This is a genomic window from Mesorhizobium bavaricum, from assembly GCF_056781655.1.
Genome location: NZ_CM165566.1, coordinates 5,261,492 through 5,315,645, shown reverse-complemented (window position 1 = coordinate 5,315,645; position 54,154 = coordinate 5,261,492). Strand labels below are relative to the sequence as shown.

General features: G+C 63.1%; 58 protein-coding genes and 1 riboswitch (2 of these 59 cut by a window edge). Of the genes, 34 read left to right on the top strand and 24 right to left on the bottom strand.

Translation table 11 applies throughout. The features are described from left to right. On the top strand, positions 1–59 hold the 3' portion of the coding sequence (locus tag AC1RZR_RS26060; protein WP_481826426.1) for an alpha/beta fold hydrolase. 781 nt of this gene lie to the left of the window's left edge; the window shows 59 of its 840 coding nt (coding positions 782–840); the start codon falls outside the window, past its left edge; the stop codon is at positions 57–59. A gap of 169 nt (positions 60–228) precedes the next feature. On the opposite strand, the gene AC1RZR_RS26055 is transcribed toward AC1RZR_RS26060, so the two are convergent. After that, the gene (locus AC1RZR_RS26055) at positions 229–894 is read right to left on the bottom strand and encodes an NIPSNAP family protein (RefSeq protein WP_481826425.1); all 666 of its coding nucleotides are present in this window, start codon (positions 892–894) and stop codon (positions 229–231) included. A gap of 239 nt (positions 895–1,133) precedes the next feature. Here AC1RZR_RS26055 and AC1RZR_RS26050 point away from each other — a divergent pair, with 239 nt between their 5' ends. Continuing rightward, the gene (locus AC1RZR_RS26050; RefSeq protein ID WP_481826424.1) at positions 1,134–1,730 is read left to right on the top strand and encodes a TetR/AcrR family transcriptional regulator; all 597 of its coding nucleotides are present in this window, start codon (positions 1,134–1,136) and stop codon (positions 1,728–1,730) included. 100 nt (positions 1,731–1,830) lie between these two features. Then, positions 1,831–2,964: a metallophosphoesterase gene (locus AC1RZR_RS26045; protein WP_481826423.1), complete on the top strand. Its 1,134-nt coding sequence runs from the start codon at positions 1,831–1,833 to the stop codon at positions 2,962–2,964. Positions 2,965–3,016: 52 nt separating this feature from the next. Here the strand turns inward: AC1RZR_RS26045 and AC1RZR_RS26040 are convergent, their stop codons facing one another. Beyond that, positions 3,017–3,205 (bottom strand): CsbD family protein, encoded by a 189-nt coding sequence (locus tag AC1RZR_RS26040; RefSeq protein ID WP_477276460.1) that lies wholly within the window; start codon positions 3,203–3,205, stop codon positions 3,017–3,019. A 188-nt stretch (positions 3,206–3,393) separates the two neighbouring features. Between AC1RZR_RS26040 and AC1RZR_RS26035 the strand changes: the two genes are divergently transcribed. The 7 genes from AC1RZR_RS26035 (at position 3,394) to AC1RZR_RS26005 (ending at position 7,051) form a co-directional block, all read left to right on the top strand. After that, a complete protein-coding gene (locus AC1RZR_RS26035) occupies positions 3,394–4,047 on the top strand; it encodes a glutathione S-transferase family protein (protein ID WP_481826422.1) in 654 nt (217 codons plus the stop codon). A gap of 514 nt (positions 4,048–4,561) precedes the next feature. Continuing rightward, positions 4,562–4,771, top strand: coding sequence for a cold-shock protein (locus AC1RZR_RS26030; RefSeq protein WP_010915421.1), 210 nt, complete (start codon positions 4,562–4,564; stop codon positions 4,769–4,771). A 345-nt stretch (positions 4,772–5,116) separates the two neighbouring features. Continuing rightward, on the top strand, positions 5,117–5,344 hold the full coding sequence (locus AC1RZR_RS26025) for a hypothetical protein (RefSeq protein ID WP_477276466.1): 228 nt from the start codon (positions 5,117–5,119) through the stop codon (positions 5,342–5,344). Continuing rightward, a complete protein-coding gene (locus AC1RZR_RS26020; protein ID WP_477276468.1) occupies positions 5,344–5,751 on the top strand; it encodes a hypothetical protein in 408 nt (135 codons plus the stop codon). The genes AC1RZR_RS26025 and AC1RZR_RS26020 overlap by 1 nt, the downstream gene beginning before the upstream one ends. A gap of 1 nt (position 5,752) precedes the next feature. After that, a complete protein-coding gene (locus tag AC1RZR_RS26015; protein WP_481826421.1) occupies positions 5,753–5,914 on the top strand; it encodes a hypothetical protein in 162 nt (53 codons plus the stop codon). A gap of 4 nt (positions 5,915–5,918) precedes the next feature. Then, positions 5,919–6,302, top strand: coding sequence for a YkgJ family cysteine cluster protein (locus AC1RZR_RS26010; RefSeq protein WP_481826420.1), 384 nt, complete (start codon positions 5,919–5,921; stop codon positions 6,300–6,302). A gap of 137 nt (positions 6,303–6,439) precedes the next feature. After that, the gene (locus tag AC1RZR_RS26005; RefSeq protein WP_379106542.1) at positions 6,440–7,051 is read left to right on the top strand and encodes a LysE family translocator; all 612 of its coding nucleotides are present in this window, start codon (positions 6,440–6,442) and stop codon (positions 7,049–7,051) included. Positions 7,052–7,070: 19 nt separating this feature from the next. Here the strand turns inward: AC1RZR_RS26005 and AC1RZR_RS26000 are convergent, their stop codons facing one another. Genes AC1RZR_RS26000 through AC1RZR_RS25990 form a run of 3 tightly spaced genes read right to left on the bottom strand, consistent with a single transcriptional unit; the run spans position 7,071 to position 8,968 of the window. Then, positions 7,071–7,457 (bottom strand): nuclear transport factor 2 family protein, encoded by a 387-nt coding sequence (locus AC1RZR_RS26000; RefSeq protein WP_481826419.1) that lies wholly within the window; start codon positions 7,455–7,457, stop codon positions 7,071–7,073. Between the two features lie 17 nt (positions 7,458–7,474). Then, a complete protein-coding gene (locus AC1RZR_RS25995; RefSeq protein ID WP_481826418.1) occupies positions 7,475–7,924 on the bottom strand; it encodes an OsmC family protein in 450 nt (149 codons plus the stop codon). A 33-nt stretch (positions 7,925–7,957) separates the two neighbouring features. Continuing rightward, positions 7,958–8,968 carry a zinc-dependent alcohol dehydrogenase family protein gene (locus AC1RZR_RS25990; protein WP_481826417.1) on the bottom strand — a complete coding sequence of 337 codons (1,011 nt, stop codon included), beginning with the start codon at positions 8,966–8,968 and terminating at the stop codon, positions 7,958–7,960. 100 nt (positions 8,969–9,068) lie between these two features. Between AC1RZR_RS25990 and AC1RZR_RS25985 the strand changes: the two genes are divergently transcribed. Beyond that, the gene (locus tag AC1RZR_RS25985) at positions 9,069–9,713 is read left to right on the top strand and encodes a TetR/AcrR family transcriptional regulator (RefSeq protein WP_481826416.1); all 645 of its coding nucleotides are present in this window, start codon (positions 9,069–9,071) and stop codon (positions 9,711–9,713) included. Between the two features lie 56 nt (positions 9,714–9,769). Here AC1RZR_RS25985 and groL read toward each other — a convergent pair whose 3' ends face one another. The 4 genes from groL to AC1RZR_RS25965 all read right to left on the bottom strand — a co-directional run bounded on the left by groL (position 9,770) and on the right by AC1RZR_RS25965 (position 13,669). Beyond that, positions 9,770–11,425, bottom strand: coding sequence for a chaperonin GroEL (gene groL / locus AC1RZR_RS25980; protein WP_091577362.1), 1,656 nt, complete (start codon positions 11,423–11,425; stop codon positions 9,770–9,772). A 62-nt stretch (positions 11,426–11,487) separates the two neighbouring features. Further along, positions 11,488–11,784, bottom strand: a complete 297-nt coding sequence (gene groES / locus AC1RZR_RS25975) for a co-chaperone GroES (RefSeq protein WP_006203049.1) — start codon at positions 11,782–11,784, stop codon at positions 11,488–11,490. Positions 11,785–12,200: 416 nt separating this feature from the next. After that, on the bottom strand, positions 12,201–12,797 hold the full coding sequence (locus AC1RZR_RS25970) for a hypothetical protein (protein WP_481826415.1): 597 nt from the start codon (positions 12,795–12,797) through the stop codon (positions 12,201–12,203). Between the two features lie 245 nt (positions 12,798–13,042). Continuing rightward, positions 13,043–13,669, bottom strand: a complete 627-nt coding sequence (locus AC1RZR_RS25965; RefSeq protein WP_481826414.1) for a TetR/AcrR family transcriptional regulator — start codon at positions 13,667–13,669, stop codon at positions 13,043–13,045. Between the two features lie 126 nt (positions 13,670–13,795). Here AC1RZR_RS25965 and AC1RZR_RS25960 point away from each other — a divergent pair, with 126 nt between their 5' ends. Genes AC1RZR_RS25960 through AC1RZR_RS25950 form a run of 3 tightly spaced genes read left to right on the top strand, consistent with a single transcriptional unit; the run spans position 13,796 to position 17,415 of the window. Then, complete coding sequence (locus AC1RZR_RS25960) at positions 13,796–14,980, top strand: MFS transporter (protein WP_481826413.1); 1,185 nt, start codon at positions 13,796–13,798, stop codon at positions 14,978–14,980. 12 nt (positions 14,981–14,992) lie between these two features. After that, positions 14,993–16,273 (top strand): D-arabinono-1,4-lactone oxidase, encoded by a 1,281-nt coding sequence (locus AC1RZR_RS25955; protein WP_481826412.1) that lies wholly within the window; start codon positions 14,993–14,995, stop codon positions 16,271–16,273. Next, positions 16,270–17,415 carry an alanine racemase gene (locus AC1RZR_RS25950; RefSeq protein ID WP_481826411.1) on the top strand — a complete coding sequence of 382 codons (1,146 nt, stop codon included), beginning with the start codon at positions 16,270–16,272 and terminating at the stop codon, positions 17,413–17,415. The genes AC1RZR_RS25955 and AC1RZR_RS25950 overlap by 4 nt, the downstream gene beginning before the upstream one ends. Before the next feature lie 4 nt (positions 17,416–17,419). On the opposite strand, the gene AC1RZR_RS25945 is transcribed toward AC1RZR_RS25950, so the two are convergent. After that, the gene (locus AC1RZR_RS25945; RefSeq protein ID WP_481826410.1) at positions 17,420–18,253 is read right to left on the bottom strand and encodes a GyrI-like domain-containing protein; all 834 of its coding nucleotides are present in this window, start codon (positions 18,251–18,253) and stop codon (positions 17,420–17,422) included. 154 nt (positions 18,254–18,407) lie between these two features. Here AC1RZR_RS25945 and AC1RZR_RS25940 point away from each other — a divergent pair, with 154 nt between their 5' ends. Then, entirely contained in the window at positions 18,408–19,901 is a 1,494-nt protein-coding gene (locus AC1RZR_RS25940) for a winged helix-turn-helix domain-containing tetratricopeptide repeat protein (protein WP_481826409.1), read from the top strand. 17 nt (positions 19,902–19,918) lie between these two features. Here the strand turns inward: AC1RZR_RS25940 and AC1RZR_RS25935 are convergent, their stop codons facing one another. Then, the gene (locus AC1RZR_RS25935; RefSeq protein WP_477276503.1) at positions 19,919–20,251 is read right to left on the bottom strand and encodes a hypothetical protein; all 333 of its coding nucleotides are present in this window, start codon (positions 20,249–20,251) and stop codon (positions 19,919–19,921) included. A gap of 126 nt (positions 20,252–20,377) precedes the next feature. After that, complete coding sequence (locus tag AC1RZR_RS25930; protein ID WP_481826408.1) at positions 20,378–21,952, bottom strand: FAD-dependent monooxygenase; 1,575 nt, start codon at positions 21,950–21,952, stop codon at positions 20,378–20,380. 189 nt (positions 21,953–22,141) lie between these two features. Here AC1RZR_RS25930 and AC1RZR_RS25925 point away from each other — a divergent pair, with 189 nt between their 5' ends. From AC1RZR_RS25925 to AC1RZR_RS25905, 5 genes are all read left to right on the top strand, one after another. After that, on the top strand, positions 22,142–22,435 hold the full coding sequence (locus AC1RZR_RS25925) for a hypothetical protein (RefSeq protein ID WP_481826407.1): 294 nt from the start codon (positions 22,142–22,144) through the stop codon (positions 22,433–22,435). Next, a complete protein-coding gene (locus AC1RZR_RS25920; RefSeq protein WP_481826406.1) occupies positions 22,419–23,417 on the top strand; it encodes a LacI family DNA-binding transcriptional regulator in 999 nt (332 codons plus the stop codon). The genes AC1RZR_RS25925 and AC1RZR_RS25920 overlap by 17 nt, the downstream gene beginning before the upstream one ends. After that, positions 23,414–24,931: a sugar ABC transporter ATP-binding protein gene (locus tag AC1RZR_RS25915; protein WP_481826405.1), complete on the top strand. Its 1,518-nt coding sequence runs from the start codon at positions 23,414–23,416 to the stop codon at positions 24,929–24,931. Before AC1RZR_RS25920 ends, AC1RZR_RS25915 begins: the two co-directional genes overlap by 4 nt. Beyond that, complete coding sequence (locus AC1RZR_RS25910; RefSeq protein WP_477276511.1) at positions 24,931–25,980, top strand: ABC transporter permease; 1,050 nt, start codon at positions 24,931–24,933, stop codon at positions 25,978–25,980. Before AC1RZR_RS25915 ends, AC1RZR_RS25910 begins: the two co-directional genes overlap by 1 nt. A 67-nt stretch (positions 25,981–26,047) precedes the next feature. Next, on the top strand, positions 26,048–27,031 hold the full coding sequence (locus AC1RZR_RS25905; protein WP_481826404.1) for a substrate-binding domain-containing protein: 984 nt from the start codon (positions 26,048–26,050) through the stop codon (positions 27,029–27,031). Positions 27,032–27,149: 118 nt separating this feature from the next. Here AC1RZR_RS25905 and AC1RZR_RS25900 read toward each other — a convergent pair whose 3' ends face one another. Further along, positions 27,150–28,127, bottom strand: a complete 978-nt coding sequence (locus AC1RZR_RS25900) for a nucleoside hydrolase (RefSeq protein WP_481826403.1) — start codon at positions 28,125–28,127, stop codon at positions 27,150–27,152. A 283-nt stretch (positions 28,128–28,410) separates the two neighbouring features. Continuing rightward, positions 28,411–28,618, top strand: a riboswitch (cobalamin riboswitch). Positions 28,619–28,627: 9 nt separating this feature from the next. Here AC1RZR_RS25900 and AC1RZR_RS25895 point away from each other — a divergent pair. The 4 genes from AC1RZR_RS25895 to AC1RZR_RS25880 all read left to right on the top strand — a co-directional run bounded on the left by AC1RZR_RS25895 (position 28,628) and on the right by AC1RZR_RS25880 (position 32,013). Beyond that, on the top strand, positions 28,628–29,113 hold the full coding sequence (locus tag AC1RZR_RS25895) for a DUF1636 family protein (protein WP_481829123.1): 486 nt from the start codon (positions 28,628–28,630) through the stop codon (positions 29,111–29,113). Continuing rightward, positions 29,110–29,898: an ABC transporter ATP-binding protein gene (locus AC1RZR_RS25890; protein WP_477276519.1), complete on the top strand. Its 789-nt coding sequence runs from the start codon at positions 29,110–29,112 to the stop codon at positions 29,896–29,898. Before AC1RZR_RS25895 ends, AC1RZR_RS25890 begins: the two co-directional genes overlap by 4 nt. Before the next feature lie 46 nt (positions 29,899–29,944). Continuing rightward, entirely contained in the window at positions 29,945–30,892 is a 948-nt protein-coding gene (locus AC1RZR_RS25885; protein ID WP_481826402.1) for an ABC transporter substrate-binding protein, read from the top strand. A gap of 74 nt (positions 30,893–30,966) precedes the next feature. Further along, positions 30,967–32,013: a FecCD family ABC transporter permease gene (locus tag AC1RZR_RS25880; protein WP_481826401.1), complete on the top strand. Its 1,047-nt coding sequence runs from the start codon at positions 30,967–30,969 to the stop codon at positions 32,011–32,013. Positions 32,014–32,052: 39 nt separating this feature from the next. Here AC1RZR_RS25880 and AC1RZR_RS25875 read toward each other — a convergent pair whose 3' ends face one another. The 6 genes from AC1RZR_RS25875 to AC1RZR_RS25850 are packed head-to-tail and all read right to left on the bottom strand — an operon-like array spanning position 32,053 to position 37,850. Beyond that, positions 32,053–32,988: a phosphatidate cytidylyltransferase gene (locus AC1RZR_RS25875; protein ID WP_379106592.1), complete on the bottom strand. Its 936-nt coding sequence runs from the start codon at positions 32,986–32,988 to the stop codon at positions 32,053–32,055. Beyond that, positions 32,988–33,650 (bottom strand): lysophospholipid acyltransferase family protein, encoded by a 663-nt coding sequence (locus AC1RZR_RS25870; RefSeq protein WP_477276525.1) that lies wholly within the window; start codon positions 33,648–33,650, stop codon positions 32,988–32,990. The genes AC1RZR_RS25875 and AC1RZR_RS25870 overlap by 1 nt, the downstream gene beginning before the upstream one ends. Then, positions 33,647–34,090: a hypothetical protein gene (locus tag AC1RZR_RS25865; protein WP_477276527.1), complete on the bottom strand. Its 444-nt coding sequence runs from the start codon at positions 34,088–34,090 to the stop codon at positions 33,647–33,649. Before AC1RZR_RS25865 ends, AC1RZR_RS25870 begins: the two co-directional genes overlap by 4 nt. Beyond that, positions 34,087–35,412 (bottom strand): phosphatase PAP2/dual specificity phosphatase family protein, encoded by a 1,326-nt coding sequence (locus AC1RZR_RS25860; RefSeq protein ID WP_481826400.1) that lies wholly within the window; start codon positions 35,410–35,412, stop codon positions 34,087–34,089. Before AC1RZR_RS25860 ends, AC1RZR_RS25865 begins: the two co-directional genes overlap by 4 nt. Before the next feature lie 5 nt (positions 35,413–35,417). Beyond that, positions 35,418–37,202, bottom strand: coding sequence for a bifunctional alpha/beta hydrolase/class I SAM-dependent methyltransferase (locus AC1RZR_RS25855; protein ID WP_481829122.1), 1,785 nt, complete (start codon positions 37,200–37,202; stop codon positions 35,418–35,420). A gap of 39 nt (positions 37,203–37,241) precedes the next feature. Then, on the bottom strand, positions 37,242–37,850 hold the full coding sequence (locus AC1RZR_RS25850) for a CDP-alcohol phosphatidyltransferase family protein (protein WP_481826399.1): 609 nt from the start codon (positions 37,848–37,850) through the stop codon (positions 37,242–37,244). A 263-nt stretch (positions 37,851–38,113) separates the two neighbouring features. Between AC1RZR_RS25850 and AC1RZR_RS25845 the strand changes: the two genes are divergently transcribed. The 4 genes from AC1RZR_RS25845 (at position 38,114) to AC1RZR_RS25830 (ending at position 42,762) form a co-directional block, all read left to right on the top strand. Then, positions 38,114–38,593, top strand: coding sequence for a MarR family winged helix-turn-helix transcriptional regulator (locus tag AC1RZR_RS25845; protein ID WP_027038640.1), 480 nt, complete (start codon positions 38,114–38,116; stop codon positions 38,591–38,593). Continuing rightward, positions 38,590–39,771 carry an HlyD family secretion protein gene (locus AC1RZR_RS25840; RefSeq protein WP_481826398.1) on the top strand — a complete coding sequence of 394 codons (1,182 nt, stop codon included), beginning with the start codon at positions 38,590–38,592 and terminating at the stop codon, positions 39,769–39,771. Before AC1RZR_RS25845 ends, AC1RZR_RS25840 begins: the two co-directional genes overlap by 4 nt. A gap of 307 nt (positions 39,772–40,078) precedes the next feature. Further along, a complete protein-coding gene (locus tag AC1RZR_RS25835) occupies positions 40,079–41,611 on the top strand; it encodes a DHA2 family efflux MFS transporter permease subunit (protein ID WP_481826397.1) in 1,533 nt (510 codons plus the stop codon). Between the two features lie 113 nt (positions 41,612–41,724). Continuing rightward, entirely contained in the window at positions 41,725–42,762 is a 1,038-nt protein-coding gene (locus AC1RZR_RS25830) for an isopenicillin N synthase family dioxygenase (RefSeq protein ID WP_481826396.1), read from the top strand. Positions 42,763–42,804: 42 nt separating this feature from the next. Here the strand turns inward: AC1RZR_RS25830 and AC1RZR_RS25825 are convergent, their stop codons facing one another. Beyond that, positions 42,805–43,320 (bottom strand): CAP domain-containing protein, encoded by a 516-nt coding sequence (locus tag AC1RZR_RS25825; RefSeq protein ID WP_477276539.1) that lies wholly within the window; start codon positions 43,318–43,320, stop codon positions 42,805–42,807. Positions 43,321–43,621: 301 nt separating this feature from the next. After that, positions 43,622–44,845 carry a TadE/TadG family type IV pilus assembly protein gene (locus AC1RZR_RS25820; protein WP_481829121.1) on the bottom strand — a complete coding sequence of 408 codons (1,224 nt, stop codon included), beginning with the start codon at positions 44,843–44,845 and terminating at the stop codon, positions 43,622–43,624. 284 nt (positions 44,846–45,129) lie between these two features. Between AC1RZR_RS25820 and AC1RZR_RS25815 the strand changes: the two genes are divergently transcribed. After that, complete coding sequence (locus tag AC1RZR_RS25815) at positions 45,130–45,954, top strand: DUF2189 domain-containing protein (RefSeq protein ID WP_481826395.1); 825 nt, start codon at positions 45,130–45,132, stop codon at positions 45,952–45,954. A 122-nt stretch (positions 45,955–46,076) separates the two neighbouring features. After that, on the top strand, positions 46,077–46,940 hold the full coding sequence (locus tag AC1RZR_RS25810) for a dienelactone hydrolase family protein (protein ID WP_481826394.1): 864 nt from the start codon (positions 46,077–46,079) through the stop codon (positions 46,938–46,940). A 31-nt stretch (positions 46,941–46,971) separates the two neighbouring features. Here AC1RZR_RS25810 and AC1RZR_RS25805 read toward each other — a convergent pair whose 3' ends face one another. Further along, positions 46,972–47,604, bottom strand: a complete 633-nt coding sequence (locus AC1RZR_RS25805) for a LysE family translocator (protein ID WP_481826393.1) — start codon at positions 47,602–47,604, stop codon at positions 46,972–46,974. Between the two features lie 132 nt (positions 47,605–47,736). Continuing rightward, positions 47,737–49,722, bottom strand: a complete 1,986-nt coding sequence (locus AC1RZR_RS25800; RefSeq protein WP_481826392.1) for a TadE/TadG family type IV pilus assembly protein — start codon at positions 49,720–49,722, stop codon at positions 47,737–47,739. Positions 49,723–49,975: 253 nt separating this feature from the next. Here AC1RZR_RS25800 and AC1RZR_RS25795 point away from each other — a divergent pair, with 253 nt between their 5' ends. After that, positions 49,976–50,836 carry a TIGR01459 family HAD-type hydrolase gene (locus AC1RZR_RS25795; RefSeq protein ID WP_481826391.1) on the top strand — a complete coding sequence of 287 codons (861 nt, stop codon included), beginning with the start codon at positions 49,976–49,978 and terminating at the stop codon, positions 50,834–50,836. Positions 50,837–50,842: 6 nt separating this feature from the next. After that, entirely contained in the window at positions 50,843–51,823 is a 981-nt protein-coding gene (locus tag AC1RZR_RS25790) for a bifunctional riboflavin kinase/FAD synthetase (RefSeq protein ID WP_481826390.1), read from the top strand. Between the two features lie 92 nt (positions 51,824–51,915). Here the strand turns inward: AC1RZR_RS25790 and AC1RZR_RS25785 are convergent, their stop codons facing one another. Further along, the gene (locus AC1RZR_RS25785) at positions 51,916–52,470 is read right to left on the bottom strand and encodes an HdeD family acid-resistance protein (RefSeq protein WP_477276553.1); all 555 of its coding nucleotides are present in this window, start codon (positions 52,468–52,470) and stop codon (positions 51,916–51,918) included. A 189-nt stretch (positions 52,471–52,659) separates the two neighbouring features. On the opposite strand from AC1RZR_RS25785, the gene AC1RZR_RS25780 reads away from it, so the two are divergent. Then, positions 52,660–53,466: a MipA/OmpV family protein gene (locus AC1RZR_RS25780; protein WP_481826389.1), complete on the top strand. Its 807-nt coding sequence runs from the start codon at positions 52,660–52,662 to the stop codon at positions 53,464–53,466. A gap of 235 nt (positions 53,467–53,701) precedes the next feature. Further along, positions 53,702–54,154 carry the 5' portion of an isoleucine--tRNA ligase gene (ileS, locus tag AC1RZR_RS25775; RefSeq protein WP_481826388.1) on the top strand. The gene runs 2,505 nt beyond the window's last position, so 453 of the gene's 2,958 nt are visible here — the first part of the coding sequence; its start codon is at positions 53,702–53,704; the stop codon falls past the right edge of the window.

The window sequence follows — 54,154 nt, the reverse complement described above, 5'->3', positions numbered from 1 at the left end:
ATTGGGAGGATCCGGCCTTTGTTGCCGACGCCATAGGCAAGACATTCGGGTTCGGCTAGTGCCAGAACAAAGCGCTTGGCGGTGGCATATCCCGCCGCCGCTAATCAAGAGGACTGAAGCCGCGAACGCGAGGTCGGCGAGAGGCGCAATGTCTCCGTCAGTCTGGTGAGATCCTTCCGGGCTGCGTGCCAAAACACTTGCCATGCGGGTGAGCCGACGAGCGTGGCCTCATGCCGTGCGTGTGATTCCGCGCTGTCGAAGCCGACGACACTGAATGAAGACGTTTTCGCCGGCTCGTACCGGCAGGCGCGTAAAGCTGTTTTCGGCATGCTCCGTAACGAACGCGGCGAGCAGGCGTGCGCCGGGTGCCGTCATCAGCTGCGCCATTTCGGTCTCGAAGCGATTGGCGAAAATGGTCTCGGCGCCGGGCCGCAAATGATGAATCTGGATGACAACAATGCCCGCCAGCAGCCTGTTCCGGCTCGACTTTTGGTCAGCGGTCAAACCTGCCCGTGGTGTGCCCGAGAGATCGAAGCCGGTGCCGGGCCATGCCGGCTTGAGCAGCAAGACATCGTCGGAATCGATCATTGTTGCGTTGGCCGCATTGCTGTGCGCCGCCCAGACCGGCCCGCCATAAAAGGCGGCCAGTGCATTCTTGCGCGCGTCCATGCCGTCGAAGCCGCGCATCCAGACGAACATGTCGGGACGATCGAGATCCCGGAACTGGCCGATGATGGTCATCCCGGCGTCCTCCTGACCCTCGATCAGTCTGCCGTCGAAGATGTCGACGAGTGTGTCGCGCTTGCCGGGCTTCAGCTTGTACTGCCGCAATTCGACGACAGGCGAGGCGAGGACCGCGGGTTCCGGTGGGGTATTAGAGGGCAGCAGGTTCATCCGTCAGCCTCCTAAACAGGGTGATCATCCTGTTTATAAACAGACCGGTTGTCCTGTTTTGTCAATATGGTATCTTCCTCTGCCTTCTCCCCTTGTGGGAGAAGGTGGATTGGCGCGCAGCGCCAAGACGGATGAGGGGTGCTGGACGGAGCGCCCTCTATGCCAAGCTCGGGCACCCTCATCCGCCTTCACTTCGTTCAGTCACCTTCTCCCACAAGGGGAGAAGGGGGAGATTCGCGATGGCACGGCTTGCCCGCAAACGCATCAACGACCCCGAAGGCATGCGCAACAAAGTGCTCGATGTTGCCGAGGAATCGTTTCAGGCGCGCGGCTATCATGCCTCCAGCCTTGGCGACCTGATGGCGGCGGCAGGCGTCAGCGGCGGCGCGCTGCATCATCATTTCCCGACCAAGAAGGCGCTGGCGCTGGCAGTGATCGACGAGCGTGTTGCAAGTGCAGTCGAAGAGACATGGATCGCGCCGGTGCTGGCGGCGGCATCCGTGCGCGCGGGCGTGCGCGCGGTGTTCGAGGCTGTGGCGGCGGAACTGGAACAACAGGGTTTCGTGCGTGGCTGCCCGCTCAACAATCTGGCGCATGAACTGTCGCTCGCCGATCCCGATTTCCGGATTGCCCTTGCCGCAATCTTTTCGGCGTGGCGCCAGGCGATCGCCGACAAGACCAGGGCCGACCAGCGGGCGGGCAGGGAGCAAGGCACCGATCCGCAGCGTTTCGCGGCGCTCACCGTGGCCACCTATTCCGGCGCCATGTCGATGGCCAAGACGGCGCAGGATGCCACCGTGCTGCGCGACTGTCTGGCGGCGCTTGGCGAGGCTTGAAGGATGCCCTCGAACGTGAAGAGCTGTTCTTTCACGCTGCTGTCGCGATGCCGCGCGGAGAACTGGACGGCCGGCCGCTCTCCATGCTGAAATTCACCGCATGATGAATCGCCGTTCGCCTGGTTTGTTTTCTCGACGCAGCCTTCTGGGCCAGGCCGCGGGATTTGTCGCGGCCGGCGCGTTGTCACGCCATGCATTTGGCCAGACCGGGCAGCGCATCCAGCCGATCGACGCCACTTTCCTGTTCATCGCCGATGTCCATGCCTGCCGCATGGCGAGCGGCTTGAGCCCCAACTGCCAGCAGGAGGGCAAGACCGACGCCGCGCTGCTGCGCAACGTGGCAGCGCTGAACGGCCTCGGCGACAAGGACTGGCCGGTCGAGATCAACGGCGTCGCCACCGGCCTGCGTTCGGCCGGCAGGCGTATCGGCTCGCCGCTTGGCCTTGTCGTCGGCGGCGACATCACCGACGACGGCGGCGGCCAGATCACCCAGCCAAGCGAGGGCACCCAGCTGCTCCAGTTCAGCCAGCGCTACCAGCAAGGCGTCGGCTCCGATCGGGTGCACATGCCGGTCTATGTCGGGCTCGGCAACCACGATCTCGACCAGAACGGCCCGCCGCCCCATGTCGACTGGTATCGGCGCGAACTGCGCGACTATGTCGAGGTCAATCACCGCGCCGGCGTGTTCTTCAAGCCACCGGTGCCGGCCACGGACTACGACGTCGACACCGACTGCTATTCCTGGGACTGGGGAGGCCTGCATCTTGTCCAGACGCACCGCTTCGCCGGCGACACCGGCCACGGCGCCGACAGCAGCCTGCCATGGCTGAAGCAGGATCTGGCAACCTACGCGGCGGATGGCCGCCCGGTCGTCCTGTTCCAGCACTATGGCTGGGACACCTTCTCGATAGAACGGTGGGATGCCGCCAAAAGGACCTATGACGATGACGGTGCCGGCGCGCCGCACTGGTGGAGCGAGGCCGACCGGCAGGCACTGCTGGCGGCGCTGAAGGGCTACAATGTCGTCGCCATCTTCCATGGCCACCAGCACGAAACCCCCCTGATCTACCGCCGTGACGGGCTCGACCTCATCAAGCCGAAGGCTGCCTATATGGGTGGCTTCGCGCTGGCCAGGGTGACCAGCGACAGCATGGACATCGCAATGGGCGAGGCGACCGGTGATCACGGCGAGGTCGCCTTCACCAACGCCTTCAGCAAAGACTGGAGCACATGAAAAAGGCGGCCCTGGCGGCCGCCTTTTCCAGACAAAGCGATACCCGGTGGGATCAGAGCGCTTTCTTGATCTTGTCCTTCACATCGCCATAGGCCTTCTGCACCTTGCCGGCGATCTTGTCGGCCGTGCCTTCGGCCTGGGTCTGCCTGTTGCCGGTTGCCTTGCCGGCGGCTTCCTTGACCGAGCCCTTGATCTGCTTGGCCACGCCCGCGACCTGATCCTTGTTCACCATTTTTCGCATCTCCTGGAAGTTTTGAATTCGAGGGAATTCATCCGCGGAGGCTAACGGGGCGGTGTCGTTTCGGTTCCAAGCCTCCTCCAGAAGCCGATCAAAGTCGCGCGCCGCTTTCGGCGGCAAGGCTGGCAGGCTATAGGCTGCGATGACGGACAGCCCAAAGGTTTGACGACAATCGTGCGAGCGGGGAAAAAATGGCTGAATTCACACTCCATATCGGTAACAAATGCTTCTCCTCATGGTCGCTGCGGCCCTGGGTGGCGATGAAGCATCTGGAGATCCCGTTCGAGGAAGGGTTCGTGCGGCTGCGCACGCCTGAGACGGCCGCCAATCTCGGCAAGGTCTCGCCGACCGGGCTGGTGCCGGTCTTGAATCACAACGGCAGGATCATCTGGGAAACCCTCGCCATCCTCGAATATCTCGCCGATCTGTTCCCCGGGAAAAATCTCTGGCCGGCCGATATCGGTGCCCGCGCGCTGGCGCGCTCCGCGGCAACCGAGATGCATTCCGGTTTTCGCGAGGTCCGCTATGGCTGGCCGATGAATTTGCGTCGGCCAAAAGGCCACAAGCCGCTCGACGCCGAGGGCGAGGCGCAGCGGGAGCGCATCGAGGCACTGTGGCGCGAGTGCCGGGAAAAACACGGCAAGGGCGGCCCGTTCCTGTTCGGCCATTTCACCGCGGTCGACGCCATGTATGCGCCGGTCGTCACCCGCTTCGACACCTATGGCGGCACGCTGGCGCCGGATACGCGTGCCTATGTCGATGCGGTGCTTTCGACCCCGGCAATGCATCATTGGTACGCGGAAGCGGCCAAGGAAACTTGGCCGGAGCCCGGCCCAGACGAATGAGAGCCTGCAAGGCGCGGGTCGTTGGCGCTCCGCCCCTGGGGATCAAGATGATTCGGGAAAGGGTGTAGGCCAGGCCATGACTGCTCAGCAGCCGGAAAGCCATGCAAGAACGCCCCTCGCACCTTTTATAGTGCGGGAGGCGTCCTTTGTGTCAGCCTTCCTGAGATTGCTCTCTGAAACTGCTGACAACACCAAAATGCACGGGCGCCGAATTGGTTCCCGGCATGTTTCAATTTTTTTGAGGGAACAGGAACGCCTTGTTTCTGCGCCCGGATTCACCAGCTGATGGGGTTTGCGCCGGACAACTTTGCGTTGAATCCTGATGGCGGAAAACCAGAAATTGACACGGCCCAAAAAGAGGCCTACAAGAGTTTCGTCGATATTTGTTTGACCGACTTTTGTTATCCGCGCACGAATGCGCGCCTTTGACGAACTTCCCCATCAAAAATCGAGACAAAAATCGTTGTGCATTCGCACCGCGATTAACGAATATTTGCCATGGAAAGGGTTCGTCATGAGCACCGGCACAGTTAAATGGTTCAACGCCACCAAAGGTTTTGGTTTTATTCAGCCTGACGACGGCTCGGCCGACGTTTTTGTCCACATCTCGGCCGTAGAGCGCGCCGGCATGCGCGACATCGTTGAGGGCCAGAAGCTCGGCTACGAGATGGTCCGCGACAACAAGTCGGGCAAGATGTCAGCCGACCAGTTGAAGGCGGCCTGAAGACAGAATTCAGCCTTCCCGGTGACCACGGATGTACTGGCACCGGTGAATGGCGAATTCGAGCGAGTGGCCGCGGAAACCTGAGTTTCCACGGCATGTCATGCGCGTGAGAAGGGCGTTCCCTGGGCATCCATCTGGATGCGCGGCGCTCTCATGGAAGGTCAGGCGGTGCCTGGCCTTTTTCATTTTGCGCGTCTTGCCGCCGAAAGTGCACTGCGCGTCGGCCTGAACGTGCTAAGGGACGCTCCAGCAATTTGAATCCGCTGCCGTATGGCTTTGTGCGTGGTCCTGACCGAAGACCCGGTCTCGCCCTATCGGCACCAGGCTCCTGACAGGAGAAAGATTTTGACCGCCAATTCGAAGACAGCTCCTGATCAGGCTGTGTCCCTGTTCAGCAAGACGCAGACCCAGTCGATGTCGCTCAACCGCATAATTTCCGAGCGCGATGCCGTCAGTGAGGCGCGGGAAGCCAAGACCGCGCGCTTGCGCGAACAGCGCCTCGAGAAGGAGGCTGACGAGATGGCAGCGGCCGCGGCGCTGGCGGCTTTGCCGAAACGAGCCGGAAGACGCTGATGGCCACCAAGCGCGTGCCTCCGAAACTGATCGCCGCCGACTCGACCATCGCTGACGTTGTCGATGGCCTCAACAAGCCGGTCGAATATGTGCGCCGGGTGCTGGAAAAGCTGGAGCGCTGCAAACGCGCCCATGGCGATGCCCAGGTGCGGCTCGGCGTGCGCGGTCGCGCCGAATGCCCGAACTACCTGATCGAATATGTCCGCGAAGACACCAAAACCCATGAGCGGGTGACGCATCAGGACGCTGCCTACAGCGGCAGCACGCATCGCGAACTGGCGCCCCACCACATCGAGGCGGTGAAGAACTGGTCGCCCGAGGAAATGAACATCACGGCGGTTTCGGCGCTGATCGGCCGCTTGCGCAATCCGCGCGCACCATCATCGCGCTTCGCCGACGAGGACTGACATGGCCATAAAATTCTCCGCCAAGGACCAGCCTGCAACGCCAGCTGCAAAACCGGTCAAGCCGGCAGTCGGGCCGAAAGCCGGCGAAGCCGCCGAGGCTGCGACCGACCTGTTCAAATCGCCGGTGGATGCCCCAAAGGGCAAGGCAGGCAAGAAGAAATAACGCCTTGCCGCAAGACACCGACCGCAATTCTGCCGCGCCTGGGCTGCTCGCCCTGGCAGCCGCCACAAGCCTTTCGTCGCCGCAAAACGGCACCGCTCCTGTCTTCGACTGCCAGAGCTGCGGCGCCTGCTGTTCCTATTCAGCGGAGTGGCCGCGCTTTTCCACCGAGGACGATGCGCAGCTCGACCGCATCCCCGAAAAATATGTGGCGGCCAACTTGTCCGGCATGCGCTGCGAGGGCGTGCGCTGCTCGGCCCTGTCGGGCGAGATCGGCAAGTCGACCGCTTGCGGCATCTATGAAGTCCGCCCGGATGTCTGCCGCGCCTGCATGCCTGGCGACGACGATTGCCTGATGGCGCGCCGGGCGCACGGATTGCCGACCTCTTAAAGTCCTTGTCTTGTGCATGTCGCCCAAAACCGCTGCGGACTTTTGGGCGACATGCACTGGCAAAGACTGTCGGCGGCTTGTGCGCATCCTCCTTGCTGGCTACGCTGCGACAGGGCAGGGCGCCGGAGGAAACCATCGTGAGCATCGAATTTCTGTTGACGTCGCTGATCGTCGTGGCTTCGCCCGGCACCGGCGTTCTCTACACGCTGAGCGCCGGCCTTTCACGCGGCGCGCGCGCCTCGATCATCGCCGCCTTCGGCTGTACGCTGGGCATCATTCCGCATATGGCGGCCGCCATCACCGGCCTTGCGGCGCTGCTGCACACCAGCGCGGTTGCCTTCGAGACGCTGAAATATCTTGGTGTCGCCTACCTGCTCTACATGGCCTGGAACACGCTGAAGGAGAAGGGTGGCCTGAGCGTCGAGCAGGATGTGACGCCGCGCTCGGCCGGCAAGGTGATTGGCACCGGCATCCTCGTCAACGTGCTCAATCCGAAACTGTCGATCTTCTTCTTCGCCTTCCTGCCGCAATTCGTCAGCACCACTGAACCCAATGCGCTGTCGAAGATGCTGGAACTAAGCTCCGTCTTCATGCTTTTGACCTTTGTGGTTTTCGTCGGCTACGGCATTTTCGCCGCCTCAATCCGCAGCCATGTCGTGTCGCGGCCGATGGTGCTGACCTGGATGCGCCGGACCTTCGCCGGCGCCTTTGTCATGCTCGGCGCAAAACTGGCGTTGGCGGATCGATAGCGGCAACCGGGCGCGGCGACTATCCCTTGACGTATCCCATAGCTTCGACGATCAGCCCGTCCTCGACGCGCATCAGATTGACGCCACGGATGGAGTTGCCGTTGGCGAGCCAGTAGCGCCAACGGATCGTTGCCCGTTCGCCGGCAACGAATGTCTCCTCGAGGTCGAAACGCGTGCCGGGCTGGGTGGCGATCGCCGACCACAGCTGGACGCATGCCTCCCGGCCGGCATGACGGGCGCCGTCCGGTGCCGGGACGGTGTTTTCGATCACGCAGTGCTCGGCAAGCAAGCCGGGCAGTGCCGACGGATCGTGCAGCTGGAACACGTCGTTGAAGCGCTGCATGATTTCGGCTGTCTGCCTGGTATGTTCGCCCGGATGAAGGGTCACGATGCTGTCCTGTTTCATCTCATCATCTCCTGATTTCATTTTTCCGTGGAGGCGGCGGCGACGAGCTCGGCTTTGAGCGTGATGGTTGCCACGCCGGCCAGGGCGCGCGAGACAAGGCAAGTCGCTTTCGCCTTTTCTGCAAGGGTCTGGAATTCATCCTGGGCAAGGCCCGGGATCTCGGCTTGCGTCTCAATGTCGATGCGGGTGATCGTCGGCCCGGCAGCGCTTGCGCCGAGATGCACCTTGGCAACGGTGCTGATGTTTGTTGGGATGTGATCGGCTCCGCTCAGTATGGCGCTCAAGGCCATCGAGAAGCAGCCGGCATGGGCCGCCGCAATCAGTTCTTCCGGATTGGTGCCCGGGCCGTTTTCGAAACGCGACGGGAAGGAATAGGCGCCTTCGAACACGCCGCTGCCGAGCCGTAGCCGACCCGAACCTTCCTTCAGCGTGCCTTGCCACTCGGCCGAAGCTTCACGAATTGTCATTGTCTGTTCTCCCTTGATTGATTGTGAGAAATGTCAGGCGCCGTCGACGACCACTTTCCCGAAGACGTCGCCTTGCTGGAAATACCGATACGCGTCGCCGGCCTCGGCGAAGGCAAAGACCTTGTCGATGACGGGCCGCAGCCGGTGCTGTGAGACAGCGCGCAGCATGGCTTCGAGATTGGTCCGGCTGCCGACGAAAAGGCGGCTGATGGTGGCGAGGCTGCGCTGGTAGAGCGCAGCCGGCATCTCGATTGACCTGCCTTGCAGGTCCTGCAGTGTCAGCAGCACGATGTGCCCGTAGAGTGTGCTGGCGATCAGCGACTGCGCGAATGTCGCCGGGCCACCGGTCTCGACGACGAGGTCAATGCCGCCGGTCTGGTCGCGGACAGTCGCGCCCCATTCGGGCATCTCCGACGTCGAGATCACAAGGTCGGCGCCCAGCGCGCGCAGCCTGTCGGCTTTCTCGCCACGTGAGGTGACGGCGACAACTCGGCAGCCCAGCAGCTTGGCGAACTGCAGCGCAAACAGCGAGACGCCACCCGAGCCGATGACCAGAACCCATTGGCCAGGCTTCGGAATTCCGGCACCGGTCACCGCATTCCAGGCGGTCACGCCGGCGCAGGTCAGCGTTGCCGCCTCATGCCAGTCGAGATGATCGGGCAGGCGCACCGCCCATTGCTCGTCGAGAACGGCGCATTCGGCCAGCATGCCGTCCAACGTGCAGCCGAGCTGGTCGATGAGCCCGGCATTGATGCGGCCGTCGACCCAGCGGGCGAAATAGCTGCCGGTCACGCGATCGCCAACGGCAAAGCGGGTGACGGCATCGCCGATGGCGACGATCTCGCCAGCTCCGTCGCTCAGGGGAACGACGCCCTGGCGCGGCGTCAGCGGATAAGTGCCGTTGAGGATCATCGTGTCACGCCGGTTGAGCGAGGTGGCATGAACGCGCACCACGATCTCATGCCGTTTCGGCTCCGGCTGCGCCTCGTCGCGCATCACCAGGCATGCGGTCCCGCCGGACCCTTCGAGACGATAGGCGTGCATGTCGGTTTCCTCATAATATATAGACTGGTCTACATATTATGTAGATCGATTGTCATAGTCGACGCAAGGCCTATAATGATTGCTGCTGACAGAGGTTGACATGGCGAACGACACCCGCACCCGCATACTTGAGACGACGGCGTTGCTGCTCAGGCAGCGCGGCTATCACGGCACCTCGCTCAACCACATACTGGGCGCCAGCGGCGCGCCGCGCGGCTCGCTCTACTTCCATTTTCCCGGCGGCAAGGACCAGCTGGTCATCGAGGTGACGCGGGACAGCGTCGACCAAGTGACGCAAAGGCTGGGCGCGGCACTGGCCGCCGAGCGGGATCCGGCAGTGGCCGTCCACCATATCTACCAGGCGGTCGGACGCATGCTCGAGGAGAACCAATTCACGCTCGGCTGCCCGATCGCACCTGTGGTCCTCGACTCACCGACCGATATGCCGGAACTGGCGGAATTGTGCCGATCGGCCTTCGAGCAATGGATCGGCCTTCTGCAACAGGCTTTTGTCAGGGCAGGCGTGCCCGAGCGCCGCGCGCATGCATTGGCGCTGCTGGTCGAATCGTCGCTGGAAGGGCTGATGGTGATCGCCCGCGCCACCCGCGACCGCGCCCCGCTGCTGGCGGTGGCGGACGAAGTCGCAGCGCTGATTGAAGGCGCGGTACTGTCTGGGAGGCACGGCAACGTGCGAATGCCGCCGTGTGAGGCCGATCGAGGCGCGGCGATCAAGGTGCATGCCTAAACAAAAAGGGCGCCATTCGGCGCCCTTTCCGTAGCTGAAGGTTGATAGGGGCTGGATTAGAAGTCCATTCCACCCATGCCGCCCATGCCGCCGCCGCCCATGCCGCCGGGCATGCCGCCGCCAGCCGACTCCTTCTTCGGAGCCTCCGCGATCATGGCTTCGGTGGTGACCAGCAGGCCGGCGACCGAGGCCGCGTCCTGGAGAGCCGTGCGCACGACCTTGACCGGATCGACGATACCCATGGCGATCATGTCGCCATATTCGCCGGTCTGGGCGTTGTAGCCGAAGGTCGCGCCCTTGTTCTCGAGGATCTTGCCGGCAACGATCGATGCTTCCGCACCGGCGTTCGACGCGATCTGGCGGGCCGGAGCCTGCAGCGCGCGGCGCACGATGTTGATGCCAGCAGCCTGGTCGGCATTGGCGCCGGTGGCCTTGATGTTGGCCGAAGCGCGCAGCAGGGCAACGCCGCCGCCTGCAACGATGCCTTCTTCCACGGCCGCGCGGGTCGCGTTGAGGGCGTCATCGACGCGGTCCTTCTTTTCCTTGACTTCGACTTCCGTCGCACCACCGACGCGGATCACCGCAACGCCGCCCGCGAGCTTCGCGAGACGTTCCTGCAGCTTCTCCTTGTCGTAGTCCGAGGTGGTCTCTTCGATCTGCTGCTTGATCTGGGCGACGCGGCCCTGGATCTCGGCCTTCTTGCCAGCGCCGTCGACGATGGTGGTGTTCTCCTTGGAGATCGACACCTTCTTGGCGCGGCCGAGCATGTTGAGGCCAACGTTCTCGAGCTTGATGCCGAGGTCTTCCGAGATGACCTGGCCACCGGTGAGGATGGCGATGTCTTCCAGCATGGCCTTGCGGCGATCACCGAAGCCCGGCGCCTTGACGGCGGCGATCTTCAGGCCGCCACGCAGCTTGTTGACGACGAGCGTGGCCAGAGCCTCGCCTTCGACGTCTTCCGAGATGATCAGCAGCGGCTTCGAGGTCTGCACGACGGCTTCGAGAACCGGCAGCATGGCCTGGAGGTTGGAGAGCTTCTTCTCGTGCAGGAGGATGTAGACGTCCTCGAGCTCGGCAACCATCTTGTCGGCGTTGGTGACGAAGTAGGGCGAGAGATAGCCGCGGTCGAACTGCATGCCTTCGACGACTTCGAGTTCGGTCTCGGCGGTCTTGGCTTCCTCAACCGTGATGACGCCTTCGTTGCCGACCTTCTGCATCGCTTCCGCGATCATCTTGCCGACCGACTCGTCGCCATTGGCCGAGATCGTGCCGACCTGGGCAACTTCCTCGGAGGTCTTGATCTTCTTGGCAGCCTTGCCGAGCGCCGCGACGACTTCGGTCACGGCCAGATCGATGCCGCGCTTCAGGTCCATCGGGTTCATGCCGGCGGCAACCGCCTTGTGGCCTTCCTGGACGATCGACTGCGCCAGAACCGTCGCGGTCGTGGTGCCGTCGCCGGCGATGTCATTGGTCTTCGAAGCAACTTCGCGGACCATCTGCGCGCCCATGTTTTCGAACTTGTCCTCAAGCTCGATTTCCTTGGCGACGGTGACGCCGTCCTTGGTGATGCGCGGGGCGCCGAACGACTTGTCGATGACGACGTTGCGGCCCTTGGGGCCGAGCGTGACCTTCACCGCGTCGGCGAGGATGTTGACGCCGCGCAGCATGCGCTCACGGGCATCACGGGAGAATTTTACGTCTTTGGCAGCCATTTTTAACTCCTGGCAAGGGCTTGGATTGAGCCCGGGAATTCAGTTGACGGAAAGGCCTGATATCAGCCGATGATGCCCATGATGTCGGATTCCTTCATGATCAGAAGGTCTTCGCCATTGAGCTTGACTTCGGTGCCCGACCACTTGCCGAACAGGATGCGGTCGCCGGCCTTGACGTCCAGCGGGACAAGCTTGCCGGCTTCGTCACGAGCGCCGGAGCCGACAGCGATGATCTCGCCTTCCTGCGGCTTTTCCTTTGCCGTATCGGGGATGATGATCCCGCCGGCGGTCTTGGATTCGGATTCGACCCGGCGAACGACCACGCGGTCATGAAGCGGGCGGAACTTCGACTTTGCCATTTTTTCTTCCTCGATGAGAACGGTGAGAACAGTTCCTCAGTCCGGCGGCGCCGGACATATGGTTAGCACTCACCAATGGCGAGTGCTAACGTGGCGGTGAAATAGGCTCGCGGCCGGCGAGAGTCAAGGCGCTGGGAACTGCCCATGCGCGTGAAATTTTGTTTTCCGCAACCGCTCGTTTCCGGAATGTGCAGGTTGTCGGGGGGCCAACGTGGAAATTGCCCATCGGACTGTGGAGACCGTCGCGCGGTCTCTTTGTCAACGCCCTAAGCGGAACCCAATTTCTTGTGTCTCAAGGTCAAACAGCAAACCATTCGCGCCAATACCGACGAGGACGATGCTCGGGTATGCGGTTCTGCCTATGAACCCCCTCGGCGATTTATGATCACGACGAGTTGGGAGGCGCGCCCGTCGTCCTACTTGGCGAGACGATGAAGTGCAGCTTTATTTATCTTGCCCTCCAAGCTCGAAATCAATGTGTATGAATCTGCCTTTATCGCGTTTATCAAGGGGATAGATTTGTCGCGATAGAGAGCGTTGGCTTCGTCGATCTTGCTGTCCACAATCAGGTCATGCACGTCAATTGCCACCGCGCATAGAGTCTCGACATTATGGTAGATATCTGAAAACCGTTTCAGTTCGTCCTCGGACACGCTTTTGTTTCGCTGTACTGCCGTCATTGCATGGACCAGGTTCGGCTTTAGTCCCCCCACCATTTCCTGTAGTTGAAGGTTTTCTACCCGCTTCGTCCCCATCGATGCCGCGGCTGCTGGATCATAGCGCGACCAGCCGCCATAGGCTGCAAGCAGCGCAAAAGTTTCCAGATACATGACGCCCTCGCCGTACCTCTCCAGTGTGTATGTTTGACTGATCACTTTCTGCTGTTGAGCAATGACCTCGATCGTGTCGGGCGCCGTGGTTTGTGAACTGACCGGGCGGACAAATGTGAGAGCCAGCAGTAGGAGTGCGAGCGTTCGTGCAGTCCGCAGAGCAATTTGAGAGAATAAGCGCATTTGCCACCTCCCAACGTTCAAACCATTATCCGTCAGCATAATGCAATGACGGGTCATGAATAATAACCTTCCGACGTGGAGGAAAAGACAATATCAGATTTTCTGCTTATTGTATGGCCCGCGAGCGGCCCGACCCACTACCATCACGTCACCAACCTTGCTGCCGACAGATTTGGACTAGATGCTCATTCCGCCCCACACCTCGATGCGCTGGGCGTTGAGTCCCGCCACCGCGCCGCGGTCGACTAGAGAAAGAGCCGCAGCTGGGTGTGGATGATCGACCGGTAATCCTCGATGGTCTGGCGACTTTCCGCTTTGCCCTCGGCAAGCGCCAGGCGCACCACACCACCGGCTAGCTGGAAGATGAGGAGAACCATGCGTTCGAACTGCTCGCGCTTCTCGGGCTCAAGCAGGGCGATGACATGGTCGCAGAACATCTTGGCTTGATGTCGGGTTTCGGCGATGTCGAGATTCTTGAGCGCCTTGTCGGCCTGGATGGCGTTCTGCAGATCCTGGATGGCTGGATCGCCGGCGACACGGCTGAGATAGTCGTCAAGCAACCGGTCGGCGGCCATTATCACGTCCTTGGCCTCGCGGACGTCGGAGATGATTGCTGTCAATCGTGCACGGCTGACCTCGGAAAACCGCTCGTAGAGCATCGCCAGGATCGCCGACTTGTTTGGGAAGTAATGATAGACGGTGGCGATCGGTCCGCCCGCCAGCATGCCGACTTCCTTCATGGTGACGGCGTCGATGCCCTTTTCTCCGATCAGCCGCATGGTTGTCGACAGGATCGCGTCGATGCGCTCGCGGCTGCGCTCCTGCTTGGGTTTGCGCCTAAGCCTTGTCACCGTTCGCCTTGCTTCTGTCATGCACCGATCTTCCGCGACAATTCCGGCTCCATGGTTGACAAAGTAATATGATCAAGTATCAGTTTTCTAAATACTGACAGATTGTCAGCTTTTTTGCGGTACGGCAAGGGACGTTGGGAGGCGGCTTTGGCATCTGGCGACGCGCATAACGGAAGCGGCGACTGGCTGGTCGGCAATCCGACTGGCGGACAGCTTGCCTCGGCCCTGTGGATCGGGTCGGTCGGCCTGCTCATCCTCGGGCTGCAGCCGGTACTGCTCGGCGCCCTTTACACCGAGGGCCATGTCAGCGGCGATGAACTGGCGCTGGTCGCCACCGCCGAGATGATCGCCATCGCCATCGGCTCGGCTGTTGTGGCGATGCTGCTGTCGGCCCACAACATGCGCTGGAAAAGTGCGGCTCTTCTGGTCCTACTGGCACTGGCGAACCTGTGGACGGCCTATGCCGCAAGCGCCAGCACGCTGATTGCGGGCCGCGCCCTGGCCGGCCTCGCCGAGGGCGGCCTGGTGGCGGTCGCGACCGAACTGATTGCGCGTTCGCGGCGTGCCGAGCGTATCGGCGGCTATTTCGTCACCATGCAGACGCTGGCGCAGTGCGCGCTTGCGCTTCTGCTGGCGCTCTATGTCATCCCGGCCACCGGGTCGGCGGGCGGTTTCATCGTTCTTGCGGCCGTCTGCGTCGCGTCACTGGCGGTCGCCTTCAGTGTCCCCGCTGACTATGCCGACCTGCCGAAGGACGAGAATTTGGCCAATGTGCTGACGGTCCCTGCGATGACCGCGCTGCTGTCGGTCTTCTGCTACTTCATGTTCTTCGGCGCCGTCTGGGCCTTTCTGGAGCCGCTTGGCGCGCAATACGGCATCGATGGCCGCACCGTGGGGCTGATTGTATCGGCGAGCCTTGCGGTTCAGGTCCTGGGCGCGATGACGGCGACCGCGTTCGAGGCGCGCATCGATTATCGCCTTGCCATCGTCGCGATCGGTGCCGTCGCGTTTGTCAGCTCCCTGGTCCTCGCTAGCGGACCAGGCCTCGCCACATTCTGGGTTGCCGCCTTGGTCATGGGCTTCATCCTCTTGTTCATCGTGCCCTACCAGATCCGGCTTGCGATCACAGCCGATGAGACGCGCTCCGCCGTGCTGCTGGTGCCGGCCGCGCAGCTTTTTGGCCTGGCGATCGGGCCGATCGCGGCGTCGGCGCTCATCGACGGCAAGGATTTTCGCCCGGTGCCGGAATTCGCCGCGGCCAGCGCCGTTGCCAGCGTGGCACTGCTCGGCCTGTTTGTCTTCGTGGCGCGGCGTCGCCGCGCCGTTGCCTGAGCAGGGGGCGGCATGTCGAACATGTGGAGCAACTGGTCGGGCTATGTAAGCGCAGAGCCAAAGCTGATTGCCAGCCCAGCCGATGCCGGCGAACTCGGTGATCTTGTTCGTACCGCACCCGGTCCGGTCCGCGTTGCCGGCGCCGGTCATTCCTTCACGCCGTTGGTGAAATCCGAGGGAACGATCCTGTCCCTGGAGAGGCTGGAAGGGCTGGTCTCGCATGACACCGGAAACCATCAGGCACGCGTGCGGGCAGGGACGCGGCTCGGCCCGCTGATGCATATCCTGCAAGGCATTGGCCAGGGCCTGCCCAACATGGGCGATATCGACCGCCAGGCGATCGGTGGCGCGCTCGGCACTGCCACGCATGGCTCGGGACCGACACTCGGCGCCTATCACACGCAGCTCGAGACGGTGCAGATCGTCGACGGGCTGGGCAAGTTGCGCGACTTCAAGCGGGCAGGGGATCAGGAGACGATCCACGCCATCGGCGTCGCGCTCGGTGCCTTTGGCGTGATGACCGAGGTGACGCTGAACAACATTGCGACCTACCGGCTGCGCCGCCGCAAATGGGTGTTGCCGATCGCCGACATGCTGGGCGATTTCGAAACGATGATGACCGCGCATCGTTCGGCCGAATTCTACTACATTCCGTTTTCCGGCTACGCGCAGTTCATCGCCAGCGACTTCAGCAAGGCGGCGACCACAACGCGTCCGACCGAGGATGACGAGGGCGGGTTGAGAACGCTGCGCCGGCTGCGCACCGGGCTCGCCTGGCTGCCGTCGCTCCGCCGCCGTCTGATCCGCGATGCCGTCGCGAAAGTGCGGGCCGAGGACTATGTGCAGGACTGGCTCAACGTCTATGCTAGCGACCGGCAGACCAAATTCAACGAGATGGAATATCATCTGCCGTTCGAGGAGGGGCCGAAGGCGCTGGCCGAGATCATCGAACTGACCGAGAAGCGCTTTCCCGAAGTCTATTTCCCGATGGAGGTGCGCTCGGTCGCACCGGACCAGTTCTGGCTTTCGCCGTTCTACAACAGGCAGACCTGCTCGATCGCCATCCATCACGATGCGGCGAGCGATCCGTTGCCGTTCATGCGGGCGGCCGAGCCGATCTTCCGCAAATACGGCGGCAGGCCGCATTGGGGCAAGATGCACAGCCTGAAAGCGGCGGACCTGAAAAAGCTCTATCCGCGCTGGGACGACGCCATGGCGGTGCGCCGCGACATCGATCCGCAGAACCGCTTCATCTCGCCCTATTTGGCCGGCCTGTTCGGCATCGAACGATGAGCGCCTATTTCGCCACGCTTTCGGATGGACTGAAGGAAGCCGGCATCTTCCAGCCCTGCCTGTTGCTCGATCGCGATCGGTTGGATCGCAACGTTGCGCTGGCAAAGGAGCGGCTTGACCCCGGCCTTGCCGTGCGGCTGGTCGACAAGTCGCTCGCCTGTCTGCCGCTGCTGTCGCACATCGGCAACGCTCTGGGCACCAATCGCTTCATGACTTTCCATCCGCCGATCAGCGCGGCGGTGTTGAAGGCATTTCCGGATGCGGATCTGCTTTATGGCAAGCCGATGCCTGTCCACGCGGCAAGGGCGGCACTGGTGAAAGGTGGCGCCGACTGGTCGCGTGTCTGCTGGCTGATCGATACCCAAGAGAGGCTGGCCGAGTACGGTGCGCTCGCAGACGAACTCGGCGCCGAGCTGCGCATCGCTTTCGAGATCGATGTAGGGCTGCATCGCGGCGGCTTTGCCAGCCCGGAGGCATTGTCAAAGGCGTTGAACCCACTGCCGGGCCATAGACGGCTGCGGTGCGAGGGCGTCATGGCCTACGAAGCGCATGCGCCACACATTCCCGGCCTGTTCGGCGGGGCGGCCAGGGCGTTGCGACAAGCCTCCGAACGGGCCACCGCCTTCATTGCGTGCCTCGGCGCCGACCAGCGCCGTATCCTCAACATCGGCGGCAGCAAGACCGCGCTGCTTCATCATGGCAGCGCTGCCAACGAGGTGTCGATGGGCTCGGCCTTTGTGTTGCCCAGCGATTTCGATACGCCCGGCCTCGAAGGCTTCCAGCCGGCGGCCTTCATCGCCACGCCGATCCTGAAAGTCGTCGAGCCGATGCTGCCCGGCCCACCGGCCGTCACCCGCCTGCTGCAGGCGCTCGGCCGGTTTCCGCGCAGAGGCTGTTATCTCTATGGCGGCAAATGGATGGCCGAACCGGTGTTTCCCGAAGGCATGAGGGCGAACGGCTTGCTCGGCCTCTCCTCGAACCAGCAATTCATGGGCTTGCCGGCTGATGCGACCGCAAAGCCCGGCGACTACGCCTTCTTACGCCCGACGCAGAGCGAGGCCGTGTTGCAGCAGTTCGGATCGATCACGGTGTTTTCCGGCGGCAGGATTGCCGATCGCTGGCCGGCGCTGCCGATGGCGTGACCGACTACGCCTTCACCGGTATCCAGATCTCCAGTCCGCCATTGCCGCTGCGCGGATCGAACTCGGGGCCGTAGCGCTCGAATTCGGGGGCATCCGCGATCTCGTGGCCGGAGGCCGGCAGCCATTTGTTCCAGATCGTGTTGACTGTTCGACGGATGGTCGAGATGTGCTCGCGGTGGGCAAAGACGGCATATTTCTGCGCCGGCACGCGCACCCGGCTGAACTCCTTCGGCAGGTCGGAAAAGTCCGACACTTCGACGCCGGCGATATAGTCGAAATTGCCGGCATCGTCGCCGTTGACGCAGACGCCATAGGCGACGTCGCCGGTCTCGCCCGGAATGTTGCCGATATAGGGGCCGAAGCGCTGCCACTGCATCGGGATGGCGGCGCTGGTTTCGCAGCTGTAACGCTCGCCGAGGCCGGCGATCAGGAACGGCCGGCTGGTTTCGAAGCGCGGCGGTTCGAGGTTGGCGAGAACGGACTGGTTCATCAGGATTGGTTCCACGAGGTCGAGGTTGTCGAGCGTGCCTTGTGCGCGCACCAGTTCCGGCGTGGTGCCGAACTGGTCGCGGAAGGCGCGGGTGAATGCCTCATGCGAGTTGTAGCCGGCGTCGAGCGCGACCGAGAGGATGTCGGGCGCCCCGCCAGCCAGCTTGCGGGCCGCCTCGGTCAGCCGGCGTGAGCGCATGTAGCCCATCACCGAGCGGCCGGTGGCAGCGCCGAAAGCCCGTGTCACATGAAAACGCGACACGCCGCTGCTTTGGGCAACATCGTCGAGCGAGACCGCCTGCGGCAGATGGCTCTCGACGAACCACAGCGCTTTTTCCGTCGGATTCATCGAGTTCCTTCCCGCGTTGGCCAGATCATCTTGCTGTCTCTCCAAGCGGCCAGTTTGATTGAAATTGCGCACTGGGCAATAATGCACCAAATCCCGTGCCGCGTGGATGTGGGATCGACGCGGCATGATGCGCAGTGTCCGGGGAGGGGTCCCAATGACGACGGCGACTGCCGGTCAGCTTTTCCGGTTCGGCGGATTCACGCTCGACCTCGACAGGGGAACGTTGCGTGGCGTCAACGAGCCGCTGTTCCTGCGCCCGAAGGCCTACGCGCTGCTTTCGCACCTTGCCCGCAACATGGGCCGCGTCGTTCCGAAATCGGAACTGATGGATGTCGTATGGCCGGGTGTCTACGTCACCGAGGACTCTCTGACCCAGTCGATCCGCGAAATCCGCAAGGTGCTCGGCGACGACATGGTGCGTACTGTATCCAAGCGCGGCTATATGCTCGCCGCCGAAGCCGAGACTGCGCCGGAGATCGGCGCGCAACCGGTTGTGGCGGTGATACGCTTTCGCAACGACAGCGGAGATCCGGCCGACGAGGCGATGGTCGACGGCTTTGCCGAGGATATCATCAACGGCCTGGCGCGCTTTGGGACGGTCACGGTGCTCGCCCGCAACTCGAGTTTCTCGTTCGCCTCCTTCGGGCGCGACGAGTGGTCTCAAATCCGCGCCCGCATCGGCGCCGACTATCTTGTCGAAGGATCGCTGCGACGCCAAGGCGAGCAAGTCATAACAGCCGTGAACCTGATCGACATCGCGACTGCGAGCCAACTCTGGGGCGACCGCTACCAGTCGCAGGGCACGGGCCTGTTCGCCATCGAGCAGGAGGTTGTCGAGCAGATCGTCGGCAGGCTGGTCACGCGGGTCACCAATGCAGGGCTGCAACAGGCATCGCGCAAGCCGGTCACCAGCCTTGCCGCCTATGAACTGGCTTTGCGTGGCTTTGCGCTGTTGCGCGATCCAGCCCAGACCGACCAGAAAGGTGCGGAGGCTCTGTTCGAGGCGGCAATCGCCAAGGATCCGAACTATGGACTGGCCTACACTTATCTCGCCCTGACGCGGGCGCTGGACGGAGAATTCGGGCGCGCCAGCGACGCAGTGCTGGAAAATGCGCGCGACCTCGCCGACAAGGGCCTGGCGTTGTCGCCGGACCAGCCGACCGGCCATCGTGTGCAGTCATTGATCAGGCTGTATATGCGCGACCATGAAGCGGCCGAGCATCACATGCGTATCGCGCTGCAGCTCAATCCCTACGATGCCGACTGCATCGAGCAGATGGGCATGCTGCTCACCATGCGCGGCCGGCCGCTCGATGCGCTGACGTGGCTGGCGCGCGGCATCCGCATCGATCCCTTGCACCCGCACTGGTACCAGTTTGACCGGGCTCTGGCGCTCTACATGATGGGGGAATACCGGCAGGCGGCGGAAGCGCTGGAGCTGGCTACGCGTCCGGCACCCTGGATACGCACCAGGCTGGCAGCCTGCTATGCCCAGATAGGCGACTTGGAACGGGCACGGCGGCAGATCGCCCTCATCGAGACGGGCGATCCGTTTTCGCCGATCGACTATGCGCTGCGCGGCGTGCCGTTTGAGAACAAGGCCGATGCGGAGCATCTCGCCGAAGGCGTCAGGCTCGCCCTCGGCTAGACCACGTCCGAGGCCGGTCAATCGACGACCACCACGATATAGCGGCCCTGATAGGCCCGGTAGTAGATGCCGCCGCAACGCCAGACATCGAAGCCGTTGATCTTGGTACGCACGCAGCCTGTCGGCAGTGTGGCGACCCAAGCCGTGGTGTGTCTCAGCACGCGCCATGCTGTGGTCCGCCGCGCAACACCTGCGGCACTGCGGGGCGTCCAGGGCTGACCGATACGCGCTTCGGCCTGGCTGACGAGCGACAGCGCCGGCACGGTGCTGCCGATGATCTCGACGGCGGCGAGGCCAATTGCGGCCGCCGTGGCGATCAGGCTGATTTTCTTCACGGATTTGATAGGCATTTTCTCTCTCCTGATTTGGTCATGATGAAACGTCTTTTCAGTGCGCGCGAAATGCGCGCGCCCTTGGGATGGCCGGCTGGCAGGCATTGTTGATAGGGACTGGCCGGTCGGCCGACGCTGGGCATTTCAAGCCAGGCTGTGCATCGTGCCCGAGATGCGATAGGGCGCGCGCTCGGCGATCCGCGGCCTGATGGCGAGGCCTGCGATGTACCGCTGGAAGGAGGCTGCCTCCTGGACCGGCGAGGCCAGCGCGACATGGCCGTCCGGCCTCACCAGATAGGCGCCGTCGCGCTGCAGACCTGCGGCCTTGGCCATGTCCGACCAGGCGAAGGCATGAATTGGGATGCCGGCGGGCGCAAGCATCGCCCGGAACTCGGCATTGAGTTCGCCATAGACATGCACCTGCCAATCCAGCGATCGCAGCGGCTCGAAATTGTCGTCCCTGGTGCCGGCGACATATGGCAGGCGGTCGCCACCCTCGATCTTACCCGCCTTGCCGCTGCTGATCGGACTTTCGCGGTAGCGGATGCGGGTCTGCGAAATCAGCCCGAAAAACGCGCGCGATCCCGCCGTCGTCCCGAGCGCTATGCGCAGAATCTTCGGCATCAGGTAGCGGCGGAACAGCCCGACCAGCCGCGAGCGGCTGGTGGCGACCCGAAACGCCTGGTCGGTGCTGTCGATCAGCTTGCGGGCAAAAGCGATACGCTCCGGCTCGTAGCTGTCGAGCAGGCGCTGGTCGGCGCGCCCCTGCACCACGGCGGCCAGTTTCCAGGCGAGGTTAACCGCATCGCCCATGCCGGTATTCATGCCCTGGCCGCCAGCCGGGCTGTGGATGTGGCCAGCATCGCCGGCGAGGAACACCCGGCCGATGCGGAAATGCTCGGCGACTCGATGATGGACGCGGTAGGTCGAGAACCAATTGACCTGATGGACCTTGACGCCGGTGTCACGCTCGACATCGGCGCGGATCGTCTCGAAGGTGATCGACTCGTCGGCCTCATGCGCTTTCGGTACGATGCCGATCAGGCGCAGGGAGCCCGATTGCCGGACCGGCATGACGATCGCGAAGCCATAGGCGCTGATGACAGTGTCCATGCCATTGCGTGTGACGTCGCCGAGACCGTCGACGTCGGCGACGTAGAAGGACTGTTCGTAGGTGCCGCCGGGAAAGCCGAGGTTCAGCCCGTGGCGCACGGCGCTGCGAGCGCCGTCGCAACCGGCCAGGTAGGCGGCACTGACCGTTTCCGTGCGGCCGTCCCTATTCAAGGTAGCGACGACAGCATCGCCCCTGTCCTCGAAGGCGACCAGCTCCGTGTCGCGCTCGACCTCGATGCCGGCACGTTCCAGGTGCGCGATCAGCACGCGCTCGTGGATGTCTTGCGGCAACGCGAAAGCGAACGGGTAGGGGCTGATACCGCGGCCGAAGTCGGCCAGCGGCAGCCTGGCTGCTATGCCGGCCGGCGTGTGCACGGTGAGCTGTTCGATCCGCACGCCGGCGGCGAGCACGTCTTCGACGATGCCGATCTGGCGATGAAACTCCAGCGTACGTGCCTGGACGGCCAGCGCACGCGAGGTTTCGCCCGGGGCGGACGCCTTGTCGAAGATGCGGACCGGAACGCCGAGTCGCGTCAACCAGAGCGCGAGCGTCAGCCCGGTCGGCCCGGCACCGGCAATGAGGACCTTGGTCTTTGACATGCTCATTTTTCTTCTCCTTGAACAGTGCGGACATTTTTCGCCAGCCGCATGGTCTTGCGATTTCGGGGCCGAAAAATCCCGATTCGTTTCTGAAAATTTTCCGATGTTTGGTTGGGTTGGTCGTCTGGTTGTGCGGGCGCCGCCACCGCTATCGGCGCGGCAAGGATCCCGGCACGGCGGGCCGGGACTGTTGCCTTGAGTGGACAAGCCTCGGAAGAGCGTTGCTTGACAGCGCCAAGCGATACCCTGGTCAGTTTCATCGAATGCGCGTCGAGCAAGATCGAAACGAAGGTGATCGGCCGTTCCGGCAATACGCCCGGGGCGACGAGAATTGGGCAGGAAAAGGCTATCGAAGCGATTGCGCAAACGTTTCGATGGTCCTATGATCCTCCAAAATCCACCAAAGCCAATGAGAGTGGACTGGAACGCATCATCAGGGAGGAGCGCTTGCCAGCACTCCGTTTGAGTCATCATGCCGACAATGGCTGAGGTCGCGCGCCGCGCCGGCGTGTCGGTTTCGACCGTTTCGCATGTTATCAACCGCACCCGCTTTGTCTCGCCGCAGAAGGCGCAGCTCATCAACGATGCGATCGCCGCGATGGGTTATCAGCCCAACGAGCTGGCGCGGTCGTTGAAAGTGGCCTCGACCAACAGCGTCGGCCTGGCGATCTCGGCGATTTCCAACCCCTATTTCACCGATATCATCTGCGCGGTGGAGGCTGAATGCGCGCGCCTTGGCCTCATGGTCTTCCTCTCTGACACGCAGGAAGATCCCGACCGCGAGCTTTCCGTGGTGCGCGCCTTCCACCAGCGGCGGGTCGACGGCGTCATCCTGGCGCCGTCGGGCGCGCCGCAGCGGGCCATCGATTATCTGGCGGAGAAGAAGCTGCCGTGCGTGCTCATCGACCGCTTCGCAGACGACCGCTTCGACCAGATCGGCGTCGAGAACCAGTCGTCGATGCGCGCGCTGATCGATCACGTAGCCTCCTTCGGCCACAAACGCATCGGCTACATCTCCGGCCAGCCGGGTCTGGCGACGACGCGCGAACGCATCGGTGCTTTTCACATGTCGCTGGCCGCCAATGGACTTGAGTGCCTGCCGCACTATGTCTCGCCGGAGAACGTCGATACGGCGAGCGCAACGGCATCGACCCACGCCATCCTGTCATTGCCTTCGCCGCCTACGGCATTGGTCACCGGCAACAACATGACGACAATCGGAGCGGTGCGGGCGATCCGCGAACGAGGCCTCTCGATACCGACGGATCTTTCGCTTGCCGGCTTCGATGATTTCGAATGGGCCGACTGCTTCGAGCCGCGGCTGACGCTTGTCGCGCAGCCCTGTGCCGAGATCGGACGGCAGGCGGCTGCCTTGCTCTGCGCCCGCATCGCATCCAGCGGTCTGGAGCCGCAGGCGGTGCGGCTGCAAGCCGCGCTGCAGGTCCGTCAGTCCTGCGCGAGGCCGGCATGAGTGCGCCGCTGCTGTCGGTCACCGGCGCGGTCAAGCGCTTCGGCGGCGTCCAGGCGCTGCGTGGCGTCGACTTCGACCTCAAGTCCGGCGAGATCCACGCCCTGCTCGGCGAAAACGGCGCTGGCAAGTCGACCCTCATGAACCTGTTGTCGGGTGTCTATGCGCCGGACGAGGGCACCATCCAGATCGACGGCAAGCCGGTGCGCTTCAACAACCCGCGTGAAGCGCAGGCGGCCGGCATTGCCACCATTTTCCAGGAGCTCGACCTTGTGCCGACGCTTGACGTGGCGGCCAACCTCTTCCTCGGCCGCGAACTGATGCGGCCGGGCGGCTTCCTCGACGTGCCGGCAATGCGCAGCGAGGCCCGCAAGCGGCTCGAGGCCATAGAGCTTGCCATTGATCCCGCCAGCATGGTGGCGAACCTGTCGATCGGCCAGCGCCAGGTGGTGGCGATCGTCAAAGCGCTGTCCTACGCCTCGCGCGTGCTGATCATGGACGAGCCGACCGCGGCTTTGACGGTGGGCGAGGTCGAGAGACTGTTCGACATCATGCGCAAGCTCGCCGCGAGCGGCGTTGGCATCGTCTATATCTCCCATCGCCTTGAGGAGGTGCCGCAAATCGCCGATCGGGTGACGGTGATGCGCGATGGTCGTGTCGCCGGCATCACGCAGCCGCACGCGCCGCAGGCTGAGCTGGTGCGCCTTCTGGTCGGGCGACCGCTGGATGAGCTTTTTCCCGAACGCGCCAGGGAGGCTGGCAAGACACTGCTCAGCCTACGCGATGCGAGCTTCAGGCTCGCCCATGACAGCGCTGGATGGCAGCCGCCGACAAGCATCTCACTCGACGTCAAGGCGGGCGAAATCGTCGGGCTGGCCGGCATCATGGGGGCAGGGCGTACCGAGTTGTTGAGCGCGCTCTACGGCACCGGCCTTGCCGGCCGCTGGGAGGGCGATGTCGCAGTCGACGGCCGCCCGGTGAAGCTCGATTCCATCAAAGCCGCACGCGACGCCGGCATCGCCTTCGTCACCGACGATCGGCGCGGCAGCGGCCTGATGCTGAGGATGGCGGTGGGCCTCAACCTGGTGATGTCGGTGATCCGGCGCATCTCACCCCTCGGGCTGATGTCGGCGCGCCGGCAGGCGGATGCCGTGAAGCAGTCTTTCGGCCAGTTCGATATCAGGCCGAAGAATCCCGACATCGCCGTCGGCGCGCTTTCGGGCGGCAATCAGCAGAAGGTGGTACTGGCCAAGGAGATCCTCGGCAACCCCCGACTGCTGCTGCTCGACGAGCCCACGCGCGGTGTCGATGTCGGCGCCAAGGGCGAGATCTACACGCGGCTGCGGCATCTGGCGGCGCAGGGCCTCGGTATTCTGGTCGCTTCCAGCGAGATGCCGGAACTGATCGGCCTGTGCGACCGCATCGTGGTGCTGCGCCAGGGACGCAATGTGGCGGAATTCATCGGCGGCGTCGACGAGCACACAGTGCTTAACGCGGCAAATGGCAGGGAGGCCTGATGTCTGAGCAGAAGATTTCGGCGACAGGCAGGCCGGTGGCCGCGGCACCGGTGCATCGCGATCCGTTAGCCTTTGTAGTGCGCTTCCAGAGCCTGATCGGCCTTGTCGTTGTGGCGATCGGCGGCGTCATCTTCTCGCCGCGCCGGCATGGCGAAATCCTATTCCTCAACCCCGACAACATCGCCAACATCGTTCGCGCCGTGTCCGAGACCGGCATCATCGCCATCGGCATGACCTTCGTCATCATTACCGCCGGCATCGACCTTTCTGTCGGCGCGGTGCTTGGGCTCTCCAGCGTCGTCACCGCATCGATGATGATCTCGGGCGGCTTCGGACTCATTCCTACCATCCTGGCCGTACTCGTGATGGGCATCGTCTTCGGCGCCATCCAGGGCACCATCTCCAGCCGTTTCCGGCTCGAGCCGTTTATCGTGACGCTCGCCGGCCTGCAGGCGGCGCGGGGGCTGGCCTTGGTCGTCTCGGGCAATCAGTACATCAACATTTCCTATGGCGATGGGCCGGGGCTGGCGCCACCGGTGTTCGCGGTGCTGGGTGAGCGGCTGTTCAACAACACTGTGCCGGTGGCGACGATCGTGTTCATCGTCTTTGCGGCAATCGCAACGATCGTGCTCAACACGACGCGCTTCGGCCGCTATGTCTTTGCCGTCGGTGGCAACGAGCGCGCGGCGCGCATTTCCGGCGTGCCGGTGTCGATGGTCAAGATATCGGTCTACGCCATCACCGGCTTTGCCGCCGCACTGGCCGGCATCGTGCATGCCGGCCAGTTCAATTTTGGCAGTGCCAATGACGGCATGGGCTACGAGCTGACCGCGATTGCCGCCGTGGTCATCGGTGGCACCAGCCTGTTCGGCGGCGCCGGCTCGATGGTCGGCACGGTCGCCGGCACCATTATGCTGGGTGCACTCGCCAACATCCTTCAGCTCAACAACATCACCCCCGCCATGCAGCTGCTCGCGACCGCTGCGATCATCGTGCTGGCGGCAGTGCTTCAATCCCTCGTTCGCCGCCGCGAGGGTTTGGGTCGTTAGGAGGAATGCGGCAGCAAGTGGAAGTCAACCAAGGTCTGGCCCCGGCCCGACGAGGAGGAGAGTGAGTATGAAAACCACAAGACAAAGGCGTGCCCTGAAAGTCGCGCTTCTGGCAGGCGCTGGCCTGTGCATCGCGGGAGCCGCCCATGCTGCCGACCCGATGGTCAAGGCCTGCGCCAAGGACGGCCAGTTCATCATCGGCTTTTCGCAGGCGAACAATGCCGAACCCTATCGTCAGCACGTCAACGAGGAGCTGGAGGCGGCGGCCAAGGAAGTTCCCGGCTTCACGCTGCAGATCGCCGACGGCGCCGGCAACGTCAACACGCAGACCTCGCAGGTCGACAATTTCATCACCCAGAAGGTCGACATCCTGCTGATCTCGCCCTTCGAGGCGGCACCGCTGACGCCGGCGGTCAAACGCGCCATGGATGCCGGCATCCCGGTCATCGAACTCGATCGCAAGACGGTCGGCGATCCGGGCAAGGAGTACACCGCCTTCATCGGCGGCGACAATTACAAGATCGCGCTCGAGGCGGGCAAGTATACCGCCAAGACCTTGCTGCCCGACGGCGGCGAAGCAGCGGTGCTCCAGGGATTGCCGAGTTCGACGCCCGCGGTCGAGCGGCTTAACGGCTTCAAGGACGGCGTCAAGGAGAATGCCAAGATCCAGATCGTGGCCGAGCAGGCCGCCGACTGGGTGCCGGACAAAGCCCAGACCGCCTTCTCGGCCATGCTGCAGGCGCATCCCGACATCAAGGTGCTTTATGCCAGCAACGACATGATGGCGGCCGGCGCGCTGCTTGCCGCCAAGGGTGCCGGCAAGGACGTCAAGATCATCGGCACCGATGGCTTGCCGGGACCTGCCGGCGGCATCGAAGCGGTAGCGAAAGGCGACTGGGCGGCGACCTTCACCTATCCGACCGGTGCCAAGGAAGCGATCGAGATGTCGAAGAAGATTCTGCTCGATTGCGCCACTTCGGTGGAGCCGACAGTGACAGTGGAGACGACGGCGATCACGGCGGAAAATGCCAAGCAGATGATGGGGAAGTGAGGGAGCCAGCCACCAAGGTTGGATATGACAAGGCCCCGCGCGGGGCCTTGTTATGTTTTGGAGGCAAGACTAATCCTGCAAGGAATGGCTGCTTCGCGCCTCATGACAGTCGCAGAGATCAGTTCGCCTTGTTCTTGGTTAGACGCTCCAGCGCATCCACAATCAAATCGCAGAATTTTTGATGGTCGAGCTTCATCGCCACGGTGTGGCGGAAGTCGACCTGCTCGCTCGCCGTGCCGCCGAAATGGTGCATGCCGCCCATCTTCTCGAAATTGCAGACCGTCATGCCTTTGGTCCACCGGCCGGCAAGCTCGACGCGGATATCGGCCTTCTCGGTGGTGAAGACGGTCGGGTCGATCATGGCCGCGACGCAGCATGCGTCATGGACGGCGGGATACTCGATCTGCAGGAGGCCACCATGCGTCGTCGCGATGAACTCCCAGATATCGAGGATGAACTTGGCAATCGGGCCGCCTACCGCGCGCACCCGGTCCTGAAGCCCCGTGGTGGCGAGCGCCTGATGCGTCAGGTCGAGCCCCACCATGGTGACGTCCCAGGTGGCCCGGAACACCACGTCGGCGGCGTCCGGATCGGCATAGACGTTGAACTCCGCCGCGGGCGTGATGTTGCCCCTGGTATAGCTTCCCCCCATCGCGACGACCCGTTTCACCCGCTCGACGATGCGGGGGTCCTTGCGCACGGCAAGCGCGATGTTTGTGTAGGGACCGACCGGCACCAGAGTGATCGTCTTCGGCTCATGCGCCATGACGGTGTCGATGATGAAGTCGACGGCGTGCCGCCTATCGAGCTCGAACGAGGCGGGCGGCAGTACGGGGCCGTCGAGCCCGGTCTCGCCGTGGATCTCGACAGCCAGCACCTGATCGATGAGGAGCGGGCCGGGAGAGCCCTTCGCCACCGGTACCTTGATGCCATAGGCGGTGCATACGGAAAGCGCATTGCGCGTGGTGTTCTCGACATTGTGGTTGCCCGAAACCGTGGTGATACCGAGGAGATCGATCTTCGGATTGCCTGCCGCCAGCAGGATGGCGATAGCGTCATCATGCCCTGGGTCGCAGTCCAGGATGATCTTTTCCATATGGCACCTCCTCTGTCGGCCGAGCCTGCCGCGACTACAGACTGCCGCCGCTTGCGCCGTCAAGGTTCTCGCCCTCGGCAACCGTAGTGCCAACTCGCTCGGCCCCACGGCCACCTTCTACCTCCGGCGGCGAGCCCATTTCGAGCAGCTGCCACTGCCGCCGCCGTGTTGCGCGACAAGTGGAGTTGACATCGTCGCGGAATATCGCTTCAAACGTAATGTTATTACATTTGAATGGAGCCGCGACGTCGCAAAAAACCGTTGCGATGCGATCGATGGAAATCTACGCTGGCCCGGTGATGGTCCCCTGGCCGCAAGGCAAGGGGTGAAAAGGGAACACGGTGAGATCCCCAAAGGGTCGAGGCCGTGGCTGCCCCCGCAACTGTAAGCGGCGAGCAAAATCCGTAAATGCCACTGGCCGGCAAGGCTGGGAAGGCAGGATGGCGCAACGACCCGCGAGCCAGGAGACCTGCCATCAGCATGAGTTGACCGGACGGGGTGTGCCGGGAGGAGACGTGGACGTCGGTCTTGTCGGCCGATTCGCCAACATCCTTCCGTCGCCAATCGAGAAAGACGGAAAGTTGGACGGCGCCACAGATCGTATTCACCGCATTATTGTCTGCACGCTTTGCCGCGACGTCCCGACAGGGATCAGGTCGGGTGAAAATTTGTGCTCCGATTTGCGTTCCCGGCTCTCGGCCCACCATGAACCCGCCGTGGCGCATGGCTTCACGGTCGAGGGCGTGGCTTGCATGGCCGGCTGTGCAAGGCCCTTGACGGTAGCCTTCCAGGCATCGGGCAAGGCTGCCTATCTCTTCGGCTCCATCGATGCGCAGGCCGATGTCGTCGATCTCGTGCGATTCGCCAAGCTCTATGCCTCGCTCGCCGATGGCTGGTGCAATTCGGGACAGCGCCCGGCGGGGTTGGCCGGCAAGACGCTGGCCCGCATCCCGGGCCCGGGCAATCCGGCGGGAAACAGCCGATGACAGCGCCGGTTCTCGAAGCGCGTGACCTCAGTGCCATGGCGAATGGCCGGGATCTGGTCCATGCGGTCAGCCTGTCGGTGGCCGCGAGCGATCGCCTCGCCATCATCGGCCCCAACGGCGCCGGCAAGACGACGCTGCTGCGCATGCTGTCGGGCATGCTGCGGCCAAGTTCCGGCGAGGTGAAGCTTGGCGGGCGCCGGCTGGACAGGATTTCGGCCGCCGAGCGGGCACTGCATATCGCCGTGGTCGGCCAGACCGACCAGCCCGATCCGCGGCTGGCGGTGATCGACTATGTCGAGCTTGGCCGGGTTCCGCACGCCGGGCTGAGGCGCAGGAGCGACGAACGCGACATTGTCGTCGACGCGCTGCGCCGGACCGGCCTGCTGCCGCTGCTTGGCCGCACCATCGGCTCGCTGTCGGGGGGCGAGCGCCAGCGCGCCCAGCTGGCGCGCGCCATCGCGCAGGAGCCAAAAATTCTGTTCCTCGACGAGCCCACCAACCACCTCGACCCGCGCGCCCGTGGCGAACTGCTCGAACTCGTGGCCGGCTTCGGCATGACGGTGATCGCGGTGCTGCACGATCTGGCCCTGGTGGCCCCCTTCGCCACCAGGGTCGCGGTGATGAACAATGCCCGCCTGCAAGCGTTCGCCGCGCCGCGCGAAGCGCTGACCCAACAGCTGATCCGCGAGATTTTCGGCGTCGACGTCTTTCGTCTGCGCCATCCGACCGAAGACCGCGAACTGACGGTGTTCGAGGTGCCGAACCGCGCCGCGCCGCCATCCTGATCGAAGCCGTTCCGCCCAATCCCTGTTCAACAAAGGAGCACTTACCTTGAAACGCCTCGCCTTTTCGCTTGTCTTCTCGCTGCTGGTCTCGACAGCCTTCGCCTTCCCTGTGACCGTCGACAGCTGCGGCAAACCGCTGACCTTCGACGCGCCGCCGAAGCGTGCCGTCATCCATGACCTCAACATGGCCGAGATGACTTTTGCGCTGAAACTGCAGCCGTCGATCGTCGGCCTGACCGGCATCACCGGATGGTACAAGGTCGGTCCCGAATTCAAGGCCGAGCAGGGCTCGATCCCTGAACTCGCCCCCAAATATCCGACGCTTGAAAACCTCGTCGCGGTCGAGCCCGATTTCTTCTTCGCCGGCTGGTACTACGGCATGAAGCCGGGCGGCGAAGTGACGCCCGACACGCTTGCCCCGCATGGCATCAAGACGCTGGTTCTGACGGAAAGCTGCGTCCATCTCGACAAGAACCGCCCTGCCGCCTCGATGGACCTGCTCTATGGCGACGTCGAAAAGCTGGGCAAGATTTTTGGCAAGGAGGCTGAGGCGCAAAAGCTCGTTTCGGGCTGGAAGACGCAGCTCGCCGACATCACCGCCAAGGTCGGCGACCGCAAGGGCACGCGGGTGTTCCTCTATGATTCCGGCGAGGACAAACCCTTTACCGCGGGCAAGTTCGCCATCCCCAGCGCCATGATCACTGCTGCTGGCGGTGACAACATCATGGCCGATATGGACACCAGCTGGGGCAATACGGACTGGGAAACGGTGGCCTCTCGCAACCCGCAATTCCTCATCCTGCTCGATTACCAGGACGGCGGCGGCTACAAGAAACTGCTCGATTTCCTGAAGGCGCATCCGGCGATGAAAGAAACGGACGCGGTCAAGAACGAGCGTTTTGTCGCCCTGCGCTATGCCGAGCTGACGCCTGGGCCCGCCAACATCGAAGCGATCGACAAGATCGCCAAGGCGATGCATCCGGAAGCATTTTGAGGCATGTCGCTCAAAAGTGCGCAGCGGTTTTTGCCAACGACATGCACGAAGAAAAGATCTGGGAAGTGCGTCGCATGAGCCCTGATGGACGCGACGCATTTCCAGGCTTGCGGCACAAGGCATTCGCACTCGCCATGATGGCGGGAGCGGCGGCGATCGCCGCGCTCGCCTTGCTGTCGATCGCCTATGGCTCGACGCTGATCCCATTGACGGACGTCGTGGCTTCGCTCGGCCATGCAACTGGGCTGGGTGGGCACGACGTGTCCGGCCCGGTCGGCAAGATCGTCGTCGACCTGCGGCTGCCGCGCACGATCCTGGCCATCTGCGTCGGCGCTGGCCTGGGCGTCGTCGGTGCGCTGCTGCAGACGGTGACCCGCAATGATCTGGCCGATCCGTTCCTGTTCGGCCTGTCTTCCGGCGCAGCTGCCGGCGCGGTTTCCGTCATCACCGTCTTCGGCGACAGTTTTGGCATCTGGACGTTGCCGGTCGCGGCCTTCACCGGCGGCATATTGGCTGCCGGCGTTGTTCTGCTTCTGGTTGCGCGGGTGAGGGGGCAAGGGCCGGAGCGGCTGATCCTCGCCGGCCTTGCCGTGTCGTTCATGTTCACCGCCCTGACCAACTACCTGGTCTTTGCCGGCGATCAGCGCGCCGCCCACTCGGTTCTGTTCTGGACGATGGGCGGGCTCGGCCTGGCGCGCTGGGACAACATCTGGCTCGGCGCGCTGGGTGCGGGCACCATCCTGGCTTATGCGCTATGGAACCACCGCCGGCTCGATGCTTTCCTGGCCGGCGAAAATGCCGCCGAAAGCCTTGGTGTGCCGGTGGCGCGGATGCGCAGGATGACCTTCCTCGTCGCCGCGTTCGCGACGGCGATCCTGGTCTCGGTCGCCGGCGTCATCGGCTTCGTCGGGCTGATGATCCCGCATCTGTCGCGGCCGCTGGCGGGTCCTTTGCATCTGCGGCTGGTTGCCGGCTGCGCGGTCTTCGGCGCGGTGCTTTTACTGGTAAGCGATCTTCTCGCCCGAACCTTGCTGCCGCCGCAGGAACTGCCGATCGGCATCATCACCAGCTCAGTCGGAGCGTTCTTCGTCGTCACCATGCTCATCCGCAACCGGCTCTGATCGCGGTGGGCCCGATCGCGCTGGGCAAGAGTTCCCGCCTCAGACCGTCCAGAAATAGCGCACGATGTGAAAGAAAACCGGGGCAGCGAAGACCAGGCTGTCGGTGCGGTCCATCATGCCGCCATGGCCCTCGATCAGGTGGCCCCAGTCCTTGACGCCCTGGTCGCGCTTGATCGCCGAGGCGACCAGCCCGCCCAGAAAACCCATCGAGCAGGCGATGAAGGCCACGGCTGCCGCCTGCAATGGCGAGAAAGGTGTCACGAAGGACAACAGCGCGCCGAGCAGGCTCGCCGACACCAGTCCGCCGATCAGACCTTCCCAGGTTTTCGACGGCGAGACGTTCGGCGAAAAACGGTGTTTTCCGAAGAGCTTGCCAAAGATGTACTGCAGCACGTCGCTGCCTTGCACGACGATGATCAGGAAGGCGATCAGCAACAGGGTGCGGCCTTCAAAGCCCGGAACATTGAGGGTCAGCAGCGCCGGAACATGGCTGACGCAATAGACCGAGATCATCACCGCCCATTGCTGCGCGGCGATCCGCTCGAGAAAGCGCTCGGTGTCGCCATGCAGCGCGGTGATGGCCGGCATCAGCAGGAAGCAGTAGACAGGAATGAAGATGACGAAGAGCCCGTACCAGGCGGTCCACACCAGCCAGTATTGAAACGGTATGATGATGCCGAACATGCCGAGCAGTACCCAATGGTCGCTGCGGCTTGTATGCGTCAGCGTTACGAATTCGCGCAGCGCCGCGAAGGAAATCAGCGCGAACAGGATGGTCATGCCGTAGCGGCCGAAGAAGAAGGCGACCGTCATCAGCGCCACCATCACCCACCAGGCGTTGATGCGCTGCGTGAGATTGACCAGCGTTGAACTGAGCGGCTTGGGCGCCCGCGCTGAAAGTATGGCGGCGATGATGCTGGCGGTGGTCAGCACCGCGAGCAGGCCGATGATCAGAATGGAAATCTCGTGGCGCATCAATCGTCTCGCTCGGGACGCGGGTTGAGCGCCAGCAGCGTGGCGTGGGCGCGCTCGAGAAAGGCGCGGCGTTCTTCGCCCGGGGCCACCGCCACCGGTGCGCCGAAGACGACGCGGCACAGCAGCGGCACCGGCAGGAACTGGCCCTTGGGCAGCACGCGCGACATGTTCTCGATCCAGCACGGGATCAGCTCGACCTCAGGCCGCGCCATCGACAGATTGTAGAGCCCGGAGCGGAAGGCCAGCAGCGGCTCCTCGGTCATGTTGCGGGTGCCCTCGGGAAACAGAATCAGCGAATGGCCTTGGTCGAGAACCGAGAGCATGATCTCGATCGGGTTTTCTTCAGGTCTCGTCCATTGCCGGTTGATGAGCACTGACGACAGCATGTCCTCGGCGATGAAGCGGCGCAGCCGCGACTTTCCCCAGTACTCGCCGGCAGCAACCGCGTGGGTGATCGCGCGCTCCTTTTCGCTCAGGCAGGCCGACAGCAGGATGAAGTCGCCATGGCTGGTGTGATTGGCGAAATAGATGCGCTGCCGGTCGGATGGCAGGCTGCCATTCCAGATCGGACGCACCCCGGTCACCACCCAGGCCAGCGCCGAGAGGCCAACGGAGGTTGCCGTCTGCAGCAAGGTGAAGGTCTTGAGCGAAAGCTTGTTCATCGCGGCGCCCAAAACCCCGCCGTCAGGAGCGCTGCGGCAAACAGGGCCAGGGCTGCGCGCTGTTTGAACAGCAAGCGACGGGTACCGGCCATGCGATCATCGAGCGGGCGTGTCGTGGACGGCGAAGGTTTCAGGCGCATGCGCTTCAGTATGTCATCCACCGCGGCACCACCGGAAGCCTCGTCATTGTGGCTGGCCATCAGCCGGAACAACAGCGCGTCGAACACCAGAAGCGCCGACAGCGCCAGCACCGCAACCGCGCTGGCGGCCGAGATCGACAGTGGGATGGCCGCGCGCAAAGTCTCGAAAGCGCCGCGCGCCGAAGCAGCGAGGGGCACAAGAATACTGGCGGTCACCACAACCGCAGCCGGCCATGCGGCCTGCTGCATCAGCATGCGGGCGAAGCGATCGGCGCGTTCCTGGTAGGCATTGCCCGTCATGACGCCGCCCGCTCCGTAGCCTCGGCGAGATGAATTGGTCGGCCGGTGGCCATCAGCATCTCGCGGGCAAGCGTCGGCGTCCTGGCTCTGCCGGTCGCCACCAGCCATTCGGCGACAACGCCTGCGCTGCGTTGGAAACCGAGCGCGCAGCAGACCAGCACTGTGCCGTCGCGGCGCGCGCTTTCCAGCGCTCTCGCTGCCTGCTGCTGCACTGTCACCGGCGGCGGCAAGAGATCAGTCATCGGAAAGCTGATCCAGCGGCAGTCCGTTCCCGCCGGCTTTTCAAGTTCGGCGGCAAGGTCGATGACCGTGCCAAAGCCGTTGGCCTCGCTTGCCGTCGGAAAGCGGCCGAGAAAGACGCCATCACTGACGGCGACGCGCGGCGGCAGCTTGCGCGTCCAAATCGCGGCATTCACACCAACGCCCAGCCGGTAGGGCCAAAGCAGAACGCGGCTTGCCAGGGACACATGGCCATCCGCAGTCTTCTGGAACACCTTTTCACCGGCTCCGGCATAGGCGAAGGCGACGATAGCCAGCGCCAGCGCCGGCCAAAGCAGGAAGAGGGCTGTGGCGGACAAAAAGGCGCCGAGCGCGGCGCCGGCCAGCGCAAGGACGGCGCCCAGCGCATAGAACAGCGCCAGCCGGCGCGCTTTCGCATCGCCGGTGAGCCGAGCGCCTGAAAACGGCAAGGCGCCGGTGCGCGGAAACAGCCACAGGGCGAAAAATCCGAGCAGCGCGCCGGTCGGGATGTCGATGAAATGATGTTGCCAGGTCGTCAGCACCGAAGCGCCGATCAGGAAGCACCAGCCATGCCAGAGCGGCAGGAGGAGGCCGCCGAGCCGGTGGCGCCAGTGATCCCAGATGATCACCAGCAGAGCGATGTGCAGCGAGGGCGCCTGGTTGAATGGTTTGTCGAAACCGCCAAGCACGGCAAACAGGAAGCCAGGCAGGCCGGTCGTTGCAGGCCGTACGAACGTCGCGGTCAGCGGGAACAGGATGAAACAGGCAACGGCGACGATCTGCGCGGTGAGATAGCGCCCGGCCAGGCGGTCGACGCCTTGCCTGCTGTCGTTGAGCAGCAGCGACAGTCCGTAGAACAGGTTGATCGACCAATAGGGCACGATGGTCCAGGCGAGGAAAGGGATGCTGTGCTCCCAGGAGAACACGATGCTGCCGACATCGTCGCGCCGCGATGCCAGCCAGTTGGCGAAGCCGTAGGAGAGGTAGAAGAACGGCGCCAGGAAGGCCAGCCAAAGGGCTGCCCTGACGACCACCCGGCTGTAAGGCTCAGTGCGCACCGTGGATGCAAGCGATGACACCATCCTGTTCAGCGGCGCCTTGCGACCGAGACAGTGAAGATGCCCCATTGGTCGATGCGCTGGTCGAGCTTGTCGAAACCGGCGGCTTCGATGAGCTGGTCCATCTCGCCTTGCGTGCGCCGGCGCATGACCCAAGCCTGGCCGCCGCGATGCGAGGTCAGGCTGCGGGCGATCATCTCGAGCTGCGGATGCCACGGCTGGTTGGTGTAGAGCAGCAGGCCGCCCGGTTGCATGGCATGGGCAAGCCCGCCGAGCGAGCGGGCGATCATGGCGTTGTCTGAAAACAGCTCGTAGAGGCCGGAAACGATGGCGAGATCGGGCGCCGGATCGATCGAGGCGAGCATGTCGGCATCGAAGGCGTCGGCGCGCTGGAACGAGACGCTGGCCGGCAACTGCCGCGCGGCGATCAGCTTGCGGCCAAGCTGGACATTGAGGTCGGAATAATCCTGCAGGCGCACGCTTGTCGGCTGGTCCGGGCTCTTCACGATGGCATCGAGAACGTAGCGGCCATGGCCGGCGGCGATGTCGAGAATGTGCGCCGGCCGGCCGGCGGCCTTCAGCGTCGCCAGGCAAGAGGCGATCAGCTCCTCGAGATGCAGCTTGCGCTGGCGGATGCCGCGCCAGCCGATGGCTTCCAGGAAGATGCGGTCGACGACACGGCCAAGAGCTGTAAGGCCCCTCGCGTCGTTCTCGTAGACGTAGTCCAGCGTCGAGCCGGAATCGAAGCCGGTGGTGATGCCCGCCTTCATACCCGACGAGACCCAGGCGCCCATGCGGATGGAGGCGCGGCTGACTGCCCAATAGAGGCCTTTGGGCGACAGCAGATCGAGCGGCGAGGCAAGCCGGTCCGCCTCGTCGCGCGTGTAGCCGGCGATATCCGCCTTTGTCAGGTCGACCGGCGCATCCGGTGCGGCGAACTGCTTGGCCAGGAACGGACGGATCAGGTCGAGGGCCTGCGCCCTGTCGCGCTCGCCCAGCGTGTCGTGGAAGAAACCCGGCAACACATGGCGCTCCTTGGTGCGGCTGCCGAGATTGACGAAGAACTCGTGCTGCGGGCCATGGCGCACCACCCAGTCGCTCCCTGAAAGCAGAAGCTGCGTCGGCACGGTGATGGCGCGGGCGTCCGCAACGATGCGCGCCGCGTGCTGGTAGAGCTCGACTAGGATGTTGGAGGCGATCGGCCGCGTGATCAGCGGATCGGCCTCGAAGGAGGCGATGCGCACGGGATCATGGGTCAGGAACTTCGCCTTGACGTAGGAATTGACGAAGAAGCGGCCCTTGAGCTTCTGCCAGAACGCGATGCCTTCCTTGGCGAAGGGCACGTAGAGTTTGACCGAAAAGGCCGGTGAGGCCAGCACCATGGCACGCAGCTTGGGCGCATAGTCGTGCACCCAGGCGGCGGCGAGCACGGCGCCGAAGGATTGCGCGATCAGCGCGACATCCTGCGTGGTGAAGCCGTCCCTGGCGGCGATCTCGCGCATGAAGCAGTCGATGTCGCGAACCAGGGCAGAAAAGGAAGGGGCATAGCCGCGTTCGCCGGACGAGCGGCCATTGCCGCGGGCATCCCAGGCGTAAAAGGCGTGGTCCGGCATCTGCAGTTCGTCGACGAGATGAGCCATGCGACCGCCATGCTCGTGGCCGCGGTGGAAGAGCACCACCGCGCCCTTGGCATCGGCGGAAGCTGCCGGCCAGTACCGGTAGAAGATCTCCGTCCCGTCATGGCTGCGGAAGACACGCTCTTGGGCTTGCCGCTCAAGGCTTCCGGCAGTCGCGGTGGCGATCGGTTCGTGCATCATGGTCTTTCCCTCTGGCGGCATGGCGAGCCTCGATGCTCAACTGGCGCTGCCAATAAGGCCGGCGCGTATCCGGTTTATGGCGGTCAACAGCGAAAGCGTTGCCATGGCCGGAAACACAAGCGAGGCGATGGATGCCGGCCAGAGCCCGGCGGCGCACAGCACGGCGACCACGCCCAGCGCCAGCGCCCGGTCGCTCTTGCCGAATGGCCCGGCATAGTTTCGCCCGATCCTGGCGGGGATACCGAGCACGCCGGCAAACTCGGCCAGCACAGCTGATATGGCGAAGGCGACGACGCCCCATGGGCTGAACTGTGGGAAGGCGGCGAACGGCAGGATCAGCGCAAGGTCCGAAACGACGTCGCAAAGCTCGTTCAGGTACATGCCAAGCGTCGAGGCCTGCCCGTGCTCCCGCGCCAGCATGCCATCGACGGCATTCAGCGCCATGCGAACGAACATCACCACGGGAATCAACAGCAAAAGCGAGCGCCAGTCATGCAACATCGCGATGGCCGTTCCGGTCGCGATCGACATCAGGGCTGCCAGGATGGTTATGCTGTTTGCGGTGACCCCGATTGCCGCCAGCCGGTTGACCAGCGGTCGCAGCCTTCCCTGGAAAGCCGGCTTGAGAGCGTAAAGCGTCGGCATTTCGTTGATCCCCCGATCCTGATCTGCGGCTGTACATCAATATGTCACACGCGACCAGAGCATAGACCGCTGCGGCCGGTACCGCGCCTCTCCAGTGCGCGCATCCGACGTGGCGGATGCGGTCACGCCGACTGCCATGGCCACCGGCCAGACGTTCACCAATTGCTAACCATGATTGCTTAGCACGGCAGTCATGCACATTTGCCGGCTTCCGATGCGACGAGCATCTTGAATAATAAGCACGCTTATTATATATGCCGCTCATGGTTTCTGATGGCATAGACAGATTGGGCTTCTTGATCCACGACGTGCAGCGGCTGATGCGCAAGCGCTTCGAGGCGAGGGCCAGTGGTTTGGGGCTTTCTTCGGCGCAATGGCGGCTTCTGGTCCGCGTTGCCAAGGAAGACGGTGTCGCGCAGGCGCGGCTGGCCGAACTTCTCGAAATCGAGCCGATCAGCGTGTCGCGTCTGGTCGACCGCATGGAGGAGGGTGGCTGGATCGAGCGTCGCTCCGACGCCGCCGATCGCCGCGTCCGCATGATCTTCCTGACGCCCAAGGCGAGCGACGCCTACGCCGTGATCAAGAGCATTGCCGGAGAAGTCTATGAGGAATCGCTTGTCGGCGTGAAGCCGGAAGCCCGTCGTGTCCTCATCGAAGGGCTGGAGGCGATGGTCCGCAACCTGACTGACGACGAGACGCCGTCCATTGAAAAAGTCAAGAATACAGAGGGCGCAGCAGCATGAACGCCGCAGCCAAGATAGACAAGAAGGTGACCGACCTGGAAATGGAAGCGCCGGCGCAGCCGGCCGCGGCTCCGCTGGCGGTTGCTCCTCCGGTGCAGCCGGCCCCGCCGCCGGTAAAGAAAAAGCGCCGGCTGGGCCGCTCGTTGCTGATGCTTGCGCTGCCTGCGGCACTGGCTATCGGCGGCGGTTACGTCTGGGTTACCGGCGGCCGCTACCAGGAGACGGAAAACGCCAATCTGCAGCAGGCCAAGGTGTCGATCGCTTCCGACACGGCGGGCCGCATCGTTCAGGTCGATATTGCCGACAACCAACTGGTCAAGCAGGGTGATGTGCTGTTTGCCATCGACCCGGAGCCCTACCGGATCGCACTGGCCCAGGCCGACGCGGCGGTGGCGGGCGCGCGTCTCAATGTCGAGCAACTGCGTGCTGCTTATGGCCAGTCGATGGCTCAGCAAAAGTCCGGTGCCAGTGAGGTTGCCTTCGCCCAGTCGCAGTTCGACCGCGCCGCCGACCTTGCCCAGAAGGGCATCAACGCCAAGTCGTCGCTAGACCAGGCCAAGAACGATCTCGACAAGGCCAAGCAGCAACTGGCCGTTGCCGAGCAAGGCATCATCAGCGCCAAGGCAGCACTTGGCGGCAATCCCGACATCGAGACCGACAAGCACCCGACCGTGATGGCAGCGCTCGCCGCGCGCGACAAGGCGGCCTACGATCTGGAGCAGACCACGGTCAAGGCGCCGGCTGACGGCGTCGTCAGCCAGGCCTCATCGTTCAAGGTTGGTCAGTATGTCGGTTCCGGCACGCCGCTGTTTTCGCTGGTCGAGACGGGCGACACCTGGATCGAAGCCAATTTCAAGGAAACCCAGCTGACCCACATGACATCGGGCCAAAAGGCCGAGATCGTGGTCGACACCTATCCGGGGCGCACCTTCGAGGCGACGGTAAAGGCGATCGGCGCCGGCACGGGTGCAGAGTTCTCGCTGCTGCCGGCCCAGAATGCCACCGGCAACTGGGTCAAGGTCACGCAACGCATTCCGGTGCGCCTGGAGTTGACCGATGCCGACGCCAAGATGGCGTTGCGCACCGGCATGAGCGCGACCGTTACGGTCGATACCGGCGTGGCGCGCGGGTTTCCCGCCATATTTGGCCACGCCACGGCTGGCGAGGCAGCGAAGTAAAATCGGCGGAAGCCCGCGGGGAACCAAGCGGGTGGAAGCGAGTGGCAGGGGTTGGTCTGATGGGAGGGGTGAGGAGGATCAGCGTTTGGACCGAGCCGCATCGCGACTTGATCGAGATCTGAACGACACGGACCCGTCGGTCCTCATGTTTCCGGGCGGCAGGCATCCGCTCAATCGAGACTTTCGGTCGATGTAACCCCCACATCGACAAATCGCGTCCCACCGCGATGAGGGTCTCTCAACGGAAGGCTTTGCCGCCCGGAAACCCACCGTACACGATTTTGTTACCTGCCGGAAGTTCCGCATCATGAGCACGCCCGAACCGTTCAAAGAAGTGCCGCATCGTGGCCTGATCACGGTCGCGCTCATGCTGGCGACGATCATGCAGGCGCTCGACACCACGATCGCCAACGTCGCGCTGCCGACCATGACCGGCGATCTCGGTGCCTCCCCGGACAACATCAACTGGGTGCTGACGTCCTACATCGTTGCCGCCGCCATCATGACGCCGGTCACCGGTTGGCTGGCCGACCGCTTCGGCCGCAAGGAACTGTTCCTGACGGCGGTGGTCGGCTTCACGCTGTTCTCGATGCTGTGCGGCATCGCCTGGAGCCTGGAGAGCATAGTGTTCTTCCGGCTGATGCAAGGCGTGTTCGGCGCCGCGATCGTGCCGTTGTCGCAGACCTTCCTGCTCGACATCAACCCCAGGGAACGGCATGGCCAGGCGATGGCCATCTGGGGCGCCGGCATCATGCTGGGGCCAATTCTGGGCCCGACACTCGGTGGCTGGCTGACCGAGAATTTCAACTGGCGCTGGGTGTTCTTCATCAACCTGCCGGTCGGCATCGTCGCCTTCCTCGGCATGGCCGCCTATTTGCCGGCTGTTGCTCGCCGGGTGCGCGGTTTCGATTTCTTCGGCTTCGCCATGATATCGCTCGGCGTCGGCGCGCTTCAGTTGCTGCTCGATCGCGGCGGCGAGGTCGACTGGTTTTCCTCGAATGAGATCTGGATCGAGCTTGGTCTTTCGCTGACCGGCTTCTGGGTGTTCATCATCCACACGGTGACGGCCGAACATCCCTTCATCGATCCCAAGATATTCCTCGACCGCAATTTCGTCACCGGGCTGGCGTTTATCTTCGTCATGGGTGTGCTCATCCTGGCGAGCATGTCGCTGCTGCCGCCAATGCTGTCGACCATCTTCGGCTATCCGACCATCACCATTGGCGTTGTCCTTGGGCCACGTGGTGTCGGCACGATGATTTCGATGCTGGTCGTCGGGCGGCTCATGAGCAAGATCGACGCCAGGATCCTCGTCGTCATCGGCTTTCTGCTGACCGCGCAATCACTTTACACAATGTCCAGCTTCACGCCGCAGATGGACAACTGGCTGATCATCAGCTCCGGCGTCATCCAGGGCCTGGGAATGGGAATGGTGTTCGTGCCGCTGTCGACTGTGGCCTTCGCCACGCTTGACGTGCGCTTCCGCACGGATGCCACGGCCTTGTTCAGCCTGGTGCGGAATCTTGGCTCGTCCATCGGCGTGTCGGTGGTGACGGTTCTGATGGTGCGCAACACCCAGGTCAATCACACCGAGCTTTCGGCGTTTATCAATCCGTTCAACCCCAATCTGTGGGCGGTCTCGCCGGCGGCCGCAAGCGGCGATCCAATGGCGCTTTCGGAGGTTGATCGTATGGTCAATCTGCAGGCGATGATGATCTCCTACGTCAATGACTTCAAAATCCTCATGGTAATGACCCTGATTTCCATTCCGTTTGTTTTCCTGCTGCGCAAGCCAAAACAGGCGCCGGCCGGTGGCGCACCAGCCGCACACATGGACTGACCTGCCAGAGGCGCTGGCATTGCCCTTCCAGCGCAATGTCCTCTAGCCAACATTGCTTGGCTCAGGGACTATCGTGTTCGTCCTGGGCAGTGCCGAGGCTGGAGACGATAGCGATGCAAAAGCCTGCATTCCCGGTTTTCGATCTCGGGCGGTTCGAAAGCGCCGACGCCGAGAAGAAAAAAGCGCTCGGCGCCGACGTCGACCGCATCTGCCGCAGTACCGGCTTTCTGGCCGTGACCAACCATGGAATTCCCCAGGCCGTGATCGACGCGGCATGGTCGAAGGCGCGCGCTTTCTTCGACCTGTCGCCGGAGGAAAAGCAGCGCTCGAAGGCGCCTTACAAAGGCTATCCCTACGGCTACCTCGGACCGGAGCTCGAAGCGTTGGCCAAATCACGCAATGTCGACACGCCGCCGGACCTGAAGGAGAGCTTCAGCGGCGGACCGCTCCGCGTGCCGCAAGGCATGAACGACCCGCAAGCACTGGCCTTCTGCTATGCGCGGACCATCTGGCCGCAAGCGCCTGACGGCTTCGTCGAGGCCTGGAAGGCCTACTATGCGGCGCTCGAGGATCTGGCCGTGCGCATCATGCGTGTTTTCGCTACGGCGCTCGGCTTGCCCGAAAACTATTTCGACAGCTTCCTCGATGCGCCGATCAGCGCTCTGCGGGCTCTCAACTATCCCGAACAGCATGCTGCACCGAAGCCCGGCCAGATCCGTGCCGGTGCTCACACGGATTACGGCAGCCTCACCATCTTGTTGCCGCAGGCCGGATCGCGCGGCCTCGAGATCATCACCCCGGACGGCGCGTGGACTGAAGTGCCGCCGATACCGGGAGCGTTCGTCATCAACATCGGCGACTTGATGGCGCGCTGGACCAACGATCGCTGGGTTTCCACCGTGCACCGCGTGGTCAATCCAGCGGTAAAAGAAGGGCCAGCGGCAAAAGAAGGGCCGGCCGCAAAAGAGGGGCCCCCGGCGGAAGAGGGCAGCAAGGACCGGCGCCAGTCCATGGCTTTCTTCCATCAGCCGAACTGGCACGCCGAGATCAAGGTTCTGGATGTATGCCTTGCCGATGGCGAGGCGGCGAAATACGAGCCGGTTCTGTCCGGCCCCTATCTCATGGCGAAGTTCAAGGCGACGACCAAATAGGGCGCCTGCGTGCGGATACCGGGACGCTTCTCATTTCCCGAGTTATTTCCCGAGCACAAGGCTCCAGTAGCGGATGGCGCTGTCGCGGCCGTCGCGCGCATAGGCGAGGCCAAAGCGGGTGAAGCGCTGGTCGAGCATGTTGCGGCGATGGCCGGGCGAATGAACCCAGATGTCGAAAAGTTTCTGCTGGTCGAAGCGGCCTTCGGCGATGTTCTCGGCGGCCGCGCCTGCGATGCGATTGTCCTTGACGCGCGAGGCGAAATCCTTGCCCCAGCCGGTGGTGTGGCTCATGCGGCGGCGCTGCGCCATGTAGCCGGCCTGCTGCAAGGCGGCCTGCTCGAGTTGCGGGTCGGCGACCAGCGGCGCTAGTCCCGCCGAGGCGCGGATATTGGCCAGCGTGCCGGTGGCGGATGAGGAGACGCCGGCGCCGTCGCCGGTCGGCAGCGAAATGGTGCTGCAGGCGGCGAGCCCGGCCAGTGCCGCGAGGCCGAGGCCTTTCAGCAGCATTCGCCTGTTCAGATTCGGAATCGGATGGGTTTCGATTTTGGCAATGGTCATGCCCATCTGAAATACGCGCGAACATGGCTTTTGCCGGGCAGGACGGCGAGAATTGCGAACTGCGCAGCGATTGGACCCGTTGTGCTGGTCGGAAGGTGATTTACTACACGTGGCCGGCTATTCTTGGATGGTCCGTCACTGGTGACGAATAAAGCGAAGCGGCAGCGTCACGTGTTTGCGTCCGCCCTAGTCGCGTTGGCATCCGACTGATGCGCCTCGGTGTCCACAGCCAACGTGTCGATCGAGACGTGTGAGCGGCCGGCTCCGCCGAGCCGTCAGGTCAAAACGTGGGAGGCGGCTGTCATTTCACCAGAGTGATCATCCGGTCGGCATACATTGCCCGATTGCCAAGCGCCGCCGCGCAGTCCGACTTGACGGATGAGTTTCCGGTCATCTGCACCGTCATGCCGACAAGCCTGAGACAGTCGCCCTGGCCGCTCATATCAGAGTTGCCGGCGTAGGAAATCGGCGCGTCCGGCGCGTAGATGAAACCGCTGAGTGCGGAACTTGCGCCGCCATTCAGCGTCAAGGCGGACGTATTCCCGTGATCCTGAAAAATGGTGATGCCGGCATAAGCGCCGCTGCTGGGCGGGGATAGGTTCACCGTCTGGTTGGCATTGATGTAGATATTCGAGCTTTCCATGAGGAATATGGTCACGCCCTGGCCAGTCAGGCTGCCGTTCCCCCCCGGCTTGATGGTGGTGCCGCGCATGATGTAGACGCCTGGAGCAAGCGTGATATCCCCCGACAATGTCTTGTCGCAGTAAGTGCCGGGCGACAGCGTGTAGGTTTTGCCGTTTGGGACCGGCAAACACATTGTGTAGGGAGGAGGAATGACGTCAGCCAGTGGATCAAAAGACGCGTATTGATGTTCGTGCGGCGTTCCGCAGGTGAGATTGGCGCTGGGTGGCAAGAGCCCGCTGGTGCCGCCGACGGTTGAGACGCAGCCCGCTGAAACCTGTGCGGAGCCGCCCCTGTTGACGGCATCGGATGCGTCCGAGTTCGCCGCGATCACGCAACTGTCCATCGAAACATTGGTCGAGCCCTGCAGGTTCACGGCGGCGGACGCATGCGGATCGAGCGCCAGCACGCAGGCCTGTGCGCCAGGTTTTATCTTGACCGAGGCCGTGCGGTAGGCCTGCCAGGGGGCCGCGCTGCCGATGAAGCTTGGGCGGCTTATGCTGGACGACAGCGAGATAAAGTAGGCGCTTGGGCTGCCGCTGGCCGTTGCCGCGAATGCGGAGACACTGCCCGAATATTCCTGCTGGTCGGCCGCGCTCAAGTTTGCGGCGAAGAACTGCAGCCCAAGCTGCCGAACATCGCCAGCAGTCATATCGGGAGAGAACTTCGTGCCGATGGCTAGCCCCGCCGCGTCCAGGGAATTCTGTAGTTGCGAGGCGTCATGGTTCGTGCCGACAAGATCCATGGCGCCGGCCACGCCAAGTATCATCGGTATCGTCGCTACGACGGTCGCCATGGCAAAGTTGCCGCGCTCCGAAGACCAGAAGCCTCTCAATAGTGACATCGCCCCTCGCCAAAACTTGTAAAGCCAAGCGATACGCCAGGGGTCTCTACGCCCCATTTCAGTAAATGCTAAAATGTGAATTGCTAAAATGCAGTGCAATGGTTGGCCAACCGAAAGCCTGCAAAGGGCATATGAGAGGCGACAGGGAGCACATCGAGGAACTGCTCCAAGCCATTGACGCGACGACAGCCAGCGCCAAATCTGTTATCGTGACTTCGTTCTTGAAGTGGCAGCTATGGGCGGCCATCCAGGCGGTGACCGCCCCGACACACGGGAGGAAGGTTATGGCCGGCTTTTGTGTCATGGCGGACGCACGCGGAATGCACGTGCAGCCCACGGTGCGCCACATCACCACGGCGGATCTCAGGGACGCGTTGCGCCTCGGCGCCGAGGATTTCTGGGCAAAACCGTCGCACTACGTGTTTCTTTGCCTGATCTACCCCGTTGTCGGCCTGATCCTGACGCGATGGACGTCCGGCGCCAACGCCATCCAGCTCATCTATCCCCTGATGTCTGGCTTCGCCCTGGTCGGGCCGTTTGCGGCCCTCGGCCTTTACGAGATCAGCCGCCGGCGCGAACTCGGCATGAACACCTCCTGGCGGCATGCACTCGACGTGCGCCGTTCGCCGGCGATCCCGTCGATCGCGGTGATCGGTATCATGCTAGTGGCGCTGTTCTTGTTGTGGCTCTACACCGCGCAGTCGATCTACATCGCCTTGTTCGGCGACCAGCCGCCGGCATCGATCGGCAGCTTTGTCCGCGAGGTGCTGACCACCGGCAAGGGCTGGACGCTGATCCTCGCCGGCAACGCCGCCGGTTTTGTCTTCGCCGTGGTTGTGCTTGCCACCACGGTGGTTGCCTTTCCGCTGTTGCTGGACCGCGATGTCGGCGCCGTTTCGGCAATCGAGACCTCGGCGCGCGCGGTGATGGCAAACCCGCTGCAAATGGCCTTGTGGGGGCTGATGGTCGCCGTGCTGCTGGTGATCGGTTCGATCCCGCTGTTTGCCGGGCTCGCCGTGGTCATGCCGGTGCTCGGCCATGCCACCTGGCATCTCTACCGCAAGGTGGTGGAGCCGGAGCGGGTACAGCAAATCCGGCGACCGATGTAACGAAGCCGTCTGGTTCTGGCCGCCGACGAGCACGCCCTGGAGCGCCTGACAAAGAGCGCCTGACAAAACCCGAGACGTCCGGTGTCGGGCGCTCTCAATGACCAAGTGACCGAGACTGAGCCATGGCGTGCAAACTGCTGGGATTGCTCAAAAAACCTGTCTGGCTGATCTGCCTTGGCATTGCTGGCTATCTCGATATCGCGCTGGCAAGCGCCGACCAGCCGGTGCAGTTTGAAAGCGCGGCTGTGAGGCCGACGCCGTTTCAGGAACGCATTGCGCAACAAAACGGGCAAGTGCTCAAAGCTGTCCCAGGCACGCCATTGAACGGGTATCTGACGCGGCCGCCGGGTGAAGGACCGTTCCCAGCTATCGTCCTTCTCCACGGATGCGCGGGCATGTTCCCGAGTGCAAAGGAACTCTGGCCCAAACGACTGTCTTCTTGGGGATACGTCGTCCTCGTTGTCGACAGCTTCAGCACGCGCGGCATTCATGATACCTGTAATGGCCTCCTTGCTGATCGCGTCTATGACGCCTACGGCGCTCTGGAATTCCTGTCAAAATACAGCTTTGTCGACCCGTCGCGCATCGCGTTGATGGGGTTCTCCGCCGGCGGGATCGCAACGCTCGAGGCCGTGCAACTTGGTGGCGCCGAGCGGCTTATGGAGCGCAAATTCAAGGCAGCGATTGCCTACTATCCGAATTGTTCCGTAGCGAATGGCGACATGGCAGTCCCGACCTTGATTCTTGCTGGCGAGCTTGACGATTTCAGCCCCGCCAAGAAATGCCAGGAGATGATGGCGCAGCGCAGCGGCAAGGGAAGCGCCGTGCAGCTTGACGTCTACCCCGGTGCTCGTCATGCATTTGACTCCCCGGAATTCAAGACTGGCATCGAGGCCTATGGTCACCGGATTGAGTACAATGCGGCTGCAGCGGATCAATCGATCCGCGACTCTCATGCATTTCTGAAAGAAGTCTTCGGCGGCTGACAGCGATGATCGCCGTCTTGCCCTTTCGATCTCATCGCTGCGCGTCGGTCGCCATCTTCAGCGCAAGTGCCGTCAACACGGTGCCCATCATCCAGCGCTGGATGACCAGCCACAATGGCCGTCCGGCGAGGAATGTGGCGATCGAGCCGGCCGTCACCGCGATGATGGCATTGACGCTGAGGCTGATCGATATCTGCGTCGCACCGAGCACCAGAAGCTGCGACAGGACATGGCCCTTGCCGGGGCTAATGAACTGCGGCAACAGCGACAGATAGAGCACCGCGACCTTCGGATTGAGCAGATTGGTCATCAGGCCCATGGCGAACAGCTTGCGGGGCCGGTCGCTCGGCAACTCACGCACCTGGAACGGCGAGCGCCCACCCGGCTTCACCGCTTGCCACGCGAGCCACAGGAGATAGAGCGTACCGGCAAAGCGCAGCGCGTCATAGGCATAGGGCACGGCGAGCAGCAGCGCGGTGATGCCGAATGCCGCCGCCAGCACATAGAAGAGAAAGCCGAGTGCAACGCCACCAAGCGAGATCAGCCCCGCCTTCGGCCCCTGCGACAGGGAACGCGAGATCAGGTAGATCATGTTGGGGCCCGGCGTCAGCACCATGCCGAGGCAGACCAGCGCGAAGGCGAGATGATTGGCGGTTTCGGGCATGTGTTCCTTCCCCACGCACCGCGAAATGGATGCACGATCCCGCGAGCGGCCAACATGTGCCTGTCCCGGCAGGCGCGCGCAAGGGCATGGCGCCGCCAGCCGTTGCGCCAGAGGGCTGCCAGTGCCTTCGGATCAGCTGACGACGCGCAGGTTCGACAATTCGTTGCCGATTTCCTTGAAATCGTTCGACAGGGTGGCGCCGGTGGCATTCCAGAACAGTTTGGCAGGCTTGCTTGCGTCCGTCGGATCCTTGCGGAAGCGCGAGTTCGACGAGCAGGATTTCAGCGCCGCGATCGCCGCCTGATCGCTGGTGTTGGTCGTGGACAGGTCGAGCGCCACCGTCATCACCATGATGTTGGCTGCCTTGGCGTTGTTGCAAAGCGTCGCCATCTGCTCGTTGAGCGCACTCGTGTAGTTGCCGTTCGAATAGTCGAACTGGCCAATGGCGCTCGATGTGCCGAGAAACAGGCGGCCGACCGAAGTGCCGTTGTAGCCGGGCTGGAGATAGCCGTAGGACGCATAGGTCGATTTCGAGTCGGCAGGGTCGGAATAGTTGAGCGACGAAGGCGTGTAGTAGGTGTTGGCGCCGTCGGTCAGGACGATCAGGACCTTGTCGTTGCCTCTCTCCGTTTCCGGGCGTCCTTGCGTGAACGGCTCGCCGCTCGAAACCACCCGCCAGCCCCAGGCCATGCCCTCGGGAACATTGGTGCCGCCGTTCGGCTGCATCAGGTCGATCGCGGCCTTGACCGAGGTGAGCCCCGCATCGACGCTGACATCGGTCAGTGGCGTGATCGGATTGGTGGTGCAACTGTAGTTCGGGCCATTGCCGGACGGCAGCGCCGGTGCACTCATCGGCCGGGGCATATAGTACTTGCTCATGTTGCGCAGCCGGGATTGGCCGGTGCTGCTCGTCGGGTCGTCATTCCACCAGCTGTTCACGGCGCCATAGGTTGTCGGCGTAGCCTCGTCGGGATCCTGGGTGAGCTTCCAATGATTGCCGGCTTCGTCCGGGGCGAACATCGGCACGAACATCGTCGCCGGATCGCCGACCCCTATGCCGGTGTTCGCCGAGCCGCCGGATGGCGGCGCGTCGTTGACATTGTAGGGGTAGGGCCGGGCCTCGACACAGCCCTGCCAACTGGCGAACGGGCCATAGGAATCGATGTAGTCGTACTCGTCATGGCTTCGTTTGCAGGTGTTGTTCGAGTAGTATTCGTCGCACACCACGCGCTTGCTGTTGGTGACACGCTCGTGGTTGGTGACGACCTTCATGTCGCGGTAGAGCGAAAACCGGGTCAGCATCTGGCCTTCATCGGCACCCCATCCGGAGCCGCGCTTGTACCAGATGCCGCTGGTCTGCTGGGCGTATTTGTTGGCTGGGTTCAGCGTCGACCAGTCGAAGTTTTCGTTCGATACCGGCGACAGGCCCTCCGTGTCCATCCACGATGCGTTGCCGTTGCCGGGACCGACATTCACCGACGCGGCAAACGGCACGAGGCCGAACTGTACCGGCTTGTCGACCTGCTTGATCATTGCAGCTTGCTGGGCGAGCGTGTCGACCAGCTGTTTAGCCGCACTTTTGAGGAGATCGATGCGCTTCTGTCCGGAGCCCGTTCCGGTCTTGGTCATCGATCCGGAATTGTCGAGCACCAGGGCAACTTCCAGAGTGTTCTTCAGCCGCACTTCCGAGCTGACGTCGAAGCTGATCTTCTGGTTCGCGTCGGTTTGGGATTTGCCGATGAGCTGGCCGAAGACAGGATAGAAATAGGGCTTGTAGTCAAGCCGCGCGCTCATCTTGAGCAAGCCGCCGCCGCTGGTGTTGCTCGGCAAGGTGACATTGAGCGTCGTGTTGGCGGGGTTGACGTTGTTGAGATTGGCGTTGAAGAAGTTGAGCGCATAGGCTTTCAACTGATCGTCGGTCGCACCTTCCGTCAGCCGTCGGGCCGTGGCGAAGTTGGCGGCGTCGAGCGCATTCGACACAGTCTGTTTTTGACGGTTCATCTCGGTGAAGTCGACTGCCATTGCCAGGCCGCCCATCAGCGGAACCATGGCAACGACCGTCATAAGAGCATAGTTGCCGCGTTTGTCGCGGCAGAAGCGACGCCAGAGTTCATGCATGTCTTGGTGCGGCCCCCGCCGGCGGATTCCTGATCAAACGCCAACTTTCCACAAAACGCTGAAGGGCGGGTTTGGGAAACCGCTCGATTGCCTGGCCCGCGCTTCACCAACCGCTAACCAATCCGGCGAGGCTGACGATATCTGGGTGTCCGGCGAAAGCTGGTGACAGGCCGGAGCGGTTCGGCTAATCCGAACCGGCTGCGGCGAACCGTCGGCCGCGGTGCTCGCAATGATCATGACTGAAGGAAACGGCATGGCGGATTCGCCTGAAATCATCGGCTCGCTCGAAGACGTGTCGAAGGCCTATTCGGCAATCCTGTGCGATGTCTGGGGTGTGGTGCACAATGGCGAGAGTCACTTTCCTGTCGCGGCCTCGGCGCTGGCGAGGGCTCGAGACGCAGACATCCCCGTCGTTCTGATCACCAATTCGCCGCGCAGAAGTGCCGATGTCGTGGCGCAGATGAACGCGATCGGCGTTCCGCCATCAGCCTACGACCGTGTCGTCACATCAGGCGATGTGACCCGCGACCTGATCGCCGAGGGCCCGCGCAAGATTTTCCATATCGGCGCCGACCGCGATTTCACGCTCTATGACGGTCTCGACGTCGAGATCGTCGAGGAATTCGAGGCGTCCGGCGTCGTCTGCACCGGTCTCTTCGATGACGAGGTCGAGAAGCCCGAGGACTACACGGAGCTTCTGCGGCGCTTGCGCGCCAGGAACCTTCCCTTCATCTGTGCAAATCCCGATATCGTGGTCGAGCGCGGCGAACGCATCATCTGGTGTGCCGGCGCGCTGGCACGCGACTATGCCCAGCTCGGCGGCCGCACATTGGTCGCCGGAAAACCTCACACGCCGATCTACAACGTCGCGATGAAGGAGATTGCGGAGATTCTTGGCCGGCCGACTGAGCGTTCGCAGGTGCTGGCCATCGGCGACGGCATGATGACCGACGTGAAGGGTGCGGTCGACAATGGTTTCGACGTTCTCTATGTGTCCGGCGGCATCCATGCACGCGACTATGGCGATGCATTGCAACCGGATCCGGCAAGACTGGCGACCTTCCTGGAAAAGCATGGGTATCGTCCGGTGGCTGTCATTCCCAGACTGCGGTAGGTGACGATGGCAGCCTTCCAGCACATTTTGGCAACCGCGCCGCTGCCGGCCGATTTGCGTGGCGGCGTGGTGGCGATCGGCAATTTCGACGGCGTCCATCGCGGTCATCAGGCGGTGCTCGAGCGAGCCCTGGCCGAGGCCGGGCGGCGCGGAGTGCCGGCCCTGGTGCTGACATTCGAACCGCATCCGCGGAAGGTCTTCAGGCCCGATATGCCGTTGTTCGTGCTGACGCCGCCGCCGATGAAGGCGCGGCTGCTGTCGTTGCTGGGCTTTGCCGCGCTCGTCGAGCAGCCGTTCACGCGCGACTTCGCCTCGCTATCGGCGGAAGCATTCGTTACCGATGTGCTGGAGCGAAACCTCGGCATTACCCATGCCGTGACCGGGTTCGATTTCCATTTCGGCAAGGACCGTCAAGGCGGTCCGGCCTACCTGATGGCGGCCGGCGAGCGCCACGGCTTCGGCGTCACCCTCGTCGACGCCTTTCGTGACGAGGGCGCCGAGGTGGTGTCGTCGAGCCGCATCCGCGGTCTGCTGAGCGAGGGCGAGGTGGCCGAGGCCGCCGGATTGCTCGGCTATCGCTTCACCGTCGAAAGCGAGGTTGTTGGCGGCCAGCAGCTCGGCCGCACGCTTGGCTTTCCAACCGCGAATATGAGGCTTTCCGGGGAAGTTGCCCTGAAAGAGGGTATCTATGCCGTCCGCTTTCGTCGCGCCGACGGCACGCTTCATGATGGTGTCGCCAGCTTCGGCCGCCGCCCGACCGTCGACGACAATGGCGCACCGCTGCTGGAAACCTTTGTCTTTGATTTCTCGGGCGACCTCTATGGCGAGGTCTGCCAGGTTTCCTTCTTTGGTTTCTTGCGCCCCGAGGTGAAGTTCGAAGGGCTCGACGCGCTGGTCGCGCAGATGAAGCGCGACGAAGCCGAGGCACGTGCGCTGCTTGCCGGCGTCAGGCCGCTGTCCGACCTCGACGCGGCCATGGCGTTCTAGGGTCTGTCGATATTCAGGCGGGCCGGCCTGCAAAAGGTGGTTCCTGCGCTTGCTTGGCTGACCTTCGGACAAGATCATGCTCAGGCAAGACTTTACTTTTTCAGTGCCAGGCCGACGGCGATGAAGGTCCACCCCTGGAAGATCAGGTCGATCGCCAGAAACAATCCGAGCACCCACAGGCTGTTGACCGGCCAGCCCATGGCGATGATCAGACCGGCAAGCGCGCTGATGACACCGGCCGCGACGATCCAACCCCAGCCGCGTTCCGGCCGGTGGCTGTAGCCAACCCAGGCCCTGAGGGCGCCGGACGCCACGAGGGCGATCGCCAGCAGGAACGTCAACACCGCCGAAGCAAGCAGCGGATTGTCGAAGGCGAAAAATCCGGCGACGGCATAAAGCAGCCCGCTGAGCAGCCAGTAGAAGAAGCGGCTCCAGGTCTTGACGCCGAAGGCATGCACGATCTCGATGACGCCGGCCATCAACATCAGCCATCCCACGACATAGACCGAAGCCACGGTGGCGACGAACAGATTGCCGAAGGCAATGCCGCCGAAGATGAGCAGCAGAACGCCGAGCGCGACGAACCATCCCCATTTTGTCCGCGTCTGTTCGATCGCGGTTCTCAAGGCGTCGCCGTGCAGGGTCATTGTCGCGGTCTCCATAAAAGGGCTGCGGGATACTGCCAGGTGGAGGTTAGTCCCAGCGCCTGCCAACGTCCAGCCGATGACCACGGCGGGATAACCGCAATCGGATGTCTCGCGCTTAAACCAAATTTTACCAAACCACCGTCAAAGCTTTCATCGGTAAGCGTGCGCGTTTGTGTTAGTGGAGTAGCCATGAGTCCGGTCGGGAAAATCTCTGTGGTGTTGGCCGCTGCGCTGCTGGGCGGCGCAGGTGTCGCCAATGCGGGCGAGGGCAGCTGGCTGTCCGGCGACTGGTATCTGACCGTTGGTGCCACCGGCATGGTGGCGCCGAATTTCGAGGGCGGCAAGAAGTACCTGCTCAGCGCCTCGCCGATCATCTCTCTGGGCAAGGCCGGACCGGCGGCCCGCTTCACCTCGCGCAACGACAACATCTCGCTGGCGCTGGTCGATGATGGCGGGGTTCGCGCCGGTCTGACCGGCAAGTTCCTGTTTTCCCGTGACGATGACAATGCCGATGAACTGAAGGGCCTCGATCCGGTTCGCTGGGGCGGGGAGGTCGGCGGCTTCTTCGAATTCTATCCGACCGATTGGCTACGCGCCCGTGCCGAACTGCGCCACGGCATTCGTGCCCACAACGGCTTTGTCGCCGACATCGCCGCCGACGCGTTCTATGACATTACGCCAACTGTCCGGATTTCGGGCGGGCCGCGCGTTTCATTCGCCTCGGCCCACTACTTTGACGCCTATTATGGCGTCGACGCCCAGGAGGCCGTCGCCTCGGGCCTCGACGAATATCATCCCGGTGGCGGCCTGAAATCGACCGGTCTTGGCGGAGCCATAACCTGGAAGGTGACCGAACCGATGACCGCGAGCCTGTTCGGCGAATATTCACGCCTGATGGGACCGGCGGCCGATTCCAGCCTGGTCAGGGAACGCGGCGACCGCAACCAGTTCATGATCGGCGTGTCGACCAGCTACCGTTTCGACTTCACGATGTAGCGGAATCGAACGAGAGACGCTTTATTCCTGCGCCTATCTCCGCTAAAAGCCCACCAATGACGAGCTTTTCGCGCCTTCACGCGCTGACGATACGAATTACCGGCCCGGTGTTCCGGGCGGCCTGAGCGCCGCCGGAGCCGCCGGGAATCTTGCGCGCGGCCTCTCGCGCTTTTTCCAAATCATGATAGTTCAACGCCCGAGCCCTTCGCCGCCGGGCAATGCACATGGCAGACCGATGACCGACCAGACAATCGACTATTCCAAGACGCTTTATTTGCCGCAGACGGATTTTCCGATGCGCGCCGGCTTGCCCGAGAAGGAGCCGCTGCTGGTCCAGCGCTGGCAGGACATGGACCTTTACCGCAAGCTTCGCGAGAGCGCGGCTGGCCGCACGAAATACGTGCTGCATGACGGCCCGCCCTACGCCAACGGCAATATCCATATCGGCCATGCGCTGAACAAGATCCTCAAGGACGTCATCACCCGCTCGTTCCAGATGCGTGGCTACGACTCGAACTACGTGCCGGGCTGGGACTGCCACGGCCTGCCGATCGAATGGAAGATCGAGGAGCAGTATCGCGCCAAGGGCAAGAACAAGGACGAGGTTCCGGTCAACGAGTTCCGCAAGGAATGCCGCGAGTTCGCCGCGCACTGGATCACGGTGCAGGGCGGCGAGTTCCAGCGGCTC

What these genes read in the sequence shown, in the direction of transcription:
- AC1RZR_RS26055 (WP_481826425.1), bottom strand. Translation starts at nt 894, where the DNA reads ATGAACCTGCTGCCCTCTAATACCCCACCGGAACCCGCGGTCCTCGCC.
- AC1RZR_RS25970 (WP_481826415.1), bottom strand. Translation starts at nt 12,797, where the DNA reads ATGCGCTTATTCTCTCAAATTGCTCTGCGGACTGCACGAACGCTCGCA.
- AC1RZR_RS26020 (WP_477276468.1), top strand. Translation starts at nt 5,344, where the DNA reads ATGGCCACCAAGCGCGTGCCTCCGAAACTGATCGCCGCCGACTCGACC.
- AC1RZR_RS26040 (WP_477276460.1), bottom strand. Translation starts at nt 3,205, where the DNA reads ATGCGAAAAATGGTGAACAAGGATCAGGTCGCGGGCGTGGCCAAGCAG.
- AC1RZR_RS25990 (WP_481826417.1), bottom strand. Translation starts at nt 8,968, where the DNA reads ATGCACGCCTATCGTCTCGAAGGGTCCGGCGGGACCGCATGCCTGGTG.
- AC1RZR_RS26045 (WP_481826423.1), top strand. Translation starts at nt 1,831, where the DNA reads ATGATGAATCGCCGTTCGCCTGGTTTGTTTTCTCGACGCAGCCTTCTG.
- AC1RZR_RS25855 (WP_481829122.1), bottom strand. Translation starts at nt 37,202, where the DNA reads ATGCACGAACCGATCGCCACCGCGACTGCCGGAAGCCTTGAGCGGCAA.
- AC1RZR_RS26015 (WP_481826421.1), top strand. Translation starts at nt 5,753, where the DNA reads ATGGCCATAAAATTCTCCGCCAAGGACCAGCCTGCAACGCCAGCTGCA.
- AC1RZR_RS26050 (WP_481826424.1), top strand. Translation starts at nt 1,134, where the DNA reads ATGGCACGGCTTGCCCGCAAACGCATCAACGACCCCGAAGGCATGCGC.
- AC1RZR_RS25780 (WP_481826389.1), top strand. Translation starts at nt 52,660, where the DNA reads ATGAGTCCGGTCGGGAAAATCTCTGTGGTGTTGGCCGCTGCGCTGCTG.
- AC1RZR_RS25940 (WP_481826409.1), top strand. Translation starts at nt 18,408, where the DNA reads ATGACGACGGCGACTGCCGGTCAGCTTTTCCGGTTCGGCGGATTCACG.
- AC1RZR_RS25850 (WP_481826399.1), bottom strand. Translation starts at nt 37,850, where the DNA reads ATGCCGACGCTTTACGCTCTCAAGCCGGCTTTCCAGGGAAGGCTGCGA.
- AC1RZR_RS25820 (WP_481829121.1), bottom strand. Translation starts at nt 44,845, where the DNA reads ATGTCACTATTGAGAGGCTTCTGGTCTTCGGAGCGCGGCAACTTTGCC.
- AC1RZR_RS25795 (WP_481826391.1), top strand. Translation starts at nt 49,976, where the DNA reads ATGGCGGATTCGCCTGAAATCATCGGCTCGCTCGAAGACGTGTCGAAG.
- AC1RZR_RS25945 (WP_481826410.1), bottom strand. Translation starts at nt 18,253, where the DNA reads ATGAATCCGACGGAAAAAGCGCTGTGGTTCGTCGAGAGCCATCTGCCG.
- AC1RZR_RS25890 (WP_477276519.1), top strand. Translation starts at nt 29,110, where the DNA reads ATGACAGCGCCGGTTCTCGAAGCGCGTGACCTCAGTGCCATGGCGAAT.
- AC1RZR_RS25830 (WP_481826396.1), top strand. Translation starts at nt 41,725, where the DNA reads ATGCAAAAGCCTGCATTCCCGGTTTTCGATCTCGGGCGGTTCGAAAGC.
- AC1RZR_RS25865 (WP_477276527.1), bottom strand. Translation starts at nt 34,090, where the DNA reads ATGACGGGCAATGCCTACCAGGAACGCGCCGATCGCTTCGCCCGCATG.
- AC1RZR_RS25785 (WP_477276553.1), bottom strand. Translation starts at nt 52,470, where the DNA reads ATGACCCTGCACGGCGACGCCTTGAGAACCGCGATCGAACAGACGCGG.
- AC1RZR_RS25955 (WP_481826412.1), top strand. Translation starts at nt 14,993, where the DNA reads ATGTCGAACATGTGGAGCAACTGGTCGGGCTATGTAAGCGCAGAGCCA.
- AC1RZR_RS25825 (WP_477276539.1), bottom strand. Translation starts at nt 43,320, where the DNA reads ATGACCATTGCCAAAATCGAAACCCATCCGATTCCGAATCTGAACAGG.
- AC1RZR_RS25840 (WP_481826398.1), top strand. Translation starts at nt 38,590, where the DNA reads ATGAACGCCGCAGCCAAGATAGACAAGAAGGTGACCGACCTGGAAATG.
- AC1RZR_RS25875 (WP_379106592.1), bottom strand. Translation starts at nt 32,988, where the DNA reads ATGCGCCACGAGATTTCCATTCTGATCATCGGCCTGCTCGCGGTGCTG.
- AC1RZR_RS25800 (WP_481826392.1), bottom strand. Translation starts at nt 49,722, where the DNA reads ATGCATGAACTCTGGCGTCGCTTCTGCCGCGACAAACGCGGCAACTAT.
- AC1RZR_RS26000 (WP_481826419.1), bottom strand. Translation starts at nt 7,457, where the DNA reads ATGAAACAGGACAGCATCGTGACCCTTCATCCGGGCGAACATACCAGG.
- AC1RZR_RS25910 (WP_477276511.1), top strand. Translation starts at nt 24,931, where the DNA reads ATGTCTGAGCAGAAGATTTCGGCGACAGGCAGGCCGGTGGCCGCGGCA.
- AC1RZR_RS25790 (WP_481826390.1), top strand. Translation starts at nt 50,843, where the DNA reads ATGGCAGCCTTCCAGCACATTTTGGCAACCGCGCCGCTGCCGGCCGAT.
- groES (WP_006203049.1), bottom strand. Translation starts at nt 11,784, where the DNA reads ATGGCAAAGTCGAAGTTCCGCCCGCTTCATGACCGCGTGGTCGTTCGC.
- AC1RZR_RS25860 (WP_481826400.1), bottom strand. Translation starts at nt 35,412, where the DNA reads ATGGTGTCATCGCTTGCATCCACGGTGCGCACTGAGCCTTACAGCCGG.
- AC1RZR_RS25845 (WP_027038640.1), top strand. Translation starts at nt 38,114, where the DNA reads ATGGTTTCTGATGGCATAGACAGATTGGGCTTCTTGATCCACGACGTG.
- AC1RZR_RS26030 (WP_010915421.1), top strand. Translation starts at nt 4,562, where the DNA reads ATGAGCACCGGCACAGTTAAATGGTTCAACGCCACCAAAGGTTTTGGT.
- AC1RZR_RS25880 (WP_481826401.1), top strand. Translation starts at nt 30,967, where the DNA reads ATGAGCCCTGATGGACGCGACGCATTTCCAGGCTTGCGGCACAAGGCA.
- AC1RZR_RS25965 (WP_481826414.1), bottom strand. Translation starts at nt 13,669, where the DNA reads ATGACAGAAGCAAGGCGAACGGTGACAAGGCTTAGGCGCAAACCCAAG.
- groL (WP_091577362.1), bottom strand. Translation starts at nt 11,425, where the DNA reads ATGGCTGCCAAAGACGTAAAATTCTCCCGTGATGCCCGTGAGCGCATG.
- AC1RZR_RS25900 (WP_481826403.1), bottom strand. Translation starts at nt 28,127, where the DNA reads ATGGAAAAGATCATCCTGGACTGCGACCCAGGGCATGATGACGCTATC.
- AC1RZR_RS25805 (WP_481826393.1), bottom strand. Translation starts at nt 47,604, where the DNA reads ATGCCCGAAACCGCCAATCATCTCGCCTTCGCGCTGGTCTGCCTCGGC.
- AC1RZR_RS25815 (WP_481826395.1), top strand. Translation starts at nt 45,130, where the DNA reads ATGGCCGGCTTTTGTGTCATGGCGGACGCACGCGGAATGCACGTGCAG.
- AC1RZR_RS25870 (WP_477276525.1), bottom strand. Translation starts at nt 33,650, where the DNA reads ATGAACAAGCTTTCGCTCAAGACCTTCACCTTGCTGCAGACGGCAACC.
- AC1RZR_RS25985 (WP_481826416.1), top strand. Translation starts at nt 9,069, where the DNA reads ATGGCGAACGACACCCGCACCCGCATACTTGAGACGACGGCGTTGCTG.
- AC1RZR_RS25915 (WP_481826405.1), top strand. Translation starts at nt 23,414, where the DNA reads ATGAGTGCGCCGCTGCTGTCGGTCACCGGCGCGGTCAAGCGCTTCGGC.
- AC1RZR_RS25930 (WP_481826408.1), bottom strand. Translation starts at nt 21,952, where the DNA reads ATGAGCATGTCAAAGACCAAGGTCCTCATTGCCGGTGCCGGGCCGACC.
- AC1RZR_RS25935 (WP_477276503.1), bottom strand. Translation starts at nt 20,251, where the DNA reads ATGCCTATCAAATCCGTGAAGAAAATCAGCCTGATCGCCACGGCGGCC.
- AC1RZR_RS25995 (WP_481826418.1), bottom strand. Translation starts at nt 7,924, where the DNA reads ATGACAATTCGTGAAGCTTCGGCCGAGTGGCAAGGCACGCTGAAGGAA.
- AC1RZR_RS26035 (WP_481826422.1), top strand. Translation starts at nt 3,394, where the DNA reads ATGGCTGAATTCACACTCCATATCGGTAACAAATGCTTCTCCTCATGG.
- AC1RZR_RS25950 (WP_481826411.1), top strand. Translation starts at nt 16,270, where the DNA reads ATGAGCGCCTATTTCGCCACGCTTTCGGATGGACTGAAGGAAGCCGGC.
- AC1RZR_RS25835 (WP_481826397.1), top strand. Translation starts at nt 40,079, where the DNA reads ATGAGCACGCCCGAACCGTTCAAAGAAGTGCCGCATCGTGGCCTGATC.
- AC1RZR_RS25905 (WP_481826404.1), top strand. Translation starts at nt 26,048, where the DNA reads ATGAAAACCACAAGACAAAGGCGTGCCCTGAAAGTCGCGCTTCTGGCA.
- AC1RZR_RS25810 (WP_481826394.1), top strand. Translation starts at nt 46,077, where the DNA reads ATGGCGTGCAAACTGCTGGGATTGCTCAAAAAACCTGTCTGGCTGATC.
- AC1RZR_RS25920 (WP_481826406.1), top strand. Translation starts at nt 22,419, where the DNA reads ATGCCGACAATGGCTGAGGTCGCGCGCCGCGCCGGCGTGTCGGTTTCG.